Origin of the sequence: Xenorhabdus szentirmaii DSM 16338, assembly GCF_002632585.1 — a bacterium.
In the GTDB taxonomy this organism is placed as follows: Bacteria; Pseudomonadota; Gammaproteobacteria; order Enterobacterales; family Enterobacteriaceae; genus Xenorhabdus; species Xenorhabdus szentirmaii.
The window spans coordinates 878,294-935,964 of sequence record NZ_NIBV01000002.1; the positions used below are offsets into that span (position 1 = coordinate 878,294).

A 57,671-nucleotide genomic window follows, 5' to 3' on the forward strand; every position below is an offset into this window, starting at 1 on the left:
CCAGTCAGGCCATCAGCAATCAGTCACACCAGACGAATGAAAACAATATCCAGATAGCCGAAGTGAACGTCAATACGCAAGCCACCGATGCGCAGGGGGTGGCAAAAGAGTTCAAAGGCGAGCTGGCAAACCAGCTACAGGACCTGGGCCAGCAAACCGCCACAGGAGTCGCCCGATGATCACCGAAGTCAAAATTTTCAATGTGAATACCTTTGACACCTTGTTTGAAGCCGCCAGCCCGATTCAGGTCAGTGTGCGGGACGAGCATAAGGTGACGAAGTTTCAGGTCGAGAACGGCGAAACCCGCAGTGACCACATTGTGGTGGAAGCGGTGGAGATTGGCATGGAATTGTTGCTGACCGGCGAACTGAAAAACAGTTTTTCGGCCATGCAGCAGGCCTATGATGCCCATCAGCTGGTGGGTATCCAGACGCGGGTCAAAACCTACCAGCCGATGATACTGGTGAATTTCTTCCATGATGAAGTGCCGGAAATGGCGGACGCGATTAAATTGTCCCTGCGGTTCAGCGAGTGGCGCACGGTTGAGCCGGAATACGGCGCATTGCCGCCGCGTCGGGTGGCGAAAAAGACGCAATCGGGCACAGTTAACCGGGGTAACGTCCAGACCCAAACCGTTTCAGGCCAGAAAAAATCGATTGCCACCAAAATCATGGACGGCGATCCCTTGTTTACAGGCAAATAGTTCGGAGGCAAATAATGCGTGAAATTCCCTTGCGGGCCATCCCCAATCAGCAGCTGGCCGTCACCCTTGACGGCGTGAACTGGGTGATCACCCTGAAAGCTGCCCGGTCAATGATGATCAGTGATATCCAGCGTGATAGGGACACGATAGTTCAGGGAAACCGGTTGGTGGCCAACGCCAGCCTGATCCCTTACGCCTATCTCAGCCCGGCAGGCAACTTTGCCCTGCTCACGGAAAACCACGAACTGCCCTGGTGGGAAAAGTTCGAATCGACACAGACCTTAATTTACTGGAGGGGCGATGATAGATCTGCGGCGTATCCGGCTGGGAATTGAAGTCAGCGGGCGCTTGAACTGGTACGAAGGGATGCGTGTCTCCGCTTCCGGCACGAAATACGCCAATCCCCTGCAAAATGAATGTTCCGTCACGATTGATGGCTTAAGCAGCGACACCCGCGATTACCTTCTGACCCAGACCAGCCCCTACACCCAAAGCAAACAACCCCGCCGCCTCATACTGGAAGCCGGACGGATGGGCAGCGGCCTGTTCCGGGTGTTTGTCGGGGATATTGTCAGTGCGGAAATTGCCGCCCCGCCCGATGTCACCCTGACCCTGAAAGCCAAGACGGGGAACAGCCGCGCGGGGACGATTGTCTCCACGTCCGGGGGCGCGATGAAAAAACTGTCTGAGATCGCACAGGGTATCGCCGACGATTGCAAGGTGAAACTGGATTTTCAGGCTACTGACAAAAATATTGCCAACTGGTATTACTGCGGCGCGGCCTTGTCTCAGGTGGCCCGGTTGCAGGAGTCCGGCGGCGTGAAAGCCTTTATTGACGATGAAGTGCTGTATATCAAGGACAGCCACAACGCCCTGAAGAACCGCCTGCGTATCCTGACGATGAAAACCGGCATGGTGGGCATTCCCAAGGCCACCGAGAAGGGACTGGATGTCAGCTTCCTGATTGATGGCGAGTCAATGCTGGGCGGAATGCTGCGCCTTGACAGCAAGCTGAATAAATCCCTCAACGGCGATTACATCATCGAACAGCTTAAGTTTGATATCGCCTCCCATGATGACGCCTTTTTCTATACAGCCACCTGCAAACGAGCGTAAACCATGAATCAACCGAACAGCGATATTGCCAGCGAAGGCAGCCTTGCGGGGCAGTTTATGGCCGCCTTTCGTAACCTGATGCTCAATGTTGAGGATATGCTGCCCGCGACTGTGGTCAGTTATGACGACAGAACCAACCGCGCGGTCATCAAGCCGCTGGTGATGATGGCGACTACCGAAGGCCAGACGATTTCCCGCGCGCCGGTGCATAACATTCCAGTGTTCCGTTTTGGTGGCGGGGGATTTTTTGTGCGCGTCCCCCTGAAGCCCGGCGATGTTGGCTGGCTGAAAGCCAATGACCGTGACATCAGCCTGATATTCCAGCGGGGCGGGCAGGAAGACCAACCCAACACCGCCCGGCTGCATTCGTTCAGTGATGCGATGTTTTTCCCGGACACCATTAAGGGCTGGGCAATAGATGGCAAGAATCTGGATGCGCTGGTGATTCAATCAATGGATGGCACGGTGTGCCTGTCCCTGCATCACGACAAAGTGGTGCTGGATACGCCCCGGCTTGAAGTGAACGCACCAGAAACCCTGTTCACCGGCAACGTTACCATCAACGGTAACCACGCGGTCAACGGTAACAGCGATTCCTCTGGCGGCACGATGCGCCACAATGGGCGCAATATTGGAGATACCCATCAGCACAGCGGAGTCAGAACCGGAGAGGGCAACACAGGAGAGCCACTATGATCACCTTTGCGGTGGATGATAACAACGATTTGACGTTGGGGGATGACGGCAATCTGGCCTTGGTGCGTGATGCCGGGGCTGTTAAAAACCTCTGTCTCCACTACGCCCGCGCCTTGCGGGGGGAAATGTTGCACAAGGTGGACAAGGGTATTCCTTACTGGAAAACCACCTTCGGACGCAATGCGGATATTCCGATGTTTGAAGCGGCGTTTCGTGAACGGATGAGTGAGGTGGACGGGGTGGAGGAAATTGTGTCCTTTCAGGCAGGCATTGCGGATAACGAGTTACATTACATTGCCGTGATCCGCTCAATTTACGGGAGTTTTACCCTCAATGGCTGATTATCACTACATTACCCGGCAGGGCGTGATTGTGCCCGATACCGCAGACCTGCGCGGGGAGGTTAAAAATGACTTTTACGCTGCGTTCGGGCAGGACATCGACCTGTCACCGGAAACCCCGCAAGGGGTACTGATGACGATGGAAACCGAGAACCGCGACGCCATGGTGCGCAACAATGCGGAACTCGCCAACCAGATTAACCCCGATATTGCCGGCGGGATCTTTCTGGATGCTATTTGGGCACTGATGGGCGGCAGCCGTTTTGCGGCCACGCGTTCTTACCTTGCCAACGTCACCTTTGGGGGCGTGCCGGAGACGATTATCCCCAGGGGATCACAAGCCGAATCGGTGACCGGTGCGGTGTTTGAAACCCTCAGCACGCTGATTATTGGCAAGGACGGCAAAACCACCGGCGACATGCGGGCGGTTCAGTCCGGTGCGGTGGAATGCAAGGCTGGACACCTTGAACGGGTCGCCAGTTCGGTCTTGGGCTGGGAAACCGTCAATAACTCGGCTCATGCCGTGGTCGGGCGTGAAGCCGAATCCGATATCAGCGCACGTCGTCGCCGCAAGCAGACACTGGCAAAAAATACCGTCAGCGTGGGGGAGGCCATCACGTCTTCCTTATATGAACTGGAGGGGGTGAATTCGCTGTCATACCGGGAAAACACTGCGCCCCAGATTATCACGGTGGATGGTATTAAGCTGTTGCCGCACAGCGTTTACGTCTGTGTGGAAGGCGGTGACCGTGAAGAAATTGCCCGTGCGCTGCTTCGCACCAAAACCATCGGTGCGGCCTATAATGGCCAGGAAAGCGTGACCGTCACCGAACGGGTGAGCGGGCAGGAATACGAGATCCGGTTTGACCGCCCCACTGAGAAAGTGACTTTCTGCCGCGTCACAGTGAAAAAATCCCCCATTGATGCACAAAGCCTGATCCCTGCTGCCATAGAACAGTGGATGCGGGGGGAAATTGACGGCGATAACGGGTTGGTGGTCGGGCGTGAAGTTTCCCCGTTTGAAATTGCTGCGGCCATCAATGCGATTGAACCCCGCCTGTTTATTACCAAAGTCGAACTGTCACAGGATGGCAAAACGTGGGATATGGGGGTGATCCCCATCAAAATCAATGAAGTCGCGCGATTGCATCGCGGTTCAGTGCAGGTGGTGATCGCATGAAAATACAGTCCTTCGATTTTCATTCTGACCTGCTGCGGGCGATATTGTGGCAGTACGAAAATGCCCCCAAATTAAAGCGATTGGCTGAGCGCAAGGCGGGCTATTTTCACCGGGCTAACGTGGCGTTTTGGCAGAATTGGCACCGGGATGTGTTTAATATCGATACCGCCAATGATTTCGGGCTGGCGGTTTGGGCGCGCATTCTGGACGTGTCACTGGGGATCGATGTCTCCCCCAGTGACAAGACCAAAATCGGCTTTGGCTTTGGTAAGAAACGCAATTTCAAGGGCAACTTCCGACGCAATGCCGATTACACCCTGATGCTCACCGCAGAACAAAAGCGCCTGATTATCCGCATGCGTTACTTCAACCTGACCCAAAGCCCGACAGTCGTCAACATCAACACCTTTCTGGAGCGTTTCTTTTGGCGTGAAAACAGCAAGGTGTTTGTGCTTGACCCGCTCGACATGACTTACCTGTACTACGTCTTCAACTTCAACCCCGATGAAAATTTGCGGGTACTGTTGGAGAACTTTGACCTGATGCCACGCCCCTCTGGTGTCGGCGTGAAATACCGGATTGTCACCAAAAAAGCCTTTGGCTTCGGCCGCAAACACACCAACTTCTTAAGCAGTAACTTCGGAGCATAATTTCATGACCAAAACATTTAAAACCCCCTTCGCCGCGCAAGGGGACAGGGTCGCTATTCCCAATGAAGTGCAACCGGACGGTTCCGTCTCCTACATGCAGGGCTACGGCTATGATTACGAACGTGACCAGAACACCGATCCGGCAGCGAAAGATATCGAACGCGAGAAGATGAACAGCATGTTCCACGATATCACGGAAGCCGTCGGGGAAATGCAGGTGTACGGGGCTGCACAGTGGACCCCGGAAGCCCAGCCTTACCCCCTGCGGGCGGTGGTGTACCATAAACAGAAACTCTGGCAATCGCGGATTGAAAATAACAAGGCAGAACCGAAAACCGGCAATGCGTGGATAGAACTGAAAGCCGATCTGACCGCCGCTGAGGTGGGAGCGTATGACAAGGAAGAAACCAACCAACGCTTTCAACCACTGGGGAACTACACACTTGCAGGCTACAGTTATGGCAAGGAAGAGTCTGATACCCGTTTTCAGCCGAAAGGGAATTACCAGTCTGCCGGGAATTACGCCCTGAAGGGGGAGAGTTACGTCAAATCAGAATCGGATGCGAAATACCAGCCTAAAGGCAGTTATCTGACGGCCGGTTACAGTTATTCGAAAGACGAAAGTAACGGGCGTTTCCAGCCAAAAGGGAATTATGCCCCCGCTGGCAACTATGCGCCAAAAGGGGAAAGCTACACTAAACCGGAATCTGATGCGAAGTACCAGCCAAAGGGTAACTACCAATCTGCAGGTCATTACGCCCTTCGTGGGGAAAGTTACACTAAAGGGGAGTCTGATGGTAAATACCAACCCCGTGGTAACTACCAGCCTGCTGGGAACTATCAGGTGGCGGGGTATTACCAACCCGCAGGCAATTATGCGCTGAGGGGAGAGAGTTATACTAAAGGGGAGAGTGATAGTCGGTATCTTGCTTTAGGTTCTCGAGGAGTATCTACTGCAGCCTCACGGATAAACCTTGATGATGGTCAAACGGTAAATATTGGCCGTGACTGTAGGGGAAAAGTGATATGGGTGTACGGAAATGAAAGTTATCTTGGAGGTGCGATGACTATAATTCCACATGATAATTACTCAGTGACAACGCATCATGGGTCAGATGGGCGATTAACACTAACACTAATAAATAATGGCACAACAATAAAGGTAATTTATACACAAGGTAGTACAAGATTAACCAGAGTTGATGTTTGGGAATAGTGTAATTTATACCGCCTTCGACATTGAGATGATAGGGTGGGGCAAAAATAATAAATCAAGTGATAAAACCGGTATTCCACACTGCATTCGTAATTTATTATTGTAATTAAGAGTTAGTGGTTGTGTGAATTTTATGCAATACTTAAAAAGAAGAGTATTGCGAAGTGTTGGATAAAATTGCTTTGAATTATAACTTAATGGCCTGTTTATTCAGGCCTTATATTTTATTAATTACTTAAAGAATTATAATATTTTTACTTAGTCAGAGATGGTGTTTTTCTTTTGAGTTAATAACATCTTTGAAATTGACCAAATGAATCTATTTTTTGACAGAATTAATGTTAATCTAAATTTGGTTTTTTTGGGTTTTTTAGTCAAATTTAAATCATCTTGTTCATAACTGAACTTGGAAATATAATCATTGAGGTTTTTATACATACCTGATGATAATAGTTTCCACATAAATTGTATTTGTAAGCTTAATACCTTTACCCTGATTTTTTTTAGAACTTCAAGTTTATCTTTTTTATTATATAACTCACTTAGCTTTGTGTTTATTTTTTCCCACGCCTCTATTTCTACTAAATAATCATTGACTGCCCATTTTTTGTTCATTATTGATTCGCTTCTATATATATAGTTATATAAATACTCTGGCACATAAGAATAAGAGCCATGGCAAATACATTCCAGAATAAAAAGAACATCTTCTCCAACAGGGAGTTTTTCATCAAAAGTTATTCCTTTTTCCTTTAAGAAATTATTTCTTATTAATAAGCAACATATATCAAAATAATCAAAATTTAAAAAATCCAATATAATGTTATGGGGGTTTTGGTATGGTTTTGATGATTCTAACGTCTGATTTTTATGTAGCTTGTTAAATAAACAATAAGAAAAATCACTGTCATTTAATTCTGTTTTTTCCAATAATGCTTCTATAAACGTAGGCTCATACGTATCATCACTATCAAGAAAACAAATATAATAACCTGTAGACAAATAAATCCCTTTGTTTCTGGCAGAGGATACTCCTCCGTTTTCTTGTGATATCAAGTTAATATTTTTGTGATTTTTAGCATAACCCTCACAAATATCTATTGTTTTATCACTTGAACCGTCATTAATGATGATGATTTCAATATTTTTATAGGTTTGATTTAACACACTATTAATTGCTCTACTTATACAGTCTTGAGCGTTATATGCCGGAATTATAATCGAAACCAATTTATCGCTACTAACATTCATTACGAATTCCTCTATAATTATTTTAGTTATCCCACTAAGGTATCACGTCCTCTAAAGTGATCAACTTCAAGTATATCATTTGATTTCATATATACAGATAGAAATAAAGTTTTGTCCTTTATTATCATTGTTTCGTATCATTGATAGGGAGATGTGGCGGTATCTCCTCCTCAAGGAACAACAACGAGCTGGAGCTTATCTACATCAATGACAGGGTGGAATTTGAAAGGGAAGGAAGCAGCAGAGGTAGTCGCTGATGATGTAAGTAAGGTATAATTTAGGTGCAAAAAGCCCTCTTGGGGAGGGCTGAGATTAATTTTATTTTCTATAAAATATATGTGTAAAATGAGCATGTTGACCATCTACAACCTTAATGATTGTCGAATCCTGAGAAAAGTTATATTGTAACCATATCCACGGGTCACGCCCCCCTGATAATTTTTGTTCGCTTATACCACTAATAAGAGGAACTGCTATTGCTTGTTCAGCTGCACTCGATCCAGGCCCTCTGATAATATTAATTACTTGTCCTCGAAGATCGGCAGGCACATGGATGGTTGAACCCACATTCCAAGAACCGCTAATTGACTGAATAGAGCCTTTCTGGTTGTTATGTTCAGTAATCATATTTACTCCCTCATTAATCAATAAAATGGTTTCAAGATATAAGAATATAGTATGTCTATATTTGATAGATTATCTTGGCTACATAATGGCATAAAATAGTAGAAGGTAAATCAATGAAATTTATCAGTGCGCTGATAAAGCTCGGCGCGATAAAAACGGAATTGCCTACCTTAAGTTTTTTTATTTTATTTCTTTCTGCTAAAGAATTATTTGTTCGATTGAGCAAAAAAGTGAGACGCATTTGGGGCAAATATCGAAAGATAACCACAAACAACCATAGGTAACTCTCGGTAAGGTAGCAAGCGCCTTCAGTCCCAATGCAATATTAAAGTTAGGAACCATTTCCAAGAAGAAAAGATATTAAGAGAAAGGAGTATAAAGTAATCAATTACGCTAATGGGTTTCAAATAGAAATCACTGAGGAAAACAGTAAGAAAAAAAGAGTATTACTTTTCTTTGGTCAACAACAAAACCCACTCTAAAGTTAGCACGCTTTTGCTACTTTTCGTCGGCCATTTTACCCCAAGCAAATTCGAGGCATAAAAAAACCAACCTTAACAGGTTGGTTTTTTTAGGGAAATTTGGTCGGCATGATAGGATTTGAACCTACGACCCCCGACACCCCATGACGGTGCGCTACCAAGCTGCGCTACATGCCGATGACTTGTTCTATAGTACCGATTTTTATTTTCAAAGCAAGCCCCTAATGTGATGAGTGATTGATTTTTAAGCTATTAGTTTGCTAAAAATCGTTTTACTTCCGTTAGTATTTGTAATAATTGGGCAAGATTTGGTTTTGCCCCATGGACTTTATCTCCATTTAAATCATACAAATAATATTCCCCATCTTTGGAAAGGTAGACGGTGTTTTGCGCTGTTGTAATAACTAATGCGCCATCATCACCAGTAATAAGCCAAGGGTTTTCCCTCTGGGGTTTAAAGAGGTCCTCACCTTGTGAATAATCTTCTGGTGAATTTTTGACGTGTAGCAAACGCCGCATCAGGGTTGTCATAACATCTTGATGACTGGTTAATTTGTCAATGGTTTGTGCTGGTGTACCCGGCCAGTGAATGAGCAGGGGAACATGGAGTTGTTCTCGATTAAATTTGCCATCAATAAACCATTTTTCGGCACCGTTTGTGGTGAGTTCATGCTGTTTGGCTGTAATAACTACAATGGTTTTATTGAGTATTTCTTTATTTTTTAAGGTTTCTAAAACATCGTTAATATCAGTATTTAACGTTGTTTTGTCAAATTTACCTGATGACAGGGCAAGGCCATTGAGATTCAGGAATGAAAACCAGGGTGTGGAGTGATTACGTAAATCTAACCATTGGTGCCATTGTTTTACGGTCAAGGCATCGCTCTGTTTATTGGTAACAGGGAGTGAGTAGTCAGTCAGAATAGCCTGACGATAAAGCGGAGTCTGGAATCCATCTGAAGAAAAAAGGCCAAACTGATATTCTTGGCGCGTCAAGGCATTAAGGAGCATAGATGGTTTTCTGGCGTTGAGTATCCCATCTAAATAACCTGATGATATGCCATAGAATAAACCAAATAGAGCGGTGTCGCTCTGAATCCCTGAACTGAAATGCTGAGTAAATTGGAGATTGTTTTCCGCAAAACGCGTCAGAGTTGGCATGCCATGGGTGATGCTTTGGTGATCCAGCCCGTCTACGACAAGCAAAAGGAGGTTATAACCGCGTCCATTGTCCTGATAGGACAATTTATTCAGCGGATAATTAACACTCAAAGCCGCCGGATTTCCCCGTTGGTTGATGCGGTGTTGATATTCTTGTTGATCCAGTAACCCGTGTTTCTCAAGGAACTTACGGGCTGTCATCGGGTAAGAGAGTGGTAAGATCGAGCGTTGCATGGTGATCGGACGGTAGAAATTCGCATCTGCCCAAATATACATCAGGTGAGTAGCAATAAAGGTGCTAATAAATATGGCTGCCAGTGGCTTGCTAAATTTCTGGCGGTTTAAACTACGTAATTTTTGCCAGCACCATGTACCGAAGAGCATCTGTATCAAGAAAATCACAGGAATACAGATGAACATCAGTTGCCATTCTCTTGTTAATTCCCCTTGTTCCGGGTTGGTTACCAAATCCCAAACCAATGGTGTTAAGTGCAAATGAAAACGCACATAAATAGAGGAATCAAAGAGCAGCAGTGTTAAGCCTGCCGTTGCTAATGCAGCGGAAAGAAATCTCAGCAACCGCTGAGACATAACGATAAAGGTCAGTGGGAATAAAATAAGTAAGTAGATGGCAAAAACAATAAAACTGAAATGGCCGAGCCAACTGACGAACGCATAGATGCGACCAAAAAGTGAGCCCGGCCAGTCTGATGCAAATAAATAGCGACTGCCCAGCACAAGACTGACCATGATATTGAACAGTGCGAACCAGTGTCCCCAACTGATCATTTGAGATACTTTTTCGCGGTAGTGCTGACGGCTGGTCACCATATTTTCTTTACGTCAAAGTTTTAAGTAGTATAAGTTAATGCGCCTGATCTTCATTGATTGAAGATTGCAGCGCGTGTGCAAACGAGTCTGCGATGTGTTTACGTTGTGCTGGCGCAATACTCGTATTGATCAAATTTGTTACCATATTCCCCAAAACCATGAGGGTGAGATCGGTAGGGGTATGATCTTTTTCAAAAACATTTACTAATTCAGTTAATAAATGTTCAACTTTTTCATCGCCGTAGCGAGATGACTGTGGCATAAATCAAATATCCTGAATATACAAAGCCCCACATCTTACCGTATGCAAGAGCAATTTTCTGCTTTTTTATGACAAATTAATTCTATGTGGTAGGAGTTGTTGCCATTTTTTAACCTGTTACATTATTTTAGCTGCTCTTATTTTGAGTGCCGGCCATGACATTGAATGTGTTTTTCCACCTTTTGGTTTTTTGGTTGCAGCTGAGAGATAACGATGTTTGAATACGCCGCTAATCGCGAGGCTCGATATGGCTAAAGCTGCAAGAGGAGTATAAATAATGAGTCTGGAAATTACCCAGATCGCGTTACATCGATTGATTAAGCGTGATGAACAAACATTGGAAGTGATTTTGCGTGATTCTCTTCTGGATACCAATCAAGTGGTTGATGAGATGATGGCTGAGTTACATCGTGTATATAGTGCAAAAAGCAAAGCCTATGGGTTATTCAACGAAGAGAGTGAATTAGCGGTAGCCCTTCGTCATCTTCGTAAAGGAGATGATGATTTCCTTGGTTTTAGTCGGGCGGCAACAGTTCGTTTAAAAGATGAACTGGCAAAGTATCCGTTTGCGGAAGGGGGGACGGTACTGTTTTGCCAATATCGCCATCTTGCTGTGGAATATTTGTTAATTGCAGTTCTCAATAGTTGCAACAGTATGTCTGTCAACGAAGAACTTGATGTAAATACGACACAGTATCTTGATATTCCTCATGCTGATATTGTTGCCCGGATTGATCTGACTGAGTGGGAAACGAATGCTGGATCGAGCCGCTACCTGACTTTTCTCAAAGGAAGGGTAGGGCGCAAGGTATCTGACTTTTTCATGGATTTTCTTGCTGCCAGTGAAGGTATGAATGCAAAGGTGCAGAATAAAGGATTGCTACAGGCCGTAGACGATTATTGTGAGTCGGCACAACTGGATAAAAATGAACGCCAGGCCTACCGCCAGCAAGTTTATGGTTATTGCAATGAGCAATTGCAGGCTGGTGAAGAAATTAATCTACAGGAGCTATCTCAGGAATTGCCACCGGTGGGTGAGCAAAGTTTTCAGCAGTTTTCGCAGGAACAAGGATATGAATTGGAAGAAAGTTTTCCGGCAGATCGGGGAACGTTACGTCAGTTGACTAAATTTGCAGGCAGTGGGGGCGGATTAACGATCAACTTTGATGCCATGCTGATGGGCGAACGTATTTTCTGGGACCCGATAACGGATACATTAACGATTAAAGGCACGCCACCGAATTTGCGTGATCAATTACAACGCCGCAGTGGTGGAAATCGTTAATTCCTGAAAAGAACTGTCAGGCCCATAAAAATAAATAACGCCGCAAATGCGGCGTTATTTACTCGGCGTCCCGATAAAAGCTCGACTGTGGCTAATTAAGCACGCAGGAAATCGATATGCGTCAGTTTAGGTTTAAACGGATGACGCTGTACTGCCTGCACTTTAACTTTAGTTTCTTTACCATCAACAACCAGAGTCATAACTTCGTAGAATTCTGGTTTGCTTTCGTGGTTGATAACCGCATCGTGATCCAGTTCGATAGAAACTGGTTCTTGGTTACCACCATAGATGATCGCTGGAAACTTGTTAGCTCTACGCAGGCGGCGGCTCGCACCCTTTCCCTGCTCTTTACGTACTTCTGCATTAATAGTTAACATTATTTTTTCTCTATAAGAAAAGAAGAAAATAAATCCTGCTACAGGCGACCCAGCAGCAGGTTCGATACTTGGCTTAACATTATGTATTACGCTAAGCGGGCGGCATTCTAACGAAAAACCGATATAACAGCAAATAGAAATATATGTTCTGCTCGATTAGTTGCTGGATTTAGTACAGATCATCCGCCCGCCGGAATCGTCCCTGATAGTCGAAAATTTTTTCCCTAATTTGCCAAAATTGACCTTTTTTGCGCGCAACAACAAAATCAGGATGGCGTAATAAAGGGAGTTTATCCACGATATCTGCTGCGGTTTTCCACTGAAATGTTGTACCGGGCGCACGTTGATGCTGACGAAGAAAATGAAGTTCGAATACTTTTTTTTGGGCGGGGGTGGATAAACGAAATAACTCAGAAACATCCGCACCATCTTCATCATAATAAGTAATTTTTAGCCATTCTCCTTTGTTGTCATGGCCCGGGGTTAATTGCATTCCACCGCATCTCAATACCAATGCATCTTTGAGTTTCAATGCCGCTTTGAGCATATCATCGGGGTCAACCAAGACTTCTTCGCAGCGATGGCAACGTCGGGCGGCGATATCATTTTCTGCACCACAATGTGGACATGATTTAAAGCGGAAACGGAAATCACATTGGTGTCGTTTTCCATTTTCATCCTCTTCCCAGCCTTGGCAGCGCCGCCCAAAGTGTTCAATCATTTCTCCATCTGCGGTGCAAGTTCCCCAAAAGGTATTGGCGAATTGGCAGATGGGACAAAATACTTGTACGGGTTGGCTTTGAGAATTCGGTTTACTGTTACCGACTTCAGGAGTGTAAAGATCATGGGGATTACCTGCATAATCGAGGATCAAGCAATCTTTTTTATCAGGAAATAAACGCAATCCACGTCCGACAATTTGTTGGTAGAGGCTGACTGATTCCGTTGGACGTAATATAGCGATTAAATCAACATGAGGTGCATCAAAACCGGTTGTAAGTACAGCAACGTTAACCATATAACGGAGTCGTTGCTCCTTAAACGCGGCAATTAAAAGGTCCCGCTCAGATGCAGGGGTGTCTGCACTGACCAATGCGGCCTGGTTTGCTGGTAGCAATTGAAAGATTTCTTTGGCGTGTTCAACGGTAGCAGCGAAGATCATGGCTCCTCTGCGCTCTTTGGCGTATTGGATGATTTGCTGGATAATATGGGGGGTGATGCGCTTTTGACGTTTTATTTCTCTGTTTAGCTCAGCTTCATTGAATATGCTTTGCTGGCTGGTTCGTACCTGACTGAAATCATATTGTACGACAGGCATATCGAGCCTTTCCGGAGTTACCAGAAAATGATGTTTAATCATATAACGCAGTGGAAGTTCGTAAATACAATCACGAAAGAAGCTGCATTCATCACCGCGTATCATGCCATGATAATGATATTGGTATATCCAACCAGAGCCCAAACGGTAAGGTGTTGCCGTCAATCCAAGAATCCGCATTTGGGGATTAATATTTTTAAGTTGTTGGATTATCTGTTGATATTGGCTATTTTCGTCATCACTGATGCGATGGCATTCGTCAATGATAAGAAGAGAAAAATGATGATTAAAGCGATTCAAGTTACGGGCAATTGACTGAATGCTGCCAAAAACCACTTTACCTTCACTTTGCTTTTGATTTAATCCGGCAGAAAAAATATCCGCTTTCAATCCATAGGCACAGAATTTGCTGTGGTTCTGTGCAACAAGTTCTTTAACATGGGCCAATACGAGTACCCGCCCATGCGCGCGCTTTGCCAATTCAGCGATGACAAGGCTTTTACCTGCACCTGTCGGTAATACAATGACAGCAGGATCTCTGTGTTGGCGAAAGTAGCGAATGGTCGCATCTACCGCTTCTTGTTGGTAAGGGCGTAAAGTAAAAGCCATTTTTGTGTTAATGTGATGGTATCAGATGAAATATTATTGATGCAGAGAATAACATTTTTCACTTCGCCTTGCTGCGAGAAAGCACTTGTCACTCTTTTTCTAAAATTAGACGGGAGATGATGATTAATTTATTATCATAGTTCATTTGGTTATGATTATTCTAGAAATTAACTATTTAATCTAATATCCCAATAGTAGCCTTGAGAATATTTGCATTTTCAACGGCGTGTTTATGTTTTTATCAGGTAGATCTATTCATGCGATTGGATAAATTTTTATCACAGCAGTTAGGTATTAGTCGTAATGATGTTGGGCGTGAGTTACGAGCAGGGGTAGTGACAGTCGATAATGAGATTATCAAAACGGGTGCCTATAAATTGAAGCCCGATCAGCAAGTTGCTTATGATGGAACGATATTGCAACAATTAAATGGCCCGCGCTATTTTATGCTAAACAAACCGGAAGGATATGTATGTTCAACAGATGATCCTTCAAACCCGACCATTTTATATTTTATTGATGAGCCGGTTGCACATAAATTGCACTCCGCAGGGCGATTGGATATTGATACCACAGGATTGGTTTTACTGACTGATGATGGTCAATGGTCCCACCGCATTACCTCTCCCAAACATCATTGCGAAAAAACCTACCTGGTTACCTTAGAACAACCGATATCAGCAGAAACTGAGGGAAAATTTCTCGAGGGTGTGCAGCTGAATGGTGAAAAAACACTAACAAAGCCGGCAAAAATAGAAATTATTGAACCTCAAATTGTACGCTTGACTATCAGTGAAGGACGCTACCATCAAGTTAAGCGAATGTTTGCAGCCGTAGGTAATTATGTTGTGAAACTTCATCGGGAGCGTATTGGTGATATTTATCTCGATCCGGCATTGGAAGTCGGTGAGTACCGGGCGCTGACTGGTAGCGAAATAAATAGCATACAGATGCCAAAATTTTAATTTTTATTCTCTCATTTTCAGGAGTCATTACGTGCAACAACAGAGATTATCCTATCTGGGATTAGTCCTTATCCTTGGTTTGCTCTCTATGTTAATGCCATTGGCAATTGATATGTATTTACCGAGCATGCCAACGATTGCTAAAGATTTTGGTGTCAGTGATGGTTTAGTACAAATGACGCAGAATAGCTATATTCTGGGTTTTGCCATTGGGCAACTATTATATGGACCCATGTCAGATAGCTTAGGGCGCAAACCCGTTATTCTGGGTGGTGTCATTATTTTTGCCATATCTTCTGCTGCATGTGCTTTGGCACAAGATATTGATACTTTCATTTCCATGCGATTCTTGCATGGTTTTGCTGCCGCTGCTGCAAGTGTTGTCATTAATGCGTTAATGCGTGATATGTTCACGAAAGAGGAATTTTCCCGCAGCATGTCTTTCGTGACATTGGTAATGATTATTGCGCCTTTGTTGGCTCCGATGTTAGGTGGGATCGTGATGCTCTGGTCTGGCTGGCATGCCATTTTCTGGTCTATCGCTATTATCGCATTAATTGGTGTCGCTCTGGTTGCTTTTTTCATCAGGGAAACACTGCCAAAAGAAAAAAGACAACGATTTCATCTAAAAACTACAGTAAAACAGTTTATTATGCTATTCAGGCAGCGTCAGGTATTGTGTTATATCCTGGCCAACGGTTTTTCCTTTTCTGGCATGTTTGCTTTCCTGACTGTCGGCTCATTTGTTTACATCAAATTAAATGGCGTGTCTGAACTGGATTTTGGTTACTATTTTGGATTGAACGTTATCTTCATATCCATCATGGCATTTATTAATAGCCAGTTTGTCCGTCAATATGGCCCGTTAAAAATGTTGCATGTCGGGTTGTTTGTCCAATTTATTATGGGGTTGTGGCTGCTATTTAGTACCATGTTTGATTTGGGTTTCATTTCCTTGGTCATTGGTGTTGCCATTTACATTAGCGGAATTTCTATGATCACATCTAATACAATGGCTGTAATATTGGATGATTATCCTCATATGGCTGGGACAGTTTCTTCGTTAGCAGGAACTATCCGTTTTAGTACAGCTGCATTAGTGGGGGCGATTTTATCTTCTTTGTCTGAGGAAAGTGCTTGGCCAATGGTAGGCTCAATGGCGTTATGTGCCATATTAGCAGTACTGCTAATTGCTTATGCACGTAAGGCGTAGAATCCAAAACATCTCAGAAGGCTGTCAGCGGTTATGATGGCCTTTCATCTCTTCTGTTATTACCTACTGATACTTACCTGAGTTCACATTCATAAGAAAAATGAATATTGGTAACCAAAAGAACTGACTCATATTACCTTTCTGACGTATTTTAAGTGCATTAAAAAACGGTCTTATTGACATGATTAACAGGAAATACCGAGTGATTGTTAAATAATAATCGAGGCTTGTTAAAAATTTTATGCTGAACCACATTGTGATGTTGATTTTTTGTTCACTTTTTCATGGTGAAATAGATAAACCGAGTGAATAGCGAGGTCGTTATTATTTAATTCATTGTAAAATAACAACATTGCACTTTTGTTTATATACAATAAAGTTTGAAAAAAATAAATATGTAAATAAAATTTGAATAAAAAGTTGCTTCATTGCATGAAAATAAGTTGAATTATTTACCTAAACAGTATAAATATATGCAAAATGCGAGTTTGATCGCACTTTTGTTTAGTTGTAAAATCTGGAAAGTGCGATAATATGATTTATGTTTTAACATTTTGTTTACTTTTTGGTTGGGCGGCTATTCGGTTTTGTCGAATCAATAGTCGGCATCGGGTGGTTAGATGTATTAATGTTGTTTCTGATAGGAATAATACGTGAATAATATCCAACTTTCGGTAGTACATAGACTACCGCAAAGTTATCGGTGGTCATCTGGCTTTGTTGGGACGAAAGTTGAAATTCTGCCAGCAGAAGAAACAGAGACTAGAAATAGCCTGATGGGGCTAAAATTATTAAGCCATGAAGGCGAGAAAGCACGAGATATCTTGAATGTTATAAATCAATCTATTGCCGATATACAGATATTGAGTGCTGTGATTGAGTGGGAAGGAGAGCCATGTTTGTTTTTTGCCAAGGAAGATGAAAGTGCGGTGATATGTCGCTTAAAGGCTTTAGGTGCTGCAATTGCAGAAAACATAACTGCGTTGTACCCACTGTAATTTTCTACTGACAGAAAACGCTTCCTAGATGGAAGCGTTTTCTTGTTTATGCAAGGGAAATACAGGAAAAAATTATATTGAGGTTTTTATATCGTCTGACAGTACCCGCCTGGCACCGTAATAGCGTTTGTTCCAGTAATGATCGGTGAGTTTAGAGACGATAACACCACTGCTTGTTGAGGCATGCACAAATTGATTATTGCCAATATAAATGCCGACATGACGTCTGCGGACACCTGTTTTGAACAAGACCAAATCCCCTTCGCGCAATTTAGAACGGTTGACGGTTTTACCTATATTCTGCTGTTCTGATGTGGAACGAGGTAAGGCCATGCCAAATTGATCGTGAAAAGTGCGTTGTACAAAAGCAGAACAATCAATGCCCCGCTTTGTACTTCCCCCAAAACGATAAGCCACACCTTTCCAATCTGCGTATTGGTCAAGTATCTTCGACTTAATATCCAATTGATTGACCAGGGTTTCAAATTCATCCTGAGACGCTTGCAGTAAAAAATGTTTTTGAGAATTTACTGCATGCGTCTCAGTCGGTTTGTTACGGAGCTTTGAATCTGGTGAACTACATGCGGTGAGTGCTACAGCCGCGAGGATTGCGGGAATCAACCGCAATATATATCTCAGTATTGGTTGAGATTTGACCATTTTATTGATTTCCCTTGCAGTCCTTAATGTGATTTCAAATCATCATAAAAAATGCTAAACGTTTTAAAGCTTAGTCAGAGGATGATGAATTAACAAATTTTCTGTCCTGAAAATAGGTGAAACAACCCACTTTGTTAATATATTCACAAAGCGTATTGTCATTAATAATAGGACTTAAGGAGAGTACAGAAATGATGAACAAAAAGCGAGAGAGGAAAAGAATTCTTTACAAAAAATGAGATTACGAACTAATGGGTTAGAATGATTTGTTTCTATTTTACGCTGCCTTGGTAAATATTCTATAACAGGAGGAGATAATGGCTATCTCCTCACTGCATTGGAATTACTTCGATTGCCCAATGTGCGGCAATTTTTTATCCAGCCAGCCTGCGGCAATGTCACTCAATGGTGTCAATAATATCCAACTCATGCCAATGAGTGTCAAAGACAAAGAGCCAACGGTAATATCGGTAAACCAATGGGCTCCGGCCATAATACGGGGAAGGGCAAAAGTGATCATAATCAGCAGTGCGATCAAGAATGCACCGCGTGAGATATAACGCAGAATAAAACTGCTGAAAATCAATAGCATCAGACCATGATCGCCAGGGAAACTGTCTTTCGACGAATCTTTTGTGTGCCAACTTGTCATTTCGCCCAGGCGATTAACATTTTCGAATGTTAATGTCGGGCTTGGTCGGCTTACAGGAATTTGATGCCCTATTTGGTTAATAATAACTGCCGAAACCAGCATGACCAGACCAATCATAAATAACCGGCGTTTGCCTGCATAGTCTTGTTTACGAAATGCACTGTAGTACAGCAATCCCATGCACAAAAGCGATATCACGTCGAATGCCCTGATATTTGCAATGGCAACAAAGAGAGCAAAATTGGAATCAGGCAGTAATTTTTCGTTAAAAAAGTAAAAAATGGTGGAATCAATGTGAAACCAGAAGCCGTGATTCTCAGGCAGATACCATGAGAGGAATAGGGAGATACCAAGGATATTGAGTATAAATATGGCTAGCGGGTGACTGCGGGTCATGGGATACCTATTTAACTTAACACGATAGAATTTAATTTAACGTTAACTTAACGAAATAGAGGGTTTTTAGTAGTCAAACTAACTGGGGGTGACTATAGCAAAATTTTGCAGGAAAGCGTAATCGATGTGAGGTTCAATGGTTAAGGTAACGTTATATATGTGTATTTTTCTCACGTATTGATAGCAGGTTTTTATTGTTAACATAGGAATAATTACATCATATCGGAAAAATAGCTAAATCCTCTACTCAGTACCGATAATATATATTTGGCGCAATGTTGGTACTTGACTATTATTAAATAACCACTCATTGATTTCTTCATATCTAAACTTGTTGGAATATTATGTCGAATTTTTATATTGGCAAATAAAATCATAAAGAAATTGTTTTATTTTCCGTTATATCGTTATATAGATAACAGCGTGTTTCATCATTATCTAATTTTCTAATTGGCATGGGCCTAGAACTGAAAAAAGATAAGAATAACCATAATGGAGGTTAAATGCTTATGTTAAGGAATATGACCACTTTTTTGATTATGTCTTCATCGCATTCTGCAATGGTGAATTCTTCACCAGTTTTTAATTCGAAAATGCTTTCTTTTCATGGTGCTACTATTGAACCTTCATGCCAATTTATTTGGAATGAGTAATATATTGACGTGGCCTGTTGTTAAAATAGTGGGTGGTTAAGTCAATGTGTGGTGAAAGGATATTGTGATTTATTTAAATCATTGTTTTTATTGCTAAATTATGAGGGAAAGGAAGGGTGGGGAGGTAATAATAAGAGATTAGATATTGTGGCTATGATATATCACTTAAGTTATATATATAATTCTTTTGAAGTTTATTATTTGTTTTATTTAAATGAAGTAAATGTGGGTTGTAAAATTGTTTTTTTAATTTTGAATGGTTGATAAATATCAAAGAAAAATTCTAAATTATCTAATAAATGCGTGAGTTTTTTATTTTAATAAAAATTCACTTTTGATATTTGTCAATGAAATATACCAATGTCGTACTTTTTTTATATTAAATCGTTATGATGGAGAAGAAGGAATAAAAGGTAACTGAGTTTTAGTTAACGGAAAAACGAAAGTGAGGTGACCATGCAAAATTATTTTAAATTTTTCATCAGTTGTTTGTTGGTGTCATGGCTTTCTTATGGATATGCAGAATCTCAAGGAGGGATAATCCGGTTTTCAGGCGCTATTGTTGACCCAGGATGTCAGGTAGTCGTTAAACATACTCAAGCTAATATTTCTTGTTATCGTTCAGGGAAAAACATCACAGTTAAACAAAATATTTCGGTCCATAAAAAAACAGACAATGTCATACTTCCTGGCAACATTGGTATTTCCAGCGTGAAGTGGATTGACTCTCACAAACGCGTAGCTGTCATTAATGTGGATTATTTTTGATTTAATTGATAATAAGTTGCTCTTTTGAACAATTTTTTTTCGCCAAAAGAGTAACTTATATTTAAGAGTAATTTATATTTTAGGGTGTAAGTTAATCACAGCGTCCCATGTATCGGCGTTCTGCAATATGGATGCGAATTTTTTCGCCTGAGTTCAGGTATTCAGGAACTTGAATGGTAAGCCCGGTGCTCATTTTTGCTGGTTTGGTACGGGCACTCGCTGATGCGCCTTTAATACCCGGTGAAGTTTCCTCAATCACCATATCAACAGTTTGTGGCAGTTCAAGAGCCAATAATTGTCCTTCCATTGTCAGGACCTGCATTCCCGGCAGACCATCTTCTGGGATAAATAGCAATTCTTCTTCGATTTGATCTTTTTTGAAGTGATAAGGCGTGAAATCTTCGTTATCCATAAAGATATACTCATCACCATCGATATAAGAAAACATCACACCACGGCGAGTGAGTGTAATTGTTTCAATGATATCATCACCTTTGAAGCGTTCTTCCACTTTTTGACCAGTACGAATATCGGTAAAACGCATTTTGTACAATGTACTGGCACCACGTGCGCTGGGGGACTGGATATCAATATCTTTAACGAGTAATAATTTTCCGTTGTGGTTAATTGCAGCGCCACGTTTAATTTCATTGGCTTTGGCCATAGATACCTTCCGTAAGAATAAGGAAACAGTGGAATGAGTATTTGAGTCGCGACAAAATTACTCGCAGTCGGCCTATTAGGCAAGAAATGAATGAAAGCCCCGATAGAAATAACGGGGCGAAGAGCTATGTCAGTGATAAACTGGCAATAAATTAAACAAGGAAAGAATATGTGCTATCGCATTAATGACACCGAATAGGATGACAAAAGCGATCATAAAAGTTCCCCCGGGAGCGCGGTAACCGGATGTCGGATAACGTTGGCGGTTGGCACGCGCCATTAACGCAGGAACAATAACCGCCCAGACAGTCGCTGCCAGGCCTGCAAACCCGATTGCCTGTCGGAAGCCGTTCGGAAAGAGCAGTGCTAGCACAGTAGGTGGAACAAAAGTAATGAGCGCTGTTTTAAAGCGGCCTTTTGCATTGCTGCCAAATTTAAAGAAGTCTGCCAGATAATCAAATAATCCTAGTGACACTCCTAAGAACGAACTTGATAAGGCCATATATGAAAAGATTTTCAAAAATTGAGCCGCAGTTGATCGGTTGGAAGCCGAGTCCAGTTGTTGCAGCAAGTTGCCAATATTTCCGCCATCAGCGATGATTTGTTTGAACGCTTCGCGGGGAATGCTCCCTTGAATTACATACTGCCACAGAATATAGATAACCAGAGTTATCAATGTCCCATATAACAAACTGCGTGAAACAGCTTTGCTGTCTTTATGATAATACTTAATCAGCCCGGGGACATTTCCATGATAACCAAATGAAGTCAACAGATAAGGCAAGGCAAATAACGCATAGGGTAAATAAGTCGTGTCAGTATTGTTCAGATCGAACAAAATAGCGGGCTTAATTTCAGTAAACATGCCCGCGATAGAGATAATAAAAGTGATTATCATTCCACCGATTAAAATGGTACTTAAACGGTCGACGGCTTTAGTGGAAATCCAGACGATAAAGGCAATAATAAAGGCGAAGATCAGGCCAGCTACGGATTGTGTTATCGGAATAATATTTTCAATATTGCGAAAATGGATTGTATTGCCCGATAAATTGAGAAAGATCATTGAACTGCCGGCAGAAATATAGGCATACGTCAGAATATACAAAACAAAAGTAATGGATATCCCGTTGACTGTACTCCAGCCTTTACCCAGCAAGTCTTTGGTTACAGTGTGAAAACTGGAACCAAGAGGATAATTCAGATTGGCTTCCAAAATCATCAAACTTGAAAAATACAGGCACAGACAAGTATACACCAATAAAAATATTGCCCCTGTAAACCATACGCCTGAAGTGACAACCGGAATGGAAAACATACCAGCACCGATAGAAGTACCAGCAATGATCATTGCGCCACCAAAGATAGAAGGGCGCTTCAAATTCTGCATTGCCTCAATGGACATATAGACTCCCTGAAAATAGGTGTTACCTTGTACTAGCTCAACGATACATTAATGAATAATAGGTGTAAATAAAAATTTATTTGAATAATCAAAAGGGTTTTGTCATATCTTGTATACAAAAATGATGGCAGGATAATGGGAAAATACCTGCCGAAGGAATGTGAGAATTTAACTTGCGGAATAGAATCTTGCATTTTGCCATAATTTAATGGCGTTGCGGCTGGCCTCAAAATGAGGTTCGGGAAGGTGATTGGGATCGCACCAAATGAGCTGCCCACATTTATCAGGTTCCATTAATTTAGGCTCTCCGCCGGTATAACGTGCCAGCAAACAAACTGAAATGGTATGTTTTCCTTCTTTGCGATATGTCTCAATATTATTGCATACGCCGAAAACTTCAGGGTGTTGGATTGTTAGGCCGATTTCTTCTTGAATTTCACGAATGGCACATTCTTCAAAGGTTTCACCGGGATCGACATGTCCGCCAAAAATGGACCAGTAGGGTGCGTGTGGGCCGATACGTTTTCCTAACAGAATTTCACCCTTGTCATTCACAATAATGACACCCACTCCGACAACAACTGACATTAATATATTCCCCTTCATTATATCTGTTGACTTTCTGAAGATATCTGCAATGGATTTTGTTTATCACATAAGAAATCATTTCGTGACATATTCTTACTACTTGATCGAAGTAATACAATGTTTAATCTAAAAGTAATTTTAACTGAAACGATTCAATTTTGATGTTATAAATAACAGATAAATTTTAATGTTAAAGATGACTGTTTATTCAGGAGATACTGGGCAAGATGAGGCGTCGAGTTGCCACAATTACATTAAACCCTGCTTATGATTTAGTGGGCTTATGTCCGGATATTGTCAGGGGAGCCGTTAATCGAGTACAAACTGCGGGACTCCATGCGGCGGGCAAAGGAAATAATGTTGCAAAAGTCTTACGTGACTTAGGTATTGATGTCACCGTCAGCGGTTTTCTGGGAGAAGAGAATCAAGAAGGATTTCAGCAATTCTTCAGCGAGAATAATATGGTAAATCGCTTCCATTTAGTCTCTGGTCGAACGCGCATTAATGTAAAACTTACAGAGAAACGTGGTGAAGTAACGGATTTCAATTTTTCTGGTTTTTATGTGAAAGAAGACGAATGGAATCAATTTGTCAGTGATTCTCTTATGTGGGCAGAACAATTCGACATGATTGTAGTGAGTGGTAGCTTGCCGGAAGGAATTACGCCAGAATTATTTACCGATTGGATGATGCAATTACGGCAGTGTTGCCCTTGCATTATTTTCGACAGTAGTCGTGAAGCACTTGTTGCAGGCCTTAAAGCGTCTCCCTGGCTAGTAAAACCGAATCGTCATGAACTGGAAATTTGGGCAGGCAAACCCTTGCCGGACTTAGACAGTGTCATTGATGCAGCCCGCCAATTGCGTGAAAAAGGGATTGCCCATGTTGTGATTTCATTGGGAGAGCAGGGGGCATTATGGGTTAATGCTTCTGGGGCATGGCTGGCAAAGCCACCGGCTTGTGAGATTGTCAGCACTGTCGGGGCAGGGGATTCCATGGTTGGCGGGTTGGTGTATGGTTTGTTGATGCGTGAATCGAGTGAACATACTTTACGTCTGGCAACCGCAGTTTCCGCACTTACGGTCAGCCAGACAAATGTGGGTATCAGAAGTCGTACCGAACTTGCTTCAATGATGTCAAGAATTGAATTGACTTCAGTTGGGTAATTAATTCTGCTGGGATTTTAACCAGGCAATTTCTTGATCCCAAATATCTGGATTGATCGTTTCAAGAATCAAAGGAATGCCATTGAAGCGATCATCTTTCATGATATAGCTGAAAGGTGTTTGGCCGATGTTGCCTTCACCAAGGCTGTGATGCCGGTCAACGCGACTGGAAAATTCGCTTTTGGCATCGTTCAGGTGCATGGCTTTCAAATAGTTAAATCCCACAATTTCGTCGAATGCTCTAAAGGTTTCATCACACGCTTTTTCAGTACGCAAATCATAACCAGCGGCAAAAGCATGGCAGGTATCAATGCAGACACCAACGCGGGTTTTATCTTCGACACCATCAATGATTGCTGCCAATTGTTCAAATTTAAAACCGAGATTAGTGCCTTGCCCGGCGGTGTTTTCTATAACCGCCGTGACCCCTTGTGTTTTATCCAAAGCAATATTAATAGATTCAGCAATGCGGGAGAGACATTTATCAATGTCAATTTTGTTAAGGTGACTGCCGGGATGGAAATTGAGCAAATCAATGCCTAATTGCTCACAGCGCTGCATTTCATCCAAGAATGCGGCCCGGGATTTTTCCAGCGCTTCCATTTCAGGATGACCAAGGTTAATCAGATAACTGTCATGGGGAAGAATTTGCCGGCTACCATAACTGTAGCGTTCACAATTCGCTTTAAACTTGTCAATGGTTTCCGTTGATAATGGTGGGGCATGCCATTGGCGCTGATTTTTCGTGAACAATGCAAACGCCGTAGCGTTTAATGCATGAGCACGGATTACCGCTTGATCAACACCACCCGAAGCGCTCACATGTGCTCCAACAAATTTCATATTTTTCTCTCCTATTTTTTCACTATATTATGGCACTGTTCGCTTCCCTGATAAAATTTCACCTGAAACAGTCTATTCCTAATGTGTTCTTATGATGTCTTATCCCAGCCAATACTGAACCATTTGATTGATGAACAGCCCCCCACCCATTAACCAAATAAACAAAATAAGTGCCAACAATAATGGTTTGATCCCTGCCTGACGAATGGCACTGACATGTGTGGTCAGCCCTAGTGCGGCCATTGCCATCGTCAACATGATGGTATCGATGGTATTGATGTGTTCAACAAGGGATGCAGGCAATAAATGAAAGGAATTCACAGCAGTGACGACAATAAAAAATACGGCAAACCATGGGATCGTTATTCGTGATTTTTCTTGTTGTTGATTGTTGAACTGTGCTTCCTTGCGACTGATGTAACCGGAAAGCAGTAATAAAAAGGGCGCCAGCATCATGACACGGATCATCTTGCTGATAATAGCCGTACTTTCCGCTTCATTGCCTAATGTATGGCCAATGGCGACAACCTGAGCAACTTCATGAACAGTTGAGCCCGAAAAAATGCCAAAAGCTGCTTGGGAAAAGCTGAACCATTGGTAATGAGCATTCAGTTGATAAAACCATGGATAGATGAAAATGGCGAGCGTACCAAAAATAACGACAGTGGAAACAGCCACGGCAACTTTATTGGCAGGCGCTTTGATAACCGTTTCTGTTGCCATAACTGCGGCGGCTCCGCAAATACTGCTGCCTGCGCCAATCAATATCACCGTCTGGTTATCAAGTCGAAAAAAAGCACCTCCTATCCATAATGCGAGTAAAAACGTTGAAGAAAGCATAATGAGGTCAATGAGGACCCCTGTTAGGCCAACTTCAGTAATATTCTGAAAAGTGAGCCGGAATCCATAAAAAATAATACCGGCCCGTAGAAGATAATGTTTGGAAAAATGGATACCACTATTACAAGTGGATTTTAAAAAAGGATATAGTGTATTGCCGATAATAATTCCCAACAAAATAGCCCATGTCAGAGCGCTCAATCCCATACCAATAAACCATGGAATATTGCTTATATAAATAGAAAGTACAGTCAGAGCTGAGGCCAATATAAAACCGGGAATGAATTGTCGTATGGTATTTTGCGGTTTTTTATTGAATTCAATAAGTTGATTTTCAGACATGATCATTATTCTATGGTTTATATGTTTTTAGAATAAGCATATGACCGTTTTTTAAATTAATAAAATTGATAATTTTTATATATGTGACCAGTAAAATAGATTAATTGAAGAGGTTTTTTGTTAAGTTGCGTAATACTGTCTAGAATCAAGACAATCTTTTTGTATTTTTGCTTCCTGTGAGGCCATATGCGTATCACTCTGAGACAACTGGAGATTTTTGCGGAGGTTCTGAAAAGTGGTTCAACGACACAGGCTTCCCTGCAATTAGCGTTATCACAATCTGCCGTGAGTGCTTCACTGACAGATCTTGAAGGGCAGTTGGGAGTACAATTGTTTGATAGGGTGGGTAAGAGGCTGGTTACCAATGAGCATGGGCGTTTACTTTATCCCAGGGCCTTGGCATTGCTCGAACAAGCTGGTGAGGTGGAACAGCTTTTTAAACTTGAATTAGGTGCTCTTCGTTTGGCAGCAAGTAGCACAATTGGCAGTTATATACTGCCTGAGATGCTGGCGAGATATCGTCAGGATTACCCGGATACACCGCTGGAATTGAATATCGGAAATACTGAAGATGTCATTAAGGCGGTTGTTGAATTCCGTGTTGATTTGGGATTGATTGAAGGATTGTGTCATGAACCTGAATTGGTTACGCAACCATGGATGCAAGATGAGCTGATTATATTTTCTTCTCCGGACAGTCCGCTGTTGCAATGCAGCCTGACTGTGCAGGATTTGATTCAAGCTCCTTGGATATTGAGAGAAAAAGGTTCTGGGACAAGGGAGGTGCTGGATCATCTTTTATTCTCTCACATGCCTCGATTCAATATTGCAATGGAGCTGGGGAATTCGGAAGCCATCAAACATGCTGTCCAGTATGGAATGGGAATTAGTTGCCTGTCACGTCGGGTGGTACAAGAGCAGTTGAAAAATGGGACATTGAGAGAGATTGTTGTTCCGGAAATGAATCTCAACCGAAGTCTTTATTTGATTCATCACCGTCAGAAACATATGTCTTCTGCGTTGCAGAAGTTACTGAACTATTGTCATTGACTCGAAAAGCCTGTACCTGATGGATGTCAAGTGACATTGCAGCGGTAAGGGAATAATCGAATAACTAATAATTGGTTGGGTATTATGAAGGTATCTTATAACTACAAATCGTGGCTATTCTGGAAACAAAGATTTGTTACAATTCCTGATTAAGGTTATTTTTAATCATATAGGAATAGAATGTCTCAAGAACAAAGTACGCAAGGAGAGCAGGCTCCTCAAACTCTGCGTCGTGAATTAAAGGCACGGCATATGGCAATGATTGCCATCGGAGGTTCAATTGGTACAGGCTTGTTTGTTGCTTCTGGTGCAACAATTTCTCAGGCAGGTCCGGGGGGAGCTTTACTTTCCTATGCATTAATTGGCCTGATGGTCTATTTCTTGATGACCAGTCTGGGCGAATTAGCTGCGTATATGCCGGTATCGGGATCTTTTTCAACTTATGGTTCTAAATATGTAGAAGAAGGTTTCGGTTTCGCACTGGGATGGAACTACTGGTATAACTGGGCGGTGACAATCGCAGTTGACCTTGTGGCAGCACAATTGGTTATGGGGTATTGGTTCAATGATGTCCCCGGCTGGGTGTGGAGTGCATTATTTCTGGGGTTGATTTTCCTGTTGAATTTTATTTCGGTCAAAGGATTTGGTGAAGCTGAATATTGGTTTTCTTTGATCAAGGTGTCCACGGTTATTGTCTTTATTATTATCGGCATTCTTATGATCGTTGGCATTATGAAAGGCGCAGAGGGAGCAGGCTGGCATAATTGGGAAGTTGGTGAAGCACCTTTTGCGGGAGGCTTTGCTGCCATGATCGGGGTGGCCATGATCGTCGGGTTCTCTTTCCAGGGAACAGAATTAATCGGGATCACGGCAGGAGAGTCCAAAGATCCGGCAAAAAATATTCCCCGTGCGGTCCGCAAGGTGTTCTGGCGTATTCTGCTATTTTATGTATTCGCGATCCTCATTATTAGCCTGATTATTCCTTATACTGATCCGAGCTTATTGCGCAATGACGTAAAAGACATCAGCGTCAGCCCGTTTACGCTGGTATTTGAAAATGCCGGTCTGTTGTCAGCAGCTGCGATAATGAATGCAGTAATATTAACCGCGGTACTTTCTGCGGGAAATTCAGGAATGTATGCCTCTACCCGTATGCTATTCACCTTGGCACGGGAAGGGAAAGCACCAAAAATCTTTGGTCACTTGTCGAAAGGTGGTGTTCCGCGCAACGCGCTTTATGCAACAACGGTGGTGGCAGGACTGTGTTTTTTAAGCTCCATGTTTGGTAACCAGACGGTTTATTTGTGGTTGTTGAATACGTCGGGAATGACGGGATTTATTGCATGGCTTGGCATTGCAATCAGCCATTATCGTTTCCGTAAGGGATATGTTTCACAAGGCTTGGATCTGAACAAGTTGCCGTATCGTTCAGGTTTTTTCCCTCTTGGGCCTGTTTTTGCTTTTGCTTTGTGTCTGGTGATCACATTGGGGCAAAATTATCAGGCATTTTTGCAAGATAATATTGACTGGTACGGTGCTATTGCAACTTATATTGGGATCCCGGTATTTCTGATTATTTGGTTTGGCTACAAACTGAAAAAGAAAACGCGTTTTGTTAAATACAGTGAGATGGAATTTCCGGTATTCAAATATCAAGAAAAATAATGAATTATTAACAAAACAATAATGATTTGTTAATAATTATGTATTAATTGAGTTTGATTTATTAATATACCTTTGCTTTTATATGATAAAAAACTGCCTGTTCCATCACAGAACAGGCAGTTTTTATTTTCCATGATATTAAGAAAGAAACATAGACGGAAAATTTGAGTTATTGTTGTTTCAATCGGATTGATAAGTATTCTTATTTGCTTTATTGTTAGCGCCTTAATTGTTGTATTTAAGAGGCTAATTAAAGTGAAGTTTGTATTTCGAACAGTCGTCAAAAGCATGAGTATCAGTCTATTAGCAGGTTCAGCCATAATGACAAGTTTTGCATCCTGGGCTGAAACAGTCACTGATGTTGCTGGACGTACTGTTGAAGTGCCTGAGCAAGTCAATCGTATTTTGTTAGGTGAAGGCCGTTTGTTCCATTCCGTTGCATTACTTGAAGGGGACAAGCCTTTGGCCCGCATCGCTGGGTGGCAAGGTGACTTTCGCAAATTGGATCCACAAACTTACGCTATTTACAAAGCTAAATTCCCTGAAATTGATGATATTCCCCTGATTGGCAACACAAGTGCTGATAGTGTCAGTTCTGAAAAGGTGCTGACATTAAATCCTGATGTCGCTATTTTTGGCCTGTCTGGACACGGCCCGGGAAAAAATAGTGAATTGGTCAAACAATTGGAAAAAGCGGGTGTGCCAGTTGTTTTTGTCGATTTCCGTAATGATCCTCTGAAGAATACATTACCGAGTATCCGTATGTTGGGTAAGGTTCTGCATCGTGAAGAGCAGGCCAATGCCTATGCAGATTTTTATGAAAAAAATCAGAAATTAGTTACTGATATTACCGATAGCATTCCAGAGGCTCAGAAGCCTTCTGTGTTTATTGAGTTAAGAGCAGGTTCCGGCGAAGATTGCTGTGGGACGGCGGGTAACGGCAATATGGGTAATTTCATTGATTTGGCAGGCGGTAAAAACATTGCCAAAAAGGTATTGCCATCCCCATTGGGCACAATGAATCTGGAAAAAGTGATTGCAGATGATCCCTATATCTACATTGCCAGCGGTGCACAAGATCCTGGTGAGAAAGATGAGGGGATCCAGATGGGGGCGCAAACATCCGCTGATATCGCCCGCGCTGGTTTAAAAATTGTGACTGCCCGCAAAGGCATCAATAACTTAACTGCGGTGAAAGAAGGGCGCAGCCACGCGATTTGGCATCACTATTACAATTCACCTTATAACGTTGTTGTGACGCAAGTTTTTGCCAAGTGGTTCTACCCTGAAAAATTTGCTGACTTAGATCCGCAACAAACATTGAAAGAGCTCCACAATACATTCTTGGCTGTTGAACCAGCAGGTACATATTGGGTCAGTGAAAAATAAGCAGTAACAGGTAATAAGAATGAGCATCACTACCGAGCCCATGCCTGCGGTGAAACAGCAGTTAAATGAGTGTGATATAAAAGCACATTATCGTCATATCCTGCGCCGGCGTATCGCGTGGATATTGTTTATCGTCTTAATGATTGGCGCTTCTGTTGTATTGGATTTTACAATGGGTCCATCAGGGCTATCACTGAAAACTCTCTGGCAAACAATGATTTCGCCAGAAAGTGTTGATGCCGGAACACGGGTGATTGTCTGGGATATACGATTACCCTATGTCCTGATGGCGGTAGTGATTGGCTTGTCCCTTGGGTTGGCCGGTGCAGAAATGCAAACTATTTTGAATAACCCGCTGGCCAGTCCGTTTACGTTGGGTGTTTCCAATGCCGCTTCTTTTGGTGCGGCATTGGCAATCGTACTGGGAATTGGTATCCCAGGATTGCCGGATCAATGGTTCATTTCCGCAAACGCATTTCTTTTTGCGTTATTGGCAGCGTTGATGCTTGATGGCATCACCCGATGGACAAGAGTCGCTACTTCGGGCGTTGTACTGTTTGGTATTGCGATGGTATTCACTTTCGAGGCGCTGGTATCCATGATGCAATTTATTGCTACGGAAGATACCTTACAGGGGCTGGTTTTCTGGACAATGGGCAGTCTTTCAAGAGCAACCTGGGAGAAACTGGGCATCATGATGTTAGTTCTCTCTGTCATCATGCCTATCTCGGTATCAAACGCCTGGAAACTGACAGCGTTGCGTCTGGGGGAAGATCGCGCGGTCAGTTTTGGGATTCATATCAGCCGCCTTCGGTTAGGAACGTTGCTGCGCATTAGCATCCTGACAGCATTAGCCGTCGCATTTGTCGGCCCGATTTCGTTTATTGGACTGGTGGCTCCACATATCGCAAGAATTATTTTTGGTGAGGATCACCGTTTTTATTTGCCAGCGAGTGCCCTGATTGGCGCCTTAGTTTTATCATTGGCTTCCATTGCCTCTAAAAATCTGATTCCGGGAATCATTATCCCTGTGGGAATTGTTACCTCATTGATTGGTGTACCGTTCTTTCTCAGCATCGTTCTGCGCCATAGAGGAAATGTATGAACCAGGGTTTAAAAATCAACCAACTGACAGCGGGCTATCCGAAACATCCTGTTATTGAAAATTTGGATGTTAATCCATTGCCACGCGGGAAAATCACAGTCTTACTTGGCCCGAATGGTTGTGGAAAATCCACACTTTTACGTTCATTGGCAGGTTTGAATAAGGCGAGTGGTGAACTGTTATTGGACGGGCAGGATTTAATGCAAATGAATTTTGCCCAGCGCGCAAAGAATGTGGTTTATTTGCCTCAGTCATTACCGGCAGGTGTTCACTTGCATGTACTGGAATCCGTCATTGTTGCTCAGCGTGCATCAGGTGGAATACACAATAGTGAAAGTGAACGGGAAGTCATGGAACTATTGCGTCACCTTGGTATTGAACATTTAGCACTGAGTTATTTGGATCAATTATCGGGTGGGCAAAAACAATTGGTCGGATTGGCGCAATCATTAATTCGACGCCCGACACTATTGTTATTAGATGAACCATTAAGTGCCTTAGATTTAAATTATCAATATCACGTTATGGATTTGGTTGCACGTGAAACACAAAGACGCAATATTATTACTATTGTTGTTGTTCACGATATCAATATCGCATTACGTCATGCAGATCATGTATTAATGTTGAAAAAAGGTCATTTAATTTCTCAAGGAAAACCTGAGGAAGTTATTACAGCAAACAGTCTGGCTGAAGTTTATGGTATTAAAGGCCGAATTGAGCGCTGTTCTCAGGGCGTAGCTCAAGTATTAATTGATGGCTTGGTGACGGAATTGACGAGTTAATATAATAAAAGACATCATTATTTTTATTAATATTAAAGGGTCACCAATTTAATCAATATGATACTCCTCAGGGATAATTTATTATTCCTGAGGAGTACACCGAGCCTCGATAATCCGGGTTTAATCTTAATCATTCTATTCTGGCTTTTGAAGAATCAGGTTTCGACAGAACAGGTTGTTTCCATTAGCGTCAACTGAACATATTGATATTGTACGAAGACCAGTGCCTTCTGTTTATTTATGGCACTTATGCTATGGGGAAGGGGAGTCATCAAAATACGATGACCTTATTACCCGTCAAATTCAGAAAACATGGCATGGCAGTTGGCGAGCAGGTACTGCACTGACTGAGGAGCGAGCACAAAAAATCGGGCAATAGAAAAATGTAGGCAAAGCTCACCTTCGTGGTGTCGGAATGACGGTCAGCTGAGAAGTTGCAGAGAATTTGCCATTATGGACAGACTATACTTATAGCGACAACTCCGGGGATAAATCAAAAAGATATATATCATGGAGAACCAACATCAGGAGCGTCACCTTATACTTTTGCTGATCCGGAAATCAACATTGCTTTGACAAAAAACTTGTACCGATTGCAGGCACTTATAACATCTTCAATGAGCATGTCACTTCTGAAATCTATGGTGTGGTTTTAAATAATGGCCGTTATCATATTGGAATTAATTATAATTTTTAATTAATGATTAATATTGTAAGCAATATTAATCATTATACTTAACACAATATAAATCATTTTGCCTTTTACTTTATACATCATGGCAGGATGATTTTTTAATGGCAAAGAGTTTAACTTTGTGCTAAAAATTTATCAGATGGTGAACAGTCAATTTGATGCTGTAACATCTCAGTATTAATTCAGTAAGGGCCTGTACAATAAGGCTCTGTAGTGTCGTAAAAAATAATAAATTTTTAGTGTCATGACGCTTGCTATTTCTGAACTTGAAGTGCAAAATGCGTGCACTAAAAATAACTGATGCGTAAATATGCATCAGTTATTTTTTTTGCTTGGAATTATTTTTTACAACATAAAGAGGCCGGATTTTTTCCGGATCGATACTGACCATAAGCAACCATTATATAAGACAGGGGTTGCTGTACTGAGGAATGCAAATATGGAGCAATTATTCTCTTTTGCGCTTGTGCCAATTGGCGCACGTTGCTGCAATGATGACTACGGGGCAGGATCCTCTGTCACCTCATCTTCTTCTAATTCTTCTTTCTTTTCTGTCTATAGACAGATGCGAAGTCTACCCAGTAACTATCGATTAAGTAGTTGTATCAGTACCCCAATCGAAGTTATGGGAGGTTTCGCTCATGTCGCATAATACTGCTACCACTTCACTTGGTATCAACCAAGCTGCCACTGACAACCGTGTACAACTGAGAAGAACACTGACTTTGTTTCAAGTCGTCATGATGGGCCTTGCTTATATGCAGCCAATGACTATTTTTGATACATTCGGTATTGTTTCTGGTTTGACCGGCGGGCATGTTGCGACATCTTATGCTATCGCATTGATCGCAATTTTATTTACAGCTTTAAGTTATGGAAAATTAGTAAAACGTTTTCCTTCGGCGGGGTCTGCCTATACTTACGTACAAAAATCAATGAACCCCCACCTTGGCTTTATGGTAGGTTGGTCGTCTTTATTGGACTACCTATTAATGCCGATGATTAATGTGTTATTGGCAAAAATTTATCTCCAGGCCCTTTTTCCTGGTATTGATCCTTGGATTTTTGTGATTACTTTGACTGCTCTGATGACGATTTTCAATCTGAGTGGCATCAATGTTGTTGCAAATATTAATGGTATTGTTGTGATTGTACAGGTTGCAATCATGGTGATACTCGTGGGGCTGATGATTCGTGGTGTTTATAATGGAGAAGGCGTCGGAACGCTACTGAGTATTCAGCCATTTACATCAGAAGAAGCACAATTAATTCCGATGATTACGGGAGCAACGATACTCTGTTTCTCATTCCTCGGATTTGATGGCATCAGTTCTTTATCTGAAGAAACGCCAAATGCAGGTAAGGTCATTCCTAAAGCGATTTTCCTGACTGCGTTGATTGGTGGTGTGATTTTCATTTCTGTGTCTTATTTCTTGCAGCTGTATTTTCCTGATATTTCCCGGTTTAAAGATCCGGATGCTTCTCAGCCAGAAATTATAATGTATGTTGCAGGTGCATTATTCCAGTATGTTATCCTCATTTTCTCAAGTGTGACGGTGATGGCTTCCGGCATGGCGGCACACGCAGGTGTATCGCGCTTGCTTTATGTCATGGGGCGTGATGGTGTATTGCCTCCGAGAATATTTGCTTATATTCATCCTAAATGGCGTACACCGGCACTTAATGTCATTTTGGTGGGTGTTATTGCTCTCTCAGCGGGTTGGCTAGATCTCGTCAAAGCAACAGCATTGATTAACTTTGGTGCGCTGGTTGTATTCACATTTGTTAACTGGTCGGTTATTGCGCAATTTTATATTCGCGAGCGTCGCAATGTTACATTAAAAGACTCCATACATTTCTTGATATTGCCAATGTGTGGTGCGGGAACGGTAGGCGTTCTATGGATGAACCTGGAAGCAAGCTCAATGTGGCTAGGTCTGACTTGGGGCTTAATTGGCCTGATTTACATGTTCTTCCTAACCCGCCGTTTTACTAAACCAATGCCACAGTTCAGTGAGTCATAAGGGTTTTATTAAGATAGCTTTCAGGTAGCTAATACAGCGTTATTTGAAAAAAGATCTTTTACTGAACAGCACCTTCGGGTGCTGTTTTTATTGATAATGAAAAAAGAGTGGAAACAATACAAAAATTACTCAAAGGCATCATATAATAAACAACAGCTTTGCAGTGTCTTATTTCATGAAGAGTCGCTTGGTTTGGCTCTAACAAGGTAAGAGAATCACTATGAATGATGCTAAAAATCCTAAAAATCAGCAGCTTATTGCTACTCTCACCGATATTGTCGGATCTTCCCACATTCTCACTGAATCACGAAAAACAGAACGTTACCGTAAAGGATTCCGTTCTGGTCAAGGTGATGCTCTTGCGGTTGTTTTTCCGGGAACGCTGTTGGAACAGTGGAAGGTTTTCAAAGCCTGTGTTAATGCCGATAAAATCATCTTGATGCAGGCTGCCAATACCGGATTGACGGAAGGCTCGACACCAAATGGCAATGATTATGATCGTGATATCGTCATTATCAATACGTTACGCATGGATAAAATTCAAATTCTGCATTCGGTGGATCAGGTTGTTGCATTCTCTGGCAGTACATTATGGAACTTAGAAAAAGTATTAAAACCGTTGGGGCGTGAACCTCATTCAGTCATTGGTTCATCTTGTATCGGGGCTTCCGTCGTTGGTGGGGTTTGCAATAATTCAGGTGGCTCTTTGGTTCAGCGTGGGCCAGCTTATACTGAAATGGCATTATATGGCCGTGTTAATGAAAACGGAGAAGCTGAGCTGATCAATCATTTGGGGATCGCCTTGGGGGATACCCCGGAAGAGATCTTCACTTGCTTGGAAGAGCAGCGTTATCGTACCGAAGATATTCAGTGTAGTGACAAATCTGCTTCTGACCATGAATATTCATTGCGTGTCCGGGATGTTGATGCTGATACACCATCACGATTCAATGCTGATGAACGCAGGTTGTTTGAAGCTTCTGGCTGTGCAGGCAAGCTGGTTGTTTTTGCTGTTCGGCTTGATACGTTTCCGGCGGGATCTGCTTCTCAGGTTTTCTATATTGGTACGAATGAAGCCGAGGTTTTGACGGAATTGCGCCGCCATATTTTGACAAATTTCCAGCACTTGCCGGTTGCAGGAGAATATATGCACCGGGATGTTTTTGATGTTACTGAAGTGTATGGAAAAGATACGTTTGTCATGATTGATAAATTAGGCACAGAGAAAATGCCTTTGTTTTTCAATCTAAAAGGGCGGATGGATGCGGCATTGGCCAAAGTGCCGTTTTTGCCGTCACATTTGACGGATCGTGTCATGCAAGGATTGAGCCGCTTATGGCCCTCGCATTTGCCTGAACGTTTGAAAGAATATCGCGAACGTTTTGAGCATCATTTAATGTTGAAAATGTCGGGTGAAGGCATCCAAGAAGCAAATTATTGGTTGGAAAATTACTTCAAAAAGGCCAATGGTGCTTATTTTGCCTGTACTCCAGAAGAGGGCGCGAAAGCATTTTTACATCGTTTTGCTGCTGCTGGCGCGGCTATTCGTTATAAAGCGATCTACAGTCATGACGTGGAGGATATTCTGGCATTGGATATCGCGTTGCGGCGCAATGATCGTGAATGGTTCGAATCATTACCTGCTGAAATCAATGATGCATTAGTGCATCGGTTATATTACGGGCATTTTATGTGTTATGTCTTCCATCAGGATTATATTGTGAAAAAAGGCACAGATGTTCATGACCTGAAAGCAAAAATGTTGGAAATACTGAACCAACGCGGAGCCGAGTATCCTGCTGAACATAATGTCGGTCATTTATATCGCGCCAAGCCACAGCTTAAACAATTCTATCGAATGACTGACCCGACCAATACCTTAAATCCGGGAATAGGCAAAACGTCGAAACTAAAAAACTGGGCAGAAGAGCGGGGAGAAAAATGTGGTTGCCAGCACACTGAAAATCAACATAACTAGCCAATTTGCTATATTCATTGTCATGTTGAAATAACTTGTCATGTTGAAATAACATGGGGAAAAAAGATAGAACGTAGCACAATTTGTCGGAAACTCCCACCCGATGCTGGCATTGGGCGGGAAACATTCATGCATTTGTCTTTTTCTTTTCCAATCTGAAGAAAGGTATTTTTTTACCCAGTCAGCTGAGCGGCATAGTCAAATAGCGTTTTCAATTGACGACATTTTTCTTCATTAGATTGATTTTCAATAAACAGCCTTTCAATTGTTGCAATATATTGATTGAGGTTTTCCTGCGTGAAAATATCTTGGCGATAATGCATCCAACGTTGTTGTTCCTCATAATTCAGGGTTGAAGGATAATTTCTGGCTCGATAACGGAACAATAGCGCTTTAATGCGTGCATCCTGAAATGTTAAATCCAAAGAAGACAGATTTTGGGGGGACGTTTTCCGGATAATTTCCATTGCTGTTTTATCAGCATCACTGAAAAATCCACTGTATAGCTTAGTATCGACATTATCAGATTCCGGAAATTCTTCTGGATAAGAAAATAGTTCAACGACTTTTTCCCTGATGTTAGGATGACTGCGCAAGATAGCCAAATTTTGCGCGCACAGATTGAGGTCCAGGCCCACTCGTTCTGCATCTTCCGGCCTTAACGTATTTTCAGGAGCAATAATCGGGCACTTATTGATATGTACTAACTTAATGGGAACCGGGCTTTGATCCGGGTTTAATTCATCACGACGGGTGTACAGCCGTGCATGCAATTCATCCACGCTCAGCTCCAGCAATGGCGACATATCTCCGGCCAGATCACAGGTAATAACTGCATTGCGATTTGTCGGATGCCATGCCAAAGGTGCTATCAAACTAATATTGCTGCGTAGAGTCCCAAACATACCTGATACATGTACTAAAGGTTTCATTTGAGGAATATCGATTTGATTGCTTATTTTCTGCTTATTTCTTAATTGGAAAAAATACTCGAACAGTCGGGGTTGAGCATTTTTAACCAATTTAGCCATTGCGATAGTGGCGTAAACGTCGGACATGGCATCATGGGCATGGGTATGTTCAATGCCATTCGCTTTTGTCAAATGCTCCAGTTTGAAGCTCGGTAATCCATCTTCGTTTTCTGGCCAGATAATTCCTTCAGGACGCAGGGCATAGCAGGCACGCAGTACATCAAGCAAATCCCAGCGAGAGTTGCCTTTTTGCCAGCTATAGGCATAGGGATCGTAAAAATTGCGATAAAAGATGTTACGGCTGACTTCATCATCAAAGCGGATATTGTTGTACCCAAGAATGCATGTGTTGGGTCTACTAAATGCTTCATGGATCTGACGGGCGAATTCAGCTTCGTTAACGCCTTTTTGTGAAGCTAACTGTGGTGTTATGCCTGTTATCATGACCGCCTCAGGATTGGGAAGGTAATCATCCGCAGGCGCACAATACACGACTAAAGGTTCCTCAATGATATTGAAATCACTGTCGGTGCGTACTCCTGCAAATTGAGCGGGGCGATCTAAGGCAGGGTGCGTGCCAAAAGTCTCATAGTCATGGAAATAAAAACTTGGCTGTTCTTTACTGGTGTTCAACGTTACGTTATCTCCGCTAAATCTAATTTAAGGTAAGTATCAAAGAGAAAAATAATGGCTTTTGGGGATGTTATCCTTTTCACTTTGTCGGCTCGATAACCCGAACCCCACTGGATATAAGTGATGATTTTTACACGGTAATCCCCATTCGGATCAAGCTGAATTATCAGGTATATCACCTTTATATTTCAATCAACTTGCTGTTTTGGTAGCTATTTGAGCTTTCTTTTGCATAACCTAAAGCACTCGTCATGATGAGATGACGAGTGCTTTAGTCAAATGGACGTATTTGGAGTATGAATATATGATGGAATGCCTTTTAATCGGATATTTGTCATGAAGTTAGAGAAAGTAGCGCATATGCATGGATGTTTGCAGCATCTGAGCTAAGGTGGACTAACCCTCTATCCAGCAAACGTAAATCTATGTTGCTGTTATCCCATACGAGTGGATCAATACGATTTTTAGACAACAGGTCGGGCACATAATATTTTGTACCTTTTAATGGCGGTTTTCTTTCCGGTGCAGGCACATCCCATTCGCCAATGCGAATAACCTGGGGGTTTGGTTTCAGCCTGAATTCCAGAGTATGGACAAAATTTAAATGTGCAGTGCAGTTTTGCCAGTTTTCACTGGGATCATTACGGTATTGAAACCAACGCCAGGGTTCATCATGCTCGATTGCCAGTTTTGCATACTCTTCAATTAAAGCTGCGTGTGGATGCGGGTATGCTGCTACTACGCTATCTGAGTGAACAAAAACACCATTTATTAAATACTTACCATTACTTTGCTCTGTAAGCTTATAAATTTTATTCTTAACCAAATTGTGCTGGGGGTCATCTTCCCCGATATATTTAACGTACATAAGCATTCCTCGGCCTCTGCAATGTTCAACTCATTTTAATTTTCTAGGAAAGGAGCTAGAGGTTAATGAAACCTGTAGTAATCCAAGTTTGGACTCATAATTATTGTCCTCTGAACGGTTTTCCAAAGCGTTTAGGCTATTTTCTAAACTTCCCAGATTGTTTTTTAGTCTGGTTGGCGATCGAACAGGTGTGAAACAGCTTTTCTGGATCAAGTTGGTTTTGACATTAGATCACGCAGCAGGAGGCTCCACTACTGAGGTTTTACTATGTCAAACTAACCTTGACGGTATTCAACTCATATTTTGAAATGATTATCGTCTGATCAACGTTAAAAATGTTACCTAATGTTTCAGCAAGATTTAATAAACCAACTTTGTATTTTACAATGGAAAATGTTTCAATCCTCTAGATTAAGTTTTTTGGTAAGAGAGATTGGAAATAATGATGTAAATCACAAAATCACGTCTTGTGACACATCATATTCCATTCATGAAGGGGCTGAATCAGCTGAAAATGGCGCTTAATCTGCTGTAAAAGGCTGACTGAATTTACCCATTTGTAGCCTGTTTACTAAATGAAATGCATAAGATATGTGTGAATGTCTGATGTTACATCAACAAATTATCGAAACTGACTTGTCTACGCGTTGGTTGAAATTGTATTGTGTGGTTATCATAAAAATTATCGGTCTGATTAAAAGGTGTAAAAAATGGACAACGCAAATAAACCAACATTCCACAATGTATTGGAGTTTGTGCATATATTTCGTCGTAAAAATAAATTACAACGTGAAATTGTAGATAACGAGAAAAAGATCCGAGATAACCAAAAACGGGTTTTGCTGTTGGATAATTTGAGTGACTATATTAAGCCGGGTATGTCAGTTGAAGATATTCAGGGCATTATCGCGCACATGCGCAGTGATTATGAAGAACGCGTTGATGAATATATCATCAAAAATGCGGAATTATCTAAAGAGCGTCGTGAATTATCCAAAAAAATCAAGGCGATGGATGGCGGAGTCAAATAATCCTTATTTATTTTATCTGTATTTAAGCTGATATTAACCACGCCAATGGCGTGGTTTTATTTATGTGAGGGCAGTTAGCTCCAGTGGGGCTTTAATTCTGGATCAACTAAAGCATAAATCTGATGGTAAGTTTGTTCATCTTCTGCCATTTGTGCCAACTGCTCAGCGACATCTTTGCGGCTTACTATGCCATGAATTTCGCTCTGATAACGTTGGCAATGCCCTGTACCTGCCTGTTCCGTAAGGCCGCCAGGACGGATAATAGTAAAATTCAATGTGCTGGTTTGCAGATAGCTTTCTGCCAGTGATTTGTGTCTGACGGATTGACCAAATAGTGATTTCGCCCGCGGCGATAATGTCTTCCAGCTTTCTCCACATCCAATGGAAGTGACCAATAACAGCCTTGAAATTTGTGCTTGCTCCAGAGTATCTATGATCGCCATATTACCGTAATGATCAGCATTTCCTCCTCCAATGGTTGAGAAAACAATAGGGTTTTTTCCTGCTTGTGTAACTGCTGTTTCGATGTCTTTTTTATTGCAGGCATCACCCCGAACTACGTTTATTCCCATGGAACTCAGTTCAATTGCTTGTTGTTCATTACGAATCAACGCGGTTACAGGACGGTTTTGTTCTTGTGCAATAGTGATCAAATGGCGTCCGACACCTTTTCCTGCACCAAAAATTAGCCAAGGTTTCATAAGAGGAATGCTCTCCATAAAATTAATTAAATGATAATGATAAGCATCTAAGTTTATTGAAATCCTTAATTGAAGGGAATGATACTGGCTGGTTTTTTATATAGGCAGGATAAAAAATGGCCCCTAATAATAGAGGCCATTGCTTGACAAAAAATGACTGCGTTCAGTTATTGAAATGCCCTTGGTTTAGACATGGCTGAGGTCGCAACACTGGTCGCTGAGTGCCCGCCTGCACCCCCTTTTCCTTTGAATGGATGAGCAGGGCGTTGACATTCAGTGATAATAACTGGCTGTGTAACCACATCCGGTGCAGGAGCCTTCATCATTGGGGAGTATGCGTGATGATTTTTTTCCACGATAATCGCAGGCTCAAGAGTTTTTGTCTCTTCCGTTTTAACTTCCTCTGCCTTAGCGAAAGTTTCCGCTGCAACAGCTGGTTGTTCTTCATGATATTCCTGTTCAACGGTCGGCGTCACAATGATAGGGGCTGGCGTGTGACGAATTTCTTCAGAATCACGTAATACAGCATCATGTCGTTCTGTATTATATGAATTTTCTGACTGATATTTTTCATCATGAGCAATATCAATGCGTGATTGCACGGTTTCTGGTTCAGAAATTTCAGGCGTTTCCAATTCCGGTTCAGTAATTGCCGCGACAAAGGAACTATCGGCAGATTTTGTATTGTCATTAATGACAGTAACGTCTTTCTGCCCTGCAACTTCAGCAACTGTTTCTGCTGGAATTGGGGCAGGGTGCATTGTTTCTGGCATCAGAATCACATTTTCCTGCTGTGATTGCACGGTTTCAGCAACCGGCTCAACAGGTGTGGAGACATCAAGTTCAGCTGTTGTCACGGGAGTGACTGGATAACGTACCCAAACTTTGCCGGATGCCAGTTCTGGAGAGGCAACTGCCATTGCCAGTGGTACCGGAGATTGGGTCAGATTACGTTCATCACGATAACGGCGGCGACGTTGGCCGCTGACACGCAAATGACGCGGTGAACGGCGAGAACGACGTGGCATAGTGTTATCCTGCTGTTCATTATGTTGTACGGCAGAATTATTTTGTGATGCTGAGTTCTGTGTAGAGAGATCTTGTGGCAACTCTGCTTGATTGGCCGCTTCAACATTTGTATCGATCATCGCTGATACAGGTGTTTTTCTCTCTTCCGCTTTACTTACAGCAGTAGCTGATTCAGTTTTTGACTCCGTGACACTTACATCAGAAAGCACGGCAGGTAAGGCAGTTACTGTTTCTTCCCTAACTTCCCTGACCTCATCAATGATACGAATTTTTTGCTCAAGCTGGCGGCGTTGGCGACGAGGCATCACAGGTTGGCGCTCTTCAACTTCTTCCTCAACAATATCCGGTTGATTGGTAACTTGTTGGGTTTTCGCTTCCAGTTGTTGCTGACGTTTCTCTTCCTGACGGCGGCGTTGGCGTTCCGCTCGTTGCTCACGACGTTGTTGCTGTTGTGCTTCACGGGCTTCAGTGTCTACCGCAATATTATCTTGGGCATTACTTTTCTGTTGTGAATTTCTGCCCTTACGTTGCTCGTCACGTTCACGGTTATTGCGTGTTTCATTTTCATTGCGATCACGACGCTGATTCTGGCGGCGAGGATTGCGGCGATCCGATTGACGACGATTATCATTGGCAGAAGATTTCTTACCTTTTTCTTGAGGTTGTTTTTCTTCTTCACTACTTGTGAACATTGCTTTCAGTGCACTGAAAAGGCGACTGAAAAGGCCGGGTTTCTCAACTTGTTTCTGGTTGTTGGTTGCCGCTTTTTTCTCTTTTGTCTTTGTTTTTGCTGGTGCAGGTGTTTCAGCAGGGAGATCAAACGTTGAAATAGCAGGCTGCTCTGGACGTTTGCGCTCATGCTGAGTGTCATCCTGAGCGTTTGTCGTTTCGGTTTCGTGTAATTGTGGCAGTTGGTAGCTCAGAGCGGATATTTCTTCGCCTTTGCGTACACGCAATACAGAGAAATGCGGGGATTGCATTTGATCGTTTGGAACAATAACAACGCCCACGCCGCCTTGTCGATATTCAATCGCACTGACGGCCTTACGTTTTTCGTTCAACAGATAAGAGGCAATTTGTACTGGGACAATGGCATGAACTTGATGCGTATTTTCTTTTAATGCTTCTTCTTCAATGAGGCGAAGAATTGACAAAGAAAGTGATTCATTGTCACGAATCGTTCCTGTACCGCTACAACGAGGACAAACATGGTGGCTGGATTCGCCTAATGACGGGCTTAAACGTTGGCGAGACATTTCCAGCAAGCCGAAACGGGAGATGCGTTCAATCTGAATGCGGGCACGGTCCTGGCGCACAGCATCACGTAGCCGGTTTTCCACTTCACGTTGGTGACGAACAGGTCTCATGTCAATAAAGTCGATAACAATAAGACCACCAAGATCACGTAAACGTAATTGGCGTGCAATTTCGTCAGCGGCTTCCAGGTTCGTATTAAACGCGGTTTCTTCAATATCCCCCCCGCGGGTTGAGCGGGATGAGTTGATATCAATGGCTGTCAGGGCTTCAGTAGTATCAATGACAATAGACCCACCGGAAGGCAATCTGACTTCACGTTGAAAAGCAGACTCAATTTGTGATTCTATCTGGTAGTGACTAAATAGTGGAACTTCTCCGCTGTATAGTTTGATTTTACTGGAAAAATCAGGGCGGCCCAGAGCCGTAATATGTTGACGTGCCAAATCAAGAATTTTGGGATTATCAATCAAGATTTCCCCGATATCTGGACGCAGGTAGTCACGGAAGGCACGTACGATAACATTGCTTTCTTGGTGGATGAGAAAAGGCGCTGGGTGACTGTCTGCAGCCTTTTTGATCGCTTCCCAGTGTTTTAGGCGGAAGTTCAGGTCCCCTTGCAGGGCTTCGGCGGATTTGCCTACACCAGCGGTACGGACGATACGGCCCATTCCTTCAGGAATTTCAAGAGAAGAAAGTGCTTCTTTTAATTCAAGGCGATCATCGCCTTCGATACGACGGGATATTCCTCCAGCCCTTGGGTTATTTGGCATCAGAACCAGATAGCTGCCAGCCAGACTAATAAATGTTGTTAACGCGGCGCCTTTATTACCCCTTTCTTCTTTGTCGACCTGAACAATGACTTCCTGACCTTCTTTCAGGATATCTTTTATGTTCGGGCGACCATGAGAATGATAATTACTTGGGAAATATTCACGAGCAATTTCTTTAATGGGCAGGAAACCATGTCGTTCGGCACCATAATCAACAAAAGCAGCCTCTAGGCTAGGTTCAATCCGAGTAATTTTACCTTTATATATATTTGCCTTTTTCTGCTCGTGTCCTGGGCTTTCAATATCCAAATCATAAAGACGTTGCCCATCAACAAGGGCAACACGCAACTCTTCCTGTTGGGTTGCGTTGATTAACATTCTTTTCATTCTAACTTACTCATTATTTTTACATTGGTATAGAGCTGTAAGTAAAAGAGATGAGTTACTGGTTACCGATGGCCTCGAGTCTTTTACAAAGCCGCCAGCCTCACGGCTATCGTTTGTATAGAGGCGCCTATTTGTCGGCGAGTCTGAATTTCATTCAAATACAGCATTCTTTATTGGAGACTCTGTAATAAATCAGTACAGATTTTCCGCAATCCAGTAAACTACAACTCACAGCCCATAAATTGTTTGATTGAGCATTACGTCTTACGCCATTGCTGCGTTTTTGCCCGATCAAACAGATAACAAACAATTTCAATCTTGCCATTTGTAGTTTAGTAAACTGTGGCCAGAAAGCATTATTCCATTGCTATTGGGGTGATAGCAAGGTGACTTTGCCGCTTTGGAGGTTTTTTATTAGGAAATAGCGATAACTTGTTAATCTTTAGTCTTTCTAGCAAAACACTTAAAACAATGAAGTAAGAGAATATGAGCACTATTTAGACATATTAAAAATGAGTAGCGCTCTGTTTGTTGGATAATTAGAATCTCATCCATGAAAATGAATAATCAAATTGTACAATTTGTCACTATTGATGACGATGAAGCCGGTCAGCGGATTGATAATTTTTTGCTGGCCCGTTTAAAAGGTGTACCTAAGAGCATGATCTATCGGATTTTGCGCAAAGGTGAAGTTCGGGTGAATAAGGGAAGAATTAAGCCTGAGTATAAACTGATGGCGGGTGACATAATAAGAGTCCCGCCAGTTAGGGTGTCAGAAAAGCAAGAAACACCGGTATCCGCAAAGTTGGATAAGATCGCTGCTCTGGCGGAATGCATCTTGTATGAAGATGACCACATTTTAGTTATCAACAAGCCGTCAGGGACGGCAGTACACGGCGGAAGCGGGTTAAGTTTCGGTGTTATTGAAGGATTGCGTGCTTTGCGCCCGGAAGCGCGTTTTCTCGAATTGGTCCACCGCCTTGATCGTGATACGTCGGGAATTTTGCTGATTGCGAAAAAGCGTTCAGCTTTGCGTAACTTGCATGAACAGTTACGTTTGAAACAGATGCAAAAGGATTATCTGGCATTAGTTCGTGGACAGTGGCAATCCCATTGCAAAGTTGTTGAAGCGCCTTTGCTGAAAAATATCCTGCAAAGCGGGGAAAGGGTGGTTAAAGTTAGCAGTGAAGGCAAACCGTCTGAAACCCGCTTTAAAATTGAAGAGCGGTATTCATTTGCTACTTTGGTGCGGGCAAGCCCAGTAACAGGAAGAACTCACCAGATACGTGTGCATACTTTACATGCGGGTCATCCCATTGCTTATGATAATCGCTATGGCGATCGGGCATTCGATGAACAACTTGCAGAAACAGGCCTCAACCGATTGTTTCTGCATGCCAGTTCATTGAAGTTCACCCATCCATCCACGGGAGACACTTTGCGTTTTGAAGCACCAATGGATGGTAAGTTAAAGCAGTGTTTAAAAATATTGCGGCTTAATAATCATTAATACGATACCGTCAGTGGGTTTATCCCCTGACGGGTAAGCATTTCTGTCAGTGTAATTAAAGGCAGTCCAATGAGCGTGTTGGGATCTTTACCCTCAAGTTTTTCAAATAATGTAATTCCCAACCCCTCGCTTTTAAAGCTGCCGGCACAATTGAAAGGTTTTTCTTTGGTTAAATAATTCATTATTTCAGTGTCGGTCAACTTTCTAAAATAGACACGAAATAGTTCACTGCGAGTATCGATGTTACCGGTTTTACTGTTAAATAGCGTAATACCGGTATAAAAAGTAACACATTCTCCACTGGCATTTTTTAATTGTGTGAAAGCGTTCTCAAAATTATGTGGTTTACCCGTAATTTTATTATTTAAAACGCAAACTTGGTCTGAACCTATAATGAGATGATTCGGGTAGTTTTGCTGCAACACGGTGGCTTTTGCGCAGGATAAACGCATTACCAGTTGTTCCGGGTTTTCATTTTCCTGTGGGCTTTCATCAATATCAGGTGAGATACAGCTAAAAGGTAGCCCTAATTTTTCCAATAAGAGGCGACGATAGACAGAAGTTGACGATAAAATAATCGGAAGCATCATTTTTCCATATAAAGACGTAGAGAAATATTTGAAGGCATTTTAAACTATACGTCGCTTAATAAGCGAATATTTGGCGGAAAGGTGCAGATGTGTGGCCTTTTTCTTTGACTATATCTCATTACAAAGATAATATGCGCGCCTTATGCAAAAGGTAAAATTACCCCTGACCATCGATGCGCTTCGAGCAGCTCAGAAAAGATTAGACTACCAAGGTAGTTATTCTAGTGAGCAAGTTTCTCGTATTGCAGAATCTGTGGTCAGTGTGGATGGTGATGTTGATAGCTCACTATCATTTGAAATTGATAATCAGCGCCTGGCAGTTATCAAAGGGCATTCCGATGTGGATGTCACGTTGGCTTGTCAGCGTTGTGGCAGTAATTTCAGCCATCATGTTCACACAACATATTGTTTTAGCCCGATCGTCCATGATGAGCAGGCTGAGGCATTACCGGAAGAGTATGAGCCAATTGACGTAAATGAATTTGGCGAAATAAATTTGCTGGCAATGATTGAAGATGAAATAATTCTATCTCTGCCGGTAGTTCCGGTACATGATTCTGAACACTGTGAAGTGTCCGACGCGGATATGGTGTTTGGTGAACTGCCTTCTGAAGCAGAAAAACCAAACCCATTTGCCGTATTAGCCAGTTTAAAGAAAAGTACTTAAGGAGTAAGGTCAATGGCCGTACAACAGAATAAACCAACTCGTTCTAAACGTGGTATGCGTCGTTCTCATGACGCACTGACTGCAACACATGTCTCTGTAGACAAAACTTCTGGTGAAACTCACCTGCGTCACCATGTGACGGCTGATGGCTACTACCGTGGCCGCAAGGTAATCAACAAGTAATTTTGCTGACTATTAGCAAGTTGATACCTTGGCTAATCTAACCTTGGCGTTAGATGCTATGGGCGGGGACTTTGGTCCTCGCGTAACGGTGCCTGCTGCATTGCAGGCACTGGCATCTAATCTGCAATTAAAATTATTGTTGGTTGGTAACCCTGAAACCATTTCTCCTTTGCTTGCAAATGAAAATGCTGAGCTGCTTAGCCGTTTGCAAATTATCCCTGCGGAACATGTTGTTTCCAACGACGTAAAGCCATCTCAGGCAATTCGTTCCAGCCATGGTACTTCAATGCGTATTGCTCTGGATTTAGTCAAATCCGGTGAAGCACAGGCCTGTGTGAGTGCGGGAAATACAGGGGTTTTGATGGGATTGGCTAAAATGATGCTGAAATCCATTGAGGGAATTGAACGGCCGGCGCTAATGACAGTTATACCTAATTTGAAACAACAGAAGACTGTTGTCTTGGATTTAGGCGCTAATATTAATTGTAATAGCCGTATGCTGGTTCAGTTTGCGATTATGGGTTCTGTCATGGCCGAATATGTTGTTGGTGTGAATAATCCGAGTGTCGCACTGCTTAATATTGGGGAAGAGGAATCTAAAGGGCTCGATAATATCCGCGAAGCCGCTATAACCTTGCGCAATACACCAGCCATTAATTATATTGGTTATGTGGAAGGAAATGAGCTACTGACGGGGAAGACGGATGTGCTCGTGTGTGACGGCTTCGCAGGTAATGTTACGCTGAAGACGATGGAAGGTGCGATAAGAGTGATCTTATCTTTGGTAAAATCACCGAATGGCCAGCAAGGAAAATCATCCTGGATAATGAAAATATTCAAGATGAAGATATTCAAAAAATGGTTGCTGAAGCAATTAATGAAACGGTTTGGTCATCTAAATCCTGATCAGTATAACGGCGCAGCGCTATTAGGGTTGCGTGGTATTGTTATTAAAAGTCACGGTGCTGCCAATGAGCAAGCGTTTAAAGCTGCGATTGATCAAGCTGTTCAGGCCGTAGAAAAACGGATACCTGACAGAATTGCTGCCCGGTTGGATGTAGTATTACCCAAGAGTGAATAGGCATATAATGTATACAAAAATCTTAGGTACGGGCAGTTACTTGCCTGCTCAGGTGCGTACTAACGCAGATTTAGAAAAAATGGTGGATACGTCTGACGAATGGATTGTTACTCGTACAGGTATCCGTGAACGCCGTATTGCAGCTGAAGATGAAAACGTTGCAACTCTGGGTTTTAAAGCGGCGGAAAAAGCCATTGAAATGGCAGGCATTGATAAAACACAAATTGATTTGATTGTTGTTGCAACAACAAGCTCAACTCATGCCTTTCCAAGTGCAGCCTGCCAAATCCAGCAACTACTGGGAATTCCTGGTGTTGCTGCTTTTGATGTGACAGCAGCATGTGCGGGCTTTACTTACGCCTTGAGTGTTGTCGATAAATTTATTAAAACTGGTGCAGCCAAACATGCATTAGTCATTGGTTCTGACATTATCTCAAGAGTTCTAGATCCTGAAGATCGCGGTACAATTATTCTCTTTGGTGATGCAGCAGGGGCCTTGGTTGTTGGTGCTTCAGAAGAGCCGGGTATCTTATCCACTCACCTGCATGCCGATGGTCGTTATGGTGATTTACTGTCACTGGCTCATCAAAAGCGGACTAAAGAGGCTTCTCCTGAATATGTTACAATGGCCGGTAATGAAGTATTTAAAGTTGCTGTTCGTGAATTGTCGAACATTGTTGAGGAAACATTGGAAGCCAATGATTTGTCTCACAGTCAATTAGATTGGCTGGTACCTCATCAGGCAAATTTACGTATTATTTCAGCGACAGCGAAAAAATTAGATATGACGATGAATAAAGTGGTTGTGACGTTGGATCGCCATGGCAATACGTCGGCAGCATCCGTTCCAACAGCTTTCGATGAAGCGGTGCGTGATGGAAGAATTCAACGCGGTCAACTGGTTTTACTTGAAGCATTTGGCGGAGGCTTTACCTGGGGCTCTGCGCTGGTACGTTTTTAATTTAACAGGAAAATAAACATGTCTGATTTTGCAATGGTGTTTCCCGGTCAAGGTTCTCAATCTCTGGGTATGTTGGCAGATTTAGCCGCAGAATTTCCTCTGGTTGAACAGACTTTCTCAGAGGCTTCTACAGTCTTGGGGTATGACTTATGGGCATTGGTTCAACAAGGTCCCGCAGAAGAATTAAATAAAACGTGGAAAACCCAACCTGCTTTGTTGGCAGCCTCAGTCGCTATTTGGCGCGTATGGCAGGCAAAAGGCGGTAAAGCTCCTTCCATGATGGCAGGCCACAGCTTGGGGGAATACTCAGCACTGGTCTGTGCCGGCGTGGTTGAATTCCAGCAAGCGATCAAGCTTGTCGAATTGCGCGGAAAACTGATGCAGGAAGCCGTGCCTGAAGGGAAAGGAGCGATGTATGCCATTATCGGTTTGGATAATGAATCCATTGCAAAAGCATGTGAAGAATCTGCACAAGGGCAGGTTGTTTCTCCCGTTAACTTTAACTCGCCAGGGCAGGTTGTCATCGCGGGAGAGAAAGATGCCGTAGAGCGCGCGGGTGCAGCATGTAAAGCCGCCGGCGCAAAACGTGCCTTGCCTTTGGCTGTCAGTGTTCCCTCGCATTGTGCATTGATGAAATCTGCTGCTGAGCAGCTGGCTGTTGCACTGCAAGAAATTAAGTTTAATCAGCCACAATTTCCGGTCATTAATAACGTCGATGTAAAAATAGAAAAATCTGCGGACGCTATTCGTGATGCTCTTGTTCGCCAGTTGTATAATCCTGTACGCTGGACAGAATCAGTTGAATATATTGCTGACCAAGGCATAGAGCAACTGTTGGAAATTGGCCCAGGAAAAGTCTTAACCGGGTTGACTAAACGAATTGTTGACACTTTAAATGCTGCAGCAGTAAATGATGTATCATCACTCACAGTTGCTCTGAACAAATGACTGAGGAAAACATGAGCTTTGATGGAAAAATTGCCCTGGTTACAGGTGCTAGCCGTGGAATAGGCCGTGCAATTGCCGAATTATTGGTTGAACGTGGTGCATGTGTTATAGGTACTGCGACCAGCGAAAAAGGTGCTGAAGAGATCAGCGCCTATCTTGGTGATAAGGGCAAAGGTTTTGTACTAAATGTCACAAATTTAGAATCCATTGAAGAAGCACTATCGAATATTCGTGCTGAATTTGGTGAAATAGACATTTTAGTTAACAATGCAGGCATCACTCGTGATAACTTGTTGATGCGCATGAAAGATGATGAGTGGCAAGATATTATTGACACAAATCTTTCTTCGATTTTTCGTCTGTCAAAGGCAGTAATGCGCTCTATGATGAAAAAACGTTATGGACGTATTATTTCTATTGGCTCCGTTGTTGGAACAATGGGAAATGCAGGGCAGGCGAATTACACGGCTGCGAAGGCAGGAGTTATTGGTTTCAGTAAATCATTGGCTCGTGAAGTCGCTTCTCGTGGTATCACCGTTAACGTTGTTGCACCTGGTTTCATTGAAACAGATATGACTAAAGCGTTAACAGACGAACAACGTGCAAGTATTTCATCTGGAATTCCTGCCAATCGTCTTGGTGATGCAAAAGAAATTGCCAGTGCTGTAGCGTTCCTTGCTTCTGACGAGGCCGCTTACATCACGGGTGAAACATTACATGTCAATGGCGGCATGTACATGATCTAAAAAATGAACGAACCTTCTGTTTCTTATGTATTTTTTGTACAAAAAGGAGCAAGATGTGGTTCGACCAGCCGGGATTTGGTTGCATCTTTTCCTGTATTTTATAAACTACGAAAACCATCGCGAAAGCGAGTTTTGATAGGAAATTTAATAGTATGAGCACTATCGACGAACGCGTTAAGAAAATCATCGTTGAACAACTGGGTGTTAAAGAGGAAGAAGTTGTAAATACAGCTTCATTTGTTGATGACTTGGGCGCTGATTCTCTTGACACAGTTGAACTGGTAATGGCTCTGGAAGAAGAGTTCGATATCGAGATCCCAGACGAAGAAGCTGAAAAAATCACAACAGTTCAGGCTGCTATTGACTACGTTGAAAACGCAGGTAAATAAGCACACATACCTAGGCGGTCGTTCGACCGCCTATGTTTTTTGTCCTAAATTTTTTTCCCTCCCTGGAGGATAACCGTGTCTAAGCGTCGAGTAGTCGTGACCGGACTAGGCATGTTATCTCCTGTCGGCAACACAGTAGAATCTTCTTGGAATGCTGTTTGTGCAGGACAGAGTGGTATCGGCCTTATCGAACATTTTGACGCCTCTAACCATGCAACTAAGTTTGCAGGTGTGGTGAAGAATTTTAATCATGAAGATTTCAATATTTCGCGCAAAGATGCACGAAAAATGGATCTCTTCATTCAGTATGGTATTGCCGCAGGCATACAAGCCATTGCAGACTCAGGAATTGAAGTAACAGAAGCCAATGCTAGCCGCTTTGGTGCCGCTGTTGGTTCAGGTATTGGTGGTTTGGGGTTAATTGAAGAAAACCACAGCACATTGCTTTCGGCAGGACCGCGTAAGGTCAGCCCATTCTTTGTGCCTTCGACCATCATCAATATGGTGTCAGGTCATCTGAGCATTCTTTATGGTTTGCGTGGCCCGAGTATCTCCATTGCAACGGCTTGTACTTCTGGCGTACACAATATAGGTCATGCGGCGCGTATCATTGCTTACAATGATGCTGACATTATGCTGGCTGGTGGTGCAGAGAAGGCGAGTACAGAATTTGGCATTGCGGGATTCGGTGCTGCACGTGCATTATCGACCCGTAATGATGATCCTCAGGGAGCAAGTCGCCCTTGGGATAAAGACCGGGATGGTTTTGTGCTAGGTGATGGTGCGGGTGTTGTTGTTCTTGAAGAATATGAGCACGCTAAAAAGCGTGGAGCAAAAATTTATGCTGAAGTCGTTGGCTTTGGTATGAGTAGTGACGCTTATCATATGACTTCGCCTCCTGAAGATGGCGCTGGTGCTGCTTTAGCGATGGCAAATGCTCTGAAAGATGCAGGCATTTCACCAGAGCAAGTGGGCTACATTAATGCTCATGGTACTTCAACACCAACCGGTGATTTGGCTGAAGCCCGTGCTGTGGAAACTGTTTTTGGTAAAGACACCAAAGTATTGGTAAGTTCTACCAAATCAATGACAGGTCACTTGCTGGGGGCTGCTGGTGCTGTTGAGTCCATCTTCACTATTCTTTCATTGCGTGATCAAATTGTTCCTCCAACCATTAACTTGGAAAATCAGGATGAGAATTGTCACTTGGATTTAGTTCCGGGTGAAGCACGTAAAGTCGAGGATATGGAATACGCATTATGTAACTCTTTCGGTTTCGGTGGCACCAATGGGTCATTGATTTTCCGCAAGATCTAACATATTTTGTATTTGTAAAAGCCTCAACATTTGTTGGGGCTTTTTTATAACTTTTCTTTAATAACTCAGATTATCAAGTCTTTTTATTGAAAATAAGAACTTAAAATGACGTATTGGATTAACGGACAACAGTGCGATCTTTTACCCGCTAGTGATCGCGCAATACAATTTGGTGATGGTTTCTTTACCACTATCAGGGTTGAACAAGGGCAAGCCGCGTTGTTGCCTTTGCATATAAAACGCTTGCAAAGAAGTGTGGAAAGACTGTTCATGCCAGCGCCGGATTGGTTTGGCTTAGAAGAACATATTAAACAAGTTGTAAGCGGGCATGAATCAGGCGTTTTGAAAGTCATTCTTTCCCGGGGTACGGGAGGACGTGGTTATGGTTTTGATAGTACCGCGACACTGACTCAAATACTCTCTTTAAGCGCATACCCTGAACAGTATATTACCTTACGTCAAAAAGGGGCTTCATTGGCTCTTAGCCCTATTGCTATGGGGATCAACCCTCATCTGGCGGGTATCAAGCACTTGAATCGCCTGGAACAAGTTTTGATAAAAAGATTTATCGGACAGGCCAAAGTGGATGAAGCCCTTGTGCTTGATAGTGATGGTTTATTAGTGGAGTGTTGTACAGCGAATATATTCTGGCGAAAAGGGAAGCAGGTTTATACACCTGAGCTTAATCAGTGTGGTGTTGAAGGGGTTATGCGGCAGAAGATAATCGAATTGTTATCTGAAAGTGATTATAACTTGTCATATATAATGCGTTACCCTGAAGCATTGGCACATGCGGATGAAGTGATTATCTGCAATTCCTTGATGCCGGTGATCCCGGTAAATCAAATACAGGCACATGAAAACCAACCTGCATGGCACTATCAATCCAGAAACTTGTATGAGTATTTATTGCCTAACTGCTTAAAACCCTAATGGTTAGTAGACAACTGTTTAAATCTTAGCGACTAATTGCTCATCATTAAAACATGAATAAAAGTGATTATCGAATGAAACTAAAAAAGTGCTTTTTCATTCTATCTGTCTTGGTTATTGTCATTGCAGCGATAGTATTTTTCTCTTTTGCAACGAAACTAGAGAACTTTGCCAATCAAAAGATCAAGGTTAATCAAGAGATTATATTTACCGTGCCAGCAGGGACCGGACGGATAGGGATCGAGGCTTTATTACTTCAACATAATTTAATCGAAAATAATCAATTAGTACCGTGGTTGTTTCGGTTTAAACCAGAATTAGCGGAATTCAAGGCGGGAACTTATCGGCTAAAAAATGGGATGTCGTTAAAAGATGCCTTACAACTGTTTGCCAGTGGCAAAGAAGTTCAATTTACTATCCGCTTTATTGAAGGCAGCCGGCTGTCTGATTGGGCAAAAGTATTGCAGAATGCGCAGTATGTAAAGCATGAAACAGAAAATAAAACGCCGGAAGAATTCAATAAGGCTTTAGGCATGAAAGCCGGGGAATCTCTGGAAGGTTGGTTTTATCCGGATACCTATTCATATACTGCGGGCACGAGTGATGTGAAATTACTCAAGCGGGCTCATGATAAAATGAAAATGCTGTTGCAACAAGAGTGGGATAACCGCGAAAAAAACCTGCCTTATAAAAATGCGTATGAAATGCTGATCATGGCATCCATCATTGAAAAAGAGACAGCCATTGAATCGGAGCGCACTAAAGTTGCCTCTGTATTTGTGAACCGGTTACGCTTAAAGATGCGGTTACAAACTGATCCGACCGTTATTTATGGATTGGGAGAAAAATATACGGGAACGATTTTTCGCAGCAATCTTAATGCGTTTACACCCTATAATACCTATATGATTGACGGGTTACCCCCAACGCCGATTGCTATGCCGGGTTTGGCTTCGATCAAGGCGGCGGCACATCCTGCGGTTACAGAATATTTATACTTTGTCGCGAATGGCGACGGTGGCCATACATTTACCACCAACTTGATAGCACATAATAAGGCGGTAAGCATTTATCGTCAGAGGTTAAAACAGAATAAATGAATAGCAAATTTATTGTCATTGAAGGGCTTGAGGGCGCCGGAAAAACAACAGCAATTCAAACAGTAATGGAGACATTACAACAGCATGGCATTTCTGATCTGATTCTTACTCGTGAACCTGGTGGTACACCGTTGGCAGAAAAATTACGCGAGTTGATTAAACAAGGTGTTGAGGGAGAATTACTGACGGATAAAGCAGAAGTATTAATGATTTATGCTGCGAGAGTTCAGTTGGTAGAAAATGTAATTAAGCCTGCTTTGTCTAACGGAAAATGGGTTATCGGTGATAGACATGATCTGTCCTCCCAAGCCTATCAAGGGGGAGGGCGTGGTATTGACCAGAACTTGATGGCGTCATTGCGCGAAGCTGCTTTGGGTGATTTCTATCCGGATTTGACTGTCTATCTTGACTTACCTCCGGAGATTGGCTTGCAGCGTGCTCGTGAGCGTGGTGAATTGGATCGCATTGAAAAAGAATCGTTGGATTTTTTCCACCGTACCCGTGAAAGGTATCTGGAACTTGTAAAGAAAGATCGCAGAATAAAAAAAGTGGATGCTACGCAACCATTAAGCAAGGTTCAGGATGATATCCGTCAAGTTGTATCACAGTGGCTGCAAGAACAGGAACAATTGGTATGAGTTGGTACCCGTGGCTTAATCATGGATATCGCCAGTTAGTTGAGGCTCATCAACAAGGGCGGGGTCATCATGCTATTTTGCTTCATGCTCATGAAGGAACCGGGGCAGATGCGTTTGTGTATGGATTGAGTCGCTGGTTAATGTGTCAGGACAGGCAGGGCATGAAAAGTTGTGGCAAATGCCATGGTTGTCACCTGATGTTGGCAGAAACGCATTCTGACTGGCATGTTCTGGTTCCTGAAAAAGGAAAAAATACTATTGGCGTGGATTCTGTGCGCCAGCTCAGTGAAAAACTCTATGAATATTCTCAGCAGGGAGGGGCGAAAATTGTTTGGGTGCCATCAACAGAATCTCTGACTGATGCTGCGTCCAATGCGTTGCTGAAAACATTGGAAGAACCTCCCCAGAATACGTATTTCCTGCTGAGATGCTTGAATCCGGTAAATGTATTGGCAACATTGCGTAGCCGTTGTTTTTACTACTTTCTTTCTGCCCCTGAAATCTCTGTGGGGCTTTATTGGCTGCGAAACCAATTTCCGGCTATATCTACATTGGATATACAAACAGCATTAAAACTTTCACAAGGCGCGCCATTGGCTGCCAAACAGTTACTTCAGACTGAAAAGTGGCAGCAGAGGAACGCGTTTTGTCAGGCAATTGAACAAGCATTGAGTAAGTGTGATACCCTGTCACTTTTACCGTTGTTAAATCGCGATGATGTGCAGCAATCTTTGTTCTGGTTGATCAGTTTGTTATCCGATGCGGCGAAATGGCGGCATCACGCAAAGAATTACTGTGTTAACCAAGATCAGCTGGTTTTGGTTCATCGCCTTGCACTTTCTCAGAGTGCGGAAGCATTATTAAGAACCATTGATGACTGGATGCATTGTCGTCATCAATTATTATCTGTGGTGGGCATTAATAGAGAACTGTTGCTGACAGAGCAATTACTCAATTGGGAAAAGAACCTTGGCCCGGTGTCCAACCAATGAAGGATATACCTCAATCACTTATTTAGATACGAGTATATTATGTTTTTAGTTGATTCTCATTGCCATCTTGATTGCCTTGATTATGAAAAACTGCATGAAAGTGTGGATAATGTTGTGGCAAAAGCGGCGGAACGGGATGTGAAATATCTGCTGGCAGTGGCGACAACATTGCCTGGTTTCCAGCAAATGAAAAATTTCATAGGCAAACGGGAAAACGTGGCTTATTCCTGTGGTATTCATCCATTGAATTTGGATGAGGGATATGATTTTGGTGAACTTGCCCGGCTGGCTGAGGATACAGACGTGATTGCTCTGGGGGAGACTGGTCTGGATTATTATTATCAGAAAGAAAATGCTGAACTCCAGAGAACCTCATTCCGCGAACACATCCGAATCGGCCGTAAATTAAACAAACCCGTGATCGTACATACCCGTGACGCGAGAGACGATACATTGATGGTCCTGCGGGAAGAAAACGTACAAGAATGTGGTGGTGTACTGCATTGTTTTACGGAAGATAAAGAAACGGCAAGAGCTTTACTTGATTTGGGTTTTTATATTTCTTTTTCCGGCATTGTCACTTTTCGCAATGCAGAACAAATCCGTGAAGCGGCAAAATTTGTGCCGCTTGATCGTATTTTGGTAGAAACTGATTCACCTTATCTGGCGCCTGTTCCACACCGTGGAAAACAGAACCAGCCAGCTTATGTGCGTGATGTTGCTGAATATATGGCGGTTCTGAAAGGTGTCAGTCTTGATGAATTGGCTAAAGTGACTACAAAAAACTTCTGTGAATTATTTCATGTTGATATTAAATAAAACTAAACGGTAGAAAGGAGAATTAAAATGGCAGAAGAAACTATTTTTAGTAAAATTATTCGTCGTGAAATTCCTGCTGATATTATTTATCAGGATGATTTAGTCACAGCATTTCGGGATATTTCACCTCAGGCACCCACCCATATTCTTATTATACCGAATGTACTGATCCCGACAGTGAACGATATTACTGAGGATCATGA

56 protein-coding genes and 1 tRNA gene (2 of these 57 running past the window's edge) are annotated in these 57,671 nt (G+C 42.6%); 38 read left to right on the forward strand and 19 right to left on the reverse strand.

Features of this window, described 5'->3' with window-relative positions; all coding sequences use genetic code 11:
* The 9 genes in view from Xsze_RS14070 to Xsze_RS14110 are tightly spaced (at most 14 nt apart) and all read left to right on the forward strand, a layout consistent with a single transcriptional unit that may run on beyond the window.
* Positions 1-179: the 3' end of a phage related-protein gene (locus tag Xsze_RS14070; RefSeq protein WP_038241773.1), read on the forward strand. 1,954 nt of this gene lie to the left of the window's left edge; only the last 179 of its 2,133 coding nucleotides appear in the window; its start codon lies off the left edge, out of view; the stop codon is at positions 177-179.
* Positions 176-703 carry a phage baseplate protein gene (locus Xsze_RS14075; RefSeq protein ID WP_038241770.1) on the forward strand — a complete coding sequence of 176 codons (528 nt, stop codon included), beginning with the start codon at positions 176-178 and terminating at the stop codon, positions 701-703. The genes Xsze_RS14070 and Xsze_RS14075 overlap by 4 nt, the downstream gene beginning before the upstream one ends.
* Before the next feature lie 14 nt (positions 704-717).
* On the forward strand, positions 718-1,038 hold the full coding sequence (locus Xsze_RS14080; RefSeq protein ID WP_038241767.1) for a phage baseplate plug family protein: 321 nt from the start codon (positions 718-720) through the stop codon (positions 1,036-1,038).
* The gene (locus Xsze_RS14085) at positions 1,004-1,819 is read left to right on the forward strand and encodes a baseplate hub protein (protein ID WP_099138207.1); all 816 of its coding nucleotides are present in this window, start codon (positions 1,004-1,006) and stop codon (positions 1,817-1,819) included. Before Xsze_RS14080 ends, Xsze_RS14085 begins: the two co-directional genes overlap by 35 nt.
* 3 nt (positions 1,820-1,822) lie before the next feature.
* Complete coding sequence (locus tag Xsze_RS14090) at positions 1,823-2,515, forward strand: Gp138 family membrane-puncturing spike protein (protein ID WP_038234442.1); 693 nt, start codon at positions 1,823-1,825, stop codon at positions 2,513-2,515.
* Complete coding sequence (locus Xsze_RS14095; RefSeq protein ID WP_038234445.1) at positions 2,512-2,856, forward strand: contractile injection system sheath initiator; 345 nt, start codon at positions 2,512-2,514, stop codon at positions 2,854-2,856. The genes Xsze_RS14090 and Xsze_RS14095 overlap by 4 nt, the downstream gene beginning before the upstream one ends.
* Positions 2,849-4,036 (forward strand): baseplate J/gp47 family protein, encoded by a 1,188-nt coding sequence (locus Xsze_RS14100; protein WP_099138206.1) that lies wholly within the window; start codon positions 2,849-2,851, stop codon positions 4,034-4,036. Before Xsze_RS14095 ends, Xsze_RS14100 begins: the two co-directional genes overlap by 8 nt.
* The gene (locus Xsze_RS14105; RefSeq protein ID WP_038242143.1) at positions 4,033-4,686 is read left to right on the forward strand and encodes a DUF2612 domain-containing protein; all 654 of its coding nucleotides are present in this window, start codon (positions 4,033-4,035) and stop codon (positions 4,684-4,686) included. Before Xsze_RS14100 ends, Xsze_RS14105 begins: the two co-directional genes overlap by 4 nt.
* A 4-nt stretch (positions 4,687-4,690) precedes the next feature.
* Complete coding sequence (locus tag Xsze_RS14110) at positions 4,691-5,902, forward strand: hypothetical protein (RefSeq protein ID WP_038242140.1); 1,212 nt, start codon at positions 4,691-4,693, stop codon at positions 5,900-5,902.
* A 258-nt stretch (positions 5,903-6,160) separates the two neighbouring features.
* On the opposite strand, the gene Xsze_RS14115 is transcribed toward Xsze_RS14110, so the two are convergent.
* The 5 genes from Xsze_RS14115 to Xsze_RS14135 form a co-directional block, all read right to left on the reverse strand.
* Positions 6,161-7,153 carry a glycosyltransferase family 2 protein gene (locus tag Xsze_RS14115; RefSeq protein WP_038242137.1) on the reverse strand — a complete coding sequence of 331 codons (993 nt, stop codon included), beginning with the start codon at positions 7,151-7,153 and terminating at the stop codon, positions 6,161-6,163.
* A gap of 318 nt (positions 7,154-7,471) precedes the next feature.
* On the reverse strand, positions 7,472-7,780 hold the full coding sequence (locus Xsze_RS14120; RefSeq protein WP_038242136.1) for a hypothetical protein: 309 nt from the start codon (positions 7,778-7,780) through the stop codon (positions 7,472-7,474).
* A 582-nt stretch (positions 7,781-8,362) separates the two neighbouring features.
* Positions 8,363-8,439 (reverse strand) — tRNA-Pro (locus Xsze_RS14125).
* Between the two features lie 75 nt (positions 8,440-8,514).
* Positions 8,515-10,254: an LPS biosynthesis-modulating metalloenzyme YejM gene (gene yejM / locus Xsze_RS14130; protein WP_038235971.1), complete on the reverse strand. Its 1,740-nt coding sequence runs from the start codon at positions 10,252-10,254 to the stop codon at positions 8,515-8,517.
* A 34-nt stretch (positions 10,255-10,288) separates the two neighbouring features.
* Positions 10,289-10,516, reverse strand: coding sequence for a YejL family protein (locus tag Xsze_RS14135; RefSeq protein WP_038235974.1), 228 nt, complete (start codon positions 10,514-10,516; stop codon positions 10,289-10,291).
* Between the two features lie 277 nt (positions 10,517-10,793).
* Between Xsze_RS14135 and yejK the strand changes: the two genes are divergently transcribed.
* Entirely contained in the window at positions 10,794-11,801 is a 1,008-nt protein-coding gene (gene yejK, locus Xsze_RS14140; RefSeq protein ID WP_038235977.1) for a nucleoid-associated protein YejK, read from the forward strand.
* A gap of 95 nt (positions 11,802-11,896) precedes the next feature.
* On the opposite strand, the gene rplY is transcribed toward yejK, so the two are convergent.
* Both rplY and radD read right to left on the reverse strand, forming a co-directional pair.
* Positions 11,897-12,178: a 50S ribosomal protein L25 gene (rplY, locus tag Xsze_RS14145; RefSeq protein ID WP_038235979.1), complete on the reverse strand. Its 282-nt coding sequence runs from the start codon at positions 12,176-12,178 to the stop codon at positions 11,897-11,899.
* A 169-nt stretch (positions 12,179-12,347) separates the two neighbouring features.
* Positions 12,348-14,105 (reverse strand): DNA repair helicase RadD, encoded by a 1,758-nt coding sequence (radD, locus tag Xsze_RS14150; protein WP_038235981.1) that lies wholly within the window; start codon positions 14,103-14,105, stop codon positions 12,348-12,350.
* A gap of 257 nt (positions 14,106-14,362) precedes the next feature.
* Here radD and rsuA point away from each other — a divergent pair, with 257 nt between their 5' ends.
* The 3 genes from rsuA (at position 14,363) to Xsze_RS14165 (ending at position 17,281) form a co-directional block, all read left to right on the forward strand.
* On the forward strand, positions 14,363-15,070 hold the full coding sequence (gene rsuA / locus Xsze_RS14155; protein WP_038235983.1) for a 16S rRNA pseudouridine(516) synthase RsuA: 708 nt from the start codon (positions 14,363-14,365) through the stop codon (positions 15,068-15,070).
* Between the two features lie 31 nt (positions 15,071-15,101).
* The gene (locus Xsze_RS14160; protein WP_038235986.1) at positions 15,102-16,283 is read left to right on the forward strand and encodes a Bcr/CflA family multidrug efflux MFS transporter; all 1,182 of its coding nucleotides are present in this window, start codon (positions 15,102-15,104) and stop codon (positions 16,281-16,283) included.
* A 653-nt stretch (positions 16,284-16,936) separates the two neighbouring features.
* The gene (locus Xsze_RS14165) at positions 16,937-17,281 is read left to right on the forward strand and encodes a YejG family protein (RefSeq protein ID WP_038235988.1); all 345 of its coding nucleotides are present in this window, start codon (positions 16,937-16,939) and stop codon (positions 17,279-17,281) included.
* 72 nt (positions 17,282-17,353) lie between these two features.
* On the opposite strand, the gene mepS is transcribed toward Xsze_RS14165, so the two are convergent.
* Both mepS and Xsze_RS14175 read right to left on the reverse strand, forming a co-directional pair.
* Positions 17,354-17,941 (reverse strand): bifunctional murein DD-endopeptidase/murein LD-carboxypeptidase, encoded by a 588-nt coding sequence (gene mepS, locus Xsze_RS14170; protein WP_038235990.1) that lies wholly within the window; start codon positions 17,939-17,941, stop codon positions 17,354-17,356.
* A gap of 343 nt (positions 17,942-18,284) precedes the next feature.
* The gene (locus tag Xsze_RS14175) at positions 18,285-18,989 is read right to left on the reverse strand and encodes a phosphatase PAP2 family protein (RefSeq protein WP_038235992.1); all 705 of its coding nucleotides are present in this window, start codon (positions 18,987-18,989) and stop codon (positions 18,285-18,287) included.
* Between the two features lie 1,109 nt (positions 18,990-20,098).
* Between Xsze_RS14175 and Xsze_RS14180 the strand changes: the two genes are divergently transcribed.
* Positions 20,099-20,410: a hypothetical protein gene (locus Xsze_RS14180; protein ID WP_038235996.1), complete on the forward strand. Its 312-nt coding sequence runs from the start codon at positions 20,099-20,101 to the stop codon at positions 20,408-20,410.
* 91 nt (positions 20,411-20,501) lie between these two features.
* Here Xsze_RS14180 and yeiP read toward each other — a convergent pair whose 3' ends face one another.
* The 3 genes from yeiP to Xsze_RS14195 form a co-directional block, all read right to left on the reverse strand.
* Positions 20,502-21,074 (reverse strand): elongation factor P-like protein YeiP, encoded by a 573-nt coding sequence (gene yeiP, locus Xsze_RS14185; protein ID WP_038235997.1) that lies wholly within the window; start codon positions 21,072-21,074, stop codon positions 20,502-20,504.
* 129 nt (positions 21,075-21,203) lie between these two features.
* Positions 21,204-22,478: a tryptophan permease gene (mtr, locus tag Xsze_RS14190; RefSeq protein WP_038235998.1), complete on the reverse strand. Its 1,275-nt coding sequence runs from the start codon at positions 22,476-22,478 to the stop codon at positions 21,204-21,206.
* A 168-nt stretch (positions 22,479-22,646) separates the two neighbouring features.
* The gene (locus tag Xsze_RS14195) at positions 22,647-23,066 is read right to left on the reverse strand and encodes a nucleotide triphosphate diphosphatase NUDT15 (protein WP_038235999.1); all 420 of its coding nucleotides are present in this window, start codon (positions 23,064-23,066) and stop codon (positions 22,647-22,649) included.
* A 227-nt stretch (positions 23,067-23,293) separates the two neighbouring features.
* On the opposite strand from Xsze_RS14195, the gene fruK reads away from it, so the two are divergent.
* Positions 23,294-24,232: a 1-phosphofructokinase gene (gene fruK, locus Xsze_RS14200; RefSeq protein ID WP_038236000.1), complete on the forward strand. Its 939-nt coding sequence runs from the start codon at positions 23,294-23,296 to the stop codon at positions 24,230-24,232.
* On the opposite strand, the gene nfo is transcribed toward fruK, so the two are convergent.
* Together nfo and Xsze_RS14210 are read right to left on the reverse strand one after the other, a co-directional pair.
* Positions 24,233-25,075: a deoxyribonuclease IV gene (nfo, locus tag Xsze_RS14205; RefSeq protein WP_038236001.1), complete on the reverse strand. Its 843-nt coding sequence runs from the start codon at positions 25,073-25,075 to the stop codon at positions 24,233-24,235. It abuts the gene before it with no gap.
* 99 nt (positions 25,076-25,174) lie between these two features.
* Positions 25,175-26,257: a YeiH family protein gene (locus Xsze_RS14210; RefSeq protein ID WP_038236003.1), complete on the reverse strand. Its 1,083-nt coding sequence runs from the start codon at positions 26,255-26,257 to the stop codon at positions 25,175-25,177.
* Positions 26,258-26,443: 186 nt separating this feature from the next.
* Here Xsze_RS14210 and yieE point away from each other — a divergent pair, with 186 nt between their 5' ends.
* The 7 genes from yieE (at position 26,444) to dld (ending at position 36,947) form a co-directional block, all read left to right on the forward strand.
* Complete coding sequence (gene yieE, locus Xsze_RS14215) at positions 26,444-27,307, forward strand: DNA-binding transcriptional regulator YeiE (RefSeq protein ID WP_038236005.1); 864 nt, start codon at positions 26,444-26,446, stop codon at positions 27,305-27,307.
* 180 nt (positions 27,308-27,487) lie between these two features.
* Positions 27,488-28,972 carry an amino acid permease gene (locus Xsze_RS14220; protein WP_038236007.1) on the forward strand — a complete coding sequence of 495 codons (1,485 nt, stop codon included), beginning with the start codon at positions 27,488-27,490 and terminating at the stop codon, positions 28,970-28,972.
* 255 nt (positions 28,973-29,227) lie between these two features.
* Positions 29,228-30,361, forward strand: a complete 1,134-nt coding sequence (locus tag Xsze_RS14225; protein WP_038236010.1) for an ABC transporter substrate-binding protein — start codon at positions 29,228-29,230, stop codon at positions 30,359-30,361.
* Positions 30,362-30,380: 19 nt separating this feature from the next.
* The gene (locus tag Xsze_RS14230; protein WP_038236012.1) at positions 30,381-31,466 is read left to right on the forward strand and encodes a FecCD family ABC transporter permease; all 1,086 of its coding nucleotides are present in this window, start codon (positions 30,381-30,383) and stop codon (positions 31,464-31,466) included.
* Complete coding sequence (locus tag Xsze_RS14235) at positions 31,463-32,251, forward strand: ABC transporter ATP-binding protein (RefSeq protein ID WP_038236014.1); 789 nt, start codon at positions 31,463-31,465, stop codon at positions 32,249-32,251. The genes Xsze_RS14230 and Xsze_RS14235 overlap by 4 nt, the downstream gene beginning before the upstream one ends.
* Before the next feature lie 1,335 nt (positions 32,252-33,586).
* Complete coding sequence (locus Xsze_RS14245; RefSeq protein ID WP_038236016.1) at positions 33,587-34,969, forward strand: APC family permease; 1,383 nt, start codon at positions 33,587-33,589, stop codon at positions 34,967-34,969.
* Positions 34,970-35,189: 220 nt separating this feature from the next.
* Positions 35,190-36,947, forward strand: coding sequence for a D-lactate dehydrogenase (gene dld, locus Xsze_RS14250; protein ID WP_038236019.1), 1,758 nt, complete (start codon positions 35,190-35,192; stop codon positions 36,945-36,947).
* 173 nt (positions 36,948-37,120) lie between these two features.
* Here dld and sbcB read toward each other — a convergent pair whose 3' ends face one another.
* The gene (gene sbcB / locus Xsze_RS14255; protein ID WP_038236021.1) at positions 37,121-38,551 is read right to left on the reverse strand and encodes an exodeoxyribonuclease I; all 1,431 of its coding nucleotides are present in this window, start codon (positions 38,549-38,551) and stop codon (positions 37,121-37,123) included.
* Positions 38,552-38,885: 334 nt separating this feature from the next.
* Complete coding sequence (locus tag Xsze_RS14260) at positions 38,886-39,419, reverse strand: hypothetical protein (RefSeq protein ID WP_038236022.1); 534 nt, start codon at positions 39,417-39,419, stop codon at positions 38,886-38,888.
* 710 nt (positions 39,420-40,129) lie between these two features.
* On the opposite strand from Xsze_RS14260, the gene tmaR reads away from it, so the two are divergent.
* The gene (gene tmaR, locus Xsze_RS14265) at positions 40,130-40,450 is read left to right on the forward strand and encodes a PTS system regulator TmaR (RefSeq protein WP_038236024.1); all 321 of its coding nucleotides are present in this window, start codon (positions 40,130-40,132) and stop codon (positions 40,448-40,450) included.
* 74 nt (positions 40,451-40,524) lie between these two features.
* Here the strand turns inward: tmaR and Xsze_RS14270 are convergent, their stop codons facing one another.
* Positions 40,525-41,151 carry an SDR family oxidoreductase gene (locus Xsze_RS14270; RefSeq protein WP_038236026.1) on the reverse strand — a complete coding sequence of 209 codons (627 nt, stop codon included), beginning with the start codon at positions 41,149-41,151 and terminating at the stop codon, positions 40,525-40,527.
* Positions 41,152-41,318: 167 nt separating this feature from the next.
* Positions 41,319-44,594 carry a ribonuclease E gene (rne, locus tag Xsze_RS14275; protein ID WP_038236028.1) on the reverse strand — a complete coding sequence of 1,092 codons (3,276 nt, stop codon included), beginning with the start codon at positions 44,592-44,594 and terminating at the stop codon, positions 41,319-41,321.
* A 553-nt stretch (positions 44,595-45,147) separates the two neighbouring features.
* On the opposite strand from rne, the gene rluC reads away from it, so the two are divergent.
* Entirely contained in the window at positions 45,148-46,104 is a 957-nt protein-coding gene (gene rluC, locus Xsze_RS14280; RefSeq protein WP_038236030.1) for a 23S rRNA pseudouridine(955/2504/2580) synthase RluC, read from the forward strand.
* On the opposite strand, the gene Xsze_RS14285 is transcribed toward rluC, so the two are convergent.
* Positions 46,101-46,691 (reverse strand): Maf family protein, encoded by a 591-nt coding sequence (locus Xsze_RS14285; RefSeq protein ID WP_038236037.1) that lies wholly within the window; start codon positions 46,689-46,691, stop codon positions 46,101-46,103. The genes rluC and Xsze_RS14285 overlap by 4 nt on opposite strands.
* Before the next feature lie 145 nt (positions 46,692-46,836).
* On the opposite strand from Xsze_RS14285, the gene yceD reads away from it, so the two are divergent.
* The 14 genes from yceD to hinT all read left to right on the forward strand — a co-directional run.
* Positions 46,837-47,361: a 23S rRNA accumulation protein YceD gene (gene yceD / locus Xsze_RS14290; RefSeq protein ID WP_038236039.1), complete on the forward strand. Its 525-nt coding sequence runs from the start codon at positions 46,837-46,839 to the stop codon at positions 47,359-47,361.
* 12 nt (positions 47,362-47,373) lie between these two features.
* A complete protein-coding gene (gene rpmF / locus Xsze_RS14295; RefSeq protein WP_004247080.1) occupies positions 47,374-47,544 on the forward strand; it encodes a 50S ribosomal protein L32 in 171 nt (56 codons plus the stop codon).
* A gap of 28 nt (positions 47,545-47,572) precedes the next feature.
* On the forward strand, positions 47,573-48,625 hold the full coding sequence (plsX, locus tag Xsze_RS14300) for a phosphate acyltransferase PlsX (protein ID WP_071991759.1): 1,053 nt from the start codon (positions 47,573-47,575) through the stop codon (positions 48,623-48,625).
* A gap of 7 nt (positions 48,626-48,632) precedes the next feature.
* On the forward strand, positions 48,633-49,586 hold the full coding sequence (locus tag Xsze_RS14305) for a beta-ketoacyl-ACP synthase III (protein ID WP_038236043.1): 954 nt from the start codon (positions 48,633-48,635) through the stop codon (positions 49,584-49,586).
* A gap of 18 nt (positions 49,587-49,604) precedes the next feature.
* The gene (fabD, locus tag Xsze_RS14310; protein ID WP_038236045.1) at positions 49,605-50,534 is read left to right on the forward strand and encodes an ACP S-malonyltransferase; all 930 of its coding nucleotides are present in this window, start codon (positions 49,605-49,607) and stop codon (positions 50,532-50,534) included.
* 11 nt (positions 50,535-50,545) lie between these two features.
* Positions 50,546-51,280, forward strand: a complete 735-nt coding sequence (fabG, locus tag Xsze_RS14315) for a 3-oxoacyl-ACP reductase FabG (RefSeq protein ID WP_038236047.1) — start codon at positions 50,546-50,548, stop codon at positions 51,278-51,280.
* A 152-nt stretch (positions 51,281-51,432) separates the two neighbouring features.
* Entirely contained in the window at positions 51,433-51,669 is a 237-nt protein-coding gene (gene acpP / locus Xsze_RS14320; protein WP_012989255.1) for an acyl carrier protein, read from the forward strand.
* Between the two features lie 75 nt (positions 51,670-51,744).
* The gene (fabF, locus tag Xsze_RS14325; protein WP_038236049.1) at positions 51,745-52,986 is read left to right on the forward strand and encodes a beta-ketoacyl-ACP synthase II; all 1,242 of its coding nucleotides are present in this window, start codon (positions 51,745-51,747) and stop codon (positions 52,984-52,986) included.
* Between the two features lie 105 nt (positions 52,987-53,091).
* Entirely contained in the window at positions 53,092-53,919 is an 828-nt protein-coding gene (gene pabC, locus Xsze_RS14330) for an aminodeoxychorismate lyase (protein ID WP_038236051.1), read from the forward strand.
* Between the two features lie 74 nt (positions 53,920-53,993).
* Positions 53,994-55,019, forward strand: coding sequence for an endolytic transglycosylase MltG (gene mltG, locus Xsze_RS14335; protein WP_038236052.1), 1,026 nt, complete (start codon positions 53,994-53,996; stop codon positions 55,017-55,019).
* Positions 55,016-55,657 (forward strand): dTMP kinase, encoded by a 642-nt coding sequence (gene tmk / locus Xsze_RS14340; protein ID WP_038236054.1) that lies wholly within the window; start codon positions 55,016-55,018, stop codon positions 55,655-55,657. Before mltG ends, tmk begins: the two co-directional genes overlap by 4 nt.
* A complete protein-coding gene (holB, locus tag Xsze_RS14345) occupies positions 55,654-56,649 on the forward strand; it encodes a DNA polymerase III subunit delta' (RefSeq protein WP_038236056.1) in 996 nt (331 codons plus the stop codon). Before tmk ends, holB begins: the two co-directional genes overlap by 4 nt.
* A gap of 39 nt (positions 56,650-56,688) precedes the next feature.
* Positions 56,689-57,468: a metal-dependent hydrolase gene (locus tag Xsze_RS14350; protein WP_038236057.1), complete on the forward strand. Its 780-nt coding sequence runs from the start codon at positions 56,689-56,691 to the stop codon at positions 57,466-57,468.
* A gap of 27 nt (positions 57,469-57,495) precedes the next feature.
* Positions 57,496-57,671 carry the 5' portion of a purine nucleoside phosphoramidase gene (hinT, locus tag Xsze_RS14355; protein WP_038236059.1) on the forward strand. Its footprint extends 175 nt past the window's final position, so 176 of the gene's 351 nt are visible here — the first part of the coding sequence; its start codon is at positions 57,496-57,498; the stop codon falls past the right edge of the window.

Bases quoted from the DNA above. Each gene is read 5' to 3' on its own strand.
- rluC (WP_038236030.1), top strand. From the start codon at position 45,148: ATGAAAATGAATAATCAAATTGTACAATTTGTCACTATTGATGACGAT.
- mtr (WP_038235998.1), bottom strand. From the start codon at position 22,478: ATGTCCATTGAGGCAATGCAGAATTTGAAGCGCCCTTCTATCTTTGGT.
- dld (WP_038236019.1), top strand. From the start codon at position 35,190: ATGAATGATGCTAAAAATCCTAAAAATCAGCAGCTTATTGCTACTCTC.
- rne (WP_038236028.1), bottom strand. From the start codon at position 44,594: ATGAAAAGAATGTTAATCAACGCAACCCAACAGGAAGAGTTGCGTGTT.
- pabC (WP_038236051.1), top strand. From the start codon at position 53,092: ATGACGTATTGGATTAACGGACAACAGTGCGATCTTTTACCCGCTAGT.
- yieE (WP_038236005.1), top strand. From the start codon at position 26,444: ATGCGTATCACTCTGAGACAACTGGAGATTTTTGCGGAGGTTCTGAAA.
- rplY (WP_038235979.1), bottom strand. From the start codon at position 12,178: ATGTTAACTATTAATGCAGAAGTACGTAAAGAGCAGGGAAAGGGTGCG.
- Xsze_RS14090 (WP_038234442.1), top strand. From the start codon at position 1,823: ATGAATCAACCGAACAGCGATATTGCCAGCGAAGGCAGCCTTGCGGGG.
- Xsze_RS14110 (WP_038242140.1), top strand. From the start codon at position 4,691: ATGACCAAAACATTTAAAACCCCCTTCGCCGCGCAAGGGGACAGGGTC.
- fruK (WP_038236000.1), top strand. From the start codon at position 23,294: ATGAGGCGTCGAGTTGCCACAATTACATTAAACCCTGCTTATGATTTA.
- rsuA (WP_038235983.1), top strand. From the start codon at position 14,363: ATGCGATTGGATAAATTTTTATCACAGCAGTTAGGTATTAGTCGTAAT.
- Xsze_RS14245 (WP_038236016.1), top strand. From the start codon at position 33,587: ATGTCGCATAATACTGCTACCACTTCACTTGGTATCAACCAAGCTGCC.
- yejM (WP_038235971.1), bottom strand. From the start codon at position 10,254: ATGGTGACCAGCCGTCAGCACTACCGCGAAAAAGTATCTCAAATGATC.
- tmk (WP_038236054.1), top strand. From the start codon at position 55,016: ATGAATAGCAAATTTATTGTCATTGAAGGGCTTGAGGGCGCCGGAAAA.
- yeiP (WP_038235997.1), bottom strand. From the start codon at position 21,074: ATGGCCAAAGCCAATGAAATTAAACGTGGCGCTGCAATTAACCACAAC.
- fabG (WP_038236047.1), top strand. From the start codon at position 50,546: ATGAGCTTTGATGGAAAAATTGCCCTGGTTACAGGTGCTAGCCGTGGA.
- Xsze_RS14285 (WP_038236037.1), bottom strand. From the start codon at position 46,691: ATGCTTCCGATTATTTTATCGTCAACTTCTGTCTATCGTCGCCTCTTA.
- Xsze_RS14230 (WP_038236012.1), top strand. From the start codon at position 30,381: ATGAGCATCACTACCGAGCCCATGCCTGCGGTGAAACAGCAGTTAAAT.
- Xsze_RS14235 (WP_038236014.1), top strand. From the start codon at position 31,463: ATGAACCAGGGTTTAAAAATCAACCAACTGACAGCGGGCTATCCGAAA.
- Xsze_RS14100 (WP_099138206.1), top strand. From the start codon at position 2,849: ATGGCTGATTATCACTACATTACCCGGCAGGGCGTGATTGTGCCCGAT.
- Xsze_RS14270 (WP_038236026.1), bottom strand. From the start codon at position 41,151: ATGAAACCTTGGCTAATTTTTGGTGCAGGAAAAGGTGTCGGACGCCAT.
- mltG (WP_038236052.1), top strand. From the start codon at position 53,994: ATGAAACTAAAAAAGTGCTTTTTCATTCTATCTGTCTTGGTTATTGTC.
- Xsze_RS14305 (WP_038236043.1), top strand. From the start codon at position 48,633: ATGTATACAAAAATCTTAGGTACGGGCAGTTACTTGCCTGCTCAGGTG.
- Xsze_RS14135 (WP_038235974.1), bottom strand. From the start codon at position 10,516: ATGCCACAGTCATCTCGCTACGGCGATGAAAAAGTTGAACATTTATTA.
- Xsze_RS14115 (WP_038242137.1), bottom strand. From the start codon at position 7,153: ATGAATGTTAGTAGCGATAAATTGGTTTCGATTATAATTCCGGCATAT.
- Xsze_RS14195 (WP_038235999.1), bottom strand. From the start codon at position 23,066: ATGTCAGTTGTTGTCGGAGTGGGTGTCATTATTGTGAATGACAAGGGT.
- yejK (WP_038235977.1), top strand. From the start codon at position 10,794: ATGAGTCTGGAAATTACCCAGATCGCGTTACATCGATTGATTAAGCGT.
- Xsze_RS14105 (WP_038242143.1), top strand. From the start codon at position 4,033: ATGAAAATACAGTCCTTCGATTTTCATTCTGACCTGCTGCGGGCGATA.
- radD (WP_038235981.1), bottom strand. From the start codon at position 14,105: ATGGCTTTTACTTTACGCCCTTACCAACAAGAAGCGGTAGATGCGACC.
- Xsze_RS14180 (WP_038235996.1), top strand. From the start codon at position 20,099: ATGCAAAATTATTTTAAATTTTTCATCAGTTGTTTGTTGGTGTCATGG.
- Xsze_RS14085 (WP_099138207.1), top strand. From the start codon at position 1,004: ATGATAGATCTGCGGCGTATCCGGCTGGGAATTGAAGTCAGCGGGCGC.
- Xsze_RS14075 (WP_038241770.1), top strand. From the start codon at position 176: ATGATCACCGAAGTCAAAATTTTCAATGTGAATACCTTTGACACCTTG.
- rpmF (WP_004247080.1), top strand. From the start codon at position 47,374: ATGGCCGTACAACAGAATAAACCAACTCGTTCTAAACGTGGTATGCGT.
- Xsze_RS14095 (WP_038234445.1), top strand. From the start codon at position 2,512: ATGATCACCTTTGCGGTGGATGATAACAACGATTTGACGTTGGGGGAT.
- Xsze_RS14210 (WP_038236003.1), bottom strand. From the start codon at position 26,257: ATGTCTGAAAATCAACTTATTGAATTCAATAAAAAACCGCAAAATACC.
- holB (WP_038236056.1), top strand. From the start codon at position 55,654: ATGAGTTGGTACCCGTGGCTTAATCATGGATATCGCCAGTTAGTTGAG.
- Xsze_RS14120 (WP_038242136.1), bottom strand. From the start codon at position 7,780: ATGATTACTGAACATAACAACCAGAAAGGCTCTATTCAGTCAATTAGC.
- Xsze_RS14080 (WP_038241767.1), top strand. From the start codon at position 718: ATGCGTGAAATTCCCTTGCGGGCCATCCCCAATCAGCAGCTGGCCGTC.
- Xsze_RS14175 (WP_038235992.1), bottom strand. From the start codon at position 18,989: ATGACCCGCAGTCACCCGCTAGCCATATTTATACTCAATATCCTTGGT.
- Xsze_RS14220 (WP_038236007.1), top strand. From the start codon at position 27,488: ATGTCTCAAGAACAAAGTACGCAAGGAGAGCAGGCTCCTCAAACTCTG.
- fabD (WP_038236045.1), top strand. From the start codon at position 49,605: ATGTCTGATTTTGCAATGGTGTTTCCCGGTCAAGGTTCTCAATCTCTG.
- Xsze_RS14260 (WP_038236022.1), bottom strand. From the start codon at position 39,419: ATGTACGTTAAATATATCGGGGAAGATGACCCCCAGCACAATTTGGTT.
- Xsze_RS14350 (WP_038236057.1), top strand. From the start codon at position 56,689: ATGTTTTTAGTTGATTCTCATTGCCATCTTGATTGCCTTGATTATGAA.
- acpP (WP_012989255.1), top strand. From the start codon at position 51,433: ATGAGCACTATCGACGAACGCGTTAAGAAAATCATCGTTGAACAACTG.
- yceD (WP_038236039.1), top strand. From the start codon at position 46,837: ATGCAAAAGGTAAAATTACCCCTGACCATCGATGCGCTTCGAGCAGCT.
- tmaR (WP_038236024.1), top strand. From the start codon at position 40,130: ATGGACAACGCAAATAAACCAACATTCCACAATGTATTGGAGTTTGTG.
- nfo (WP_038236001.1), bottom strand. From the start codon at position 25,075: ATGAAATTTGTTGGAGCACATGTGAGCGCTTCGGGTGGTGTTGATCAA.
- mepS (WP_038235990.1), bottom strand. From the start codon at position 17,941: ATGGTCAAATCTCAACCAATACTGAGATATATATTGCGGTTGATTCCC.